The organism is Providencia sp. PROV033, from assembly GCF_028484855.1.
Lineage (GTDB): Bacteria > Pseudomonadota > Gammaproteobacteria > Enterobacterales > Enterobacteriaceae > Providencia > Providencia alcalifaciens.
In genome coordinates this window covers 1-57,671 of record NZ_JAMPSW010000004.1, presented here as the reverse complement: position 1 = coordinate 57,671, position 57,671 = coordinate 1, and the positions used below count along the sequence as shown (strand labels likewise).

The window sequence follows — 57,671 nt, the reverse complement described above, 5'->3', positions numbered from 1 at the left end:
ATCCAAAAGGTATTTTATTTGGGAAAACCCATTGATTTTTGACATTATCAGGGATCAACGTCATCGTAATCTGTGATAATTTTTTAGATGGATTATCAAAAGATAAAAATACATACTCTTTTGTCATTCTCAGGCTTAAATCATCATCTCCAGAGTTGCCTTGAGGTTTTGTTTTATAAGGGATTAACCCGTCACGATAAAGTTCATCATAGGTATCCCCTAACCGTTGTACTAACGCTTCAATATTTACACTCATTTGTATAATCCTTTTGCTTCGTTTAGCTCGTGTATTTTGTCTAATTTTTCATCCAGTAATTTGTTATCGTAACCTTCATTTTCCAAACATTCTCGGTTAGCTGCCCAATTTCGCTCAACGGCTTCTCGTAAATTTTGTGCATCGAATACCTTTCGACGTAGTGATGAGCCATCGTCAAGATCAACCCAACTGTTATTTCGTCCACCGTAAGTTTCACTGCATTTCCGATGAACTTCTTTAGGGATAGCAATTGATGCTACTTGCCCTAACATTATATCGAGCTTTTCCTTTGAAATATCAGGATATTTTTTAATTAAATAGAGCTTAATAGCAGCTTGAGATGGTAGATGGTCAACTTCATACAAATCTTTTCTAGGGCGCCCTTTAAAATTATCGTAATAATCCACTTCCAAATCATCGACTGGTTCTTTTTGAAAAAACACATAGATTGCAGGTACTTCCCCTCGAGGATCGACAATCACATAATCATTAAAATCCGTTTCGTGAATAGGCACCCATTCAATCCATCCCGTTGATTGCTCGGGTATCGGACTTACGGTTATTTCTGGTTTTTCAATATCGGGAATGGGATTTGGCAAACTCCAAATTTTTTGCGGTTCAGGTAAAGGGGTTGGTGGGGATGTATGTCCAATTTCACCACCATCATGAACGATGCTTTCCCGACGTCCGTTATCTAAACTAAATTTAACGGACTGAAAACCTAATATTGGTTTTTCTGCGACTTATTGAGCGGTGTAATCATTGTATTCCACCGTCTTCTCTTTGAGATCCCAAAAAAATTGCCCTTTAAACTCAGGGTCTGAAAATGTCGCCGTGCCATCCTCATGAATTTCAGCAAAGCGGACTCTTACCCTATCTAATCCACTTTTTTCATCCACTTCATACCCAGCAATTTTCGGGTTTCCCGTCTCTTCGTCTACTATGACTCGAAAACGAACACGGGTTGTTACCGTACTTTTTGCCGCAGCTATTTCTCTTAAAAAAGCTTCCGACGTATAGTCATAGGTAGATACCGTTGATGCAGAACGAGAAAAACCACCAAAAATGAGTCGCTTCTCAAGAGGACGACCAATAAAAATACGGTCCATTGTCGCATCACCCACACTCGGTGAGTAAAAGAGACCCATCAATAATATCGTCATCGGATTTGGCGCTTTAACTACCTGAGTTAAAACATCTAAGGCATCTTTCGGGGATATTGATGGTTTTGATATTGAGGTTGCTGGTGGAGAAAGCGGGATAGATTGAGCAGGAGCAAAAGATAGCGTTCTAGGCTCCATGAAAAATCGTAGTTTCGGGACGGTGACATAAACCGTTGTCGTTGATGTTCCTATATTTGTTCGGCTACTTGCACTTCCAATGTAATTATTTTCTGGCATTCGAGCATCCCTTTTTAGCAGCAGTCTCAAATCTTAAAATGTCATGACCTCATTAAGACCATATAGTGAGATTAACTCAAATTTACCATTTAATTGATTTAGACTTAGTCTGAATTTTAGATAGGGTAGAGTTATAGATTGAGGAAATAAGGATGTTTCAGAAAATGAAAAAAACGCTTTATATCAGTATGGAGCTCGTGAAAAAATGGCAAAACTAACGCTATACAGCCTGCTTTCCTGCCTCAAACGCTTCCAGCGTCATCAGCCGTGCTTGCTTATGGTCAACTATGGGGGTTGGATAATTCAGAGAGACTTGGTGAGATTCTGCCCATGTATGGGGTTCATGAATAAATTTCTCGGGGACATCGCGAAGTTCGGGCAGCCACTCGCGGATAAACGTCCCTTGTGGGTCGAATTTTTTCCCTTGGGTGGTTGGATTAAAAATACGGAACCACGGCGAGGCATCAACACCCGTTGAAGCTGACCACTGCCAGCCGCCATTGTTCGCCGCCAAAGTGCCATCGATTAACTGGCTCATAAAGTAGTGTTCGCCTTTGTGCCAGTCGACCAGCAAATCTTTGACTAAAAAACTCGCTACAATCATCCGTAGTCGATTATGCATCCAGCCCGTTTGGTTGAGTTGGCGCATGGCGGCATCCACAATGGGGTAGCCCGTTTGCCCGTTTTTCCATGCGGTTAAGGCTGTTTCATCGGGATTCCATTGAATATGCTGCGTCCATTCAATAAACGGTTGATGGCGACAAAGACGCGGAAATGCGACCAATAGATGGCTGTAAAATTCTCGCCAAATTAATTCATTCAGCCAGCTAAAACCACCACTTTCTTGTGAGTCAAAAACCTGCGGGTTCTCTGCTAATAAGCGATTCACACATTGGCGAGGCGAAAGCACCCCAAGCGCTAAATAGGGGGATAATTGGCTAGTACCATCAATGGCGGGAATATCTCGGTCGCGTTGGTAATCTTGTACGCGCTCGCTGCAAAATTGTCGTAATTTCGCTAATGCAGCGTGTTCTCCAGCGGTAAATTGCGGTGAAATTTCAACAGATTGGTGAACAAAAAGTGGATGTGTATTTTCAACGGCTAATGCCGCTCCCCGTGGTTTAGGGGCGGGAAATGAGCAGAAATCACTCATCATCAATTGGCTCAAAAAGGCGCGGCGAAATGGGGTATAGACTTGATACATATCCCCTTTTTGCGTCGTCACTGAACCCGGCGGAAGTAATAGGGCATCATCATAGGTGAAAATATTCAGATGCTGCGCTTGCTGGCGTAACTGTTCATCCCGCAAACGCTCATTTAACTCGTATTGGTGATTGAAATATAATCCTGTGGCATTTTGCTGTTGGGCAAAATTCAGCAACCATTTCACGGAATCCGCAAAGGTCGCTGTGGTATGGCAAATCAGGGGAATACCTCGTTTTGCTAAAGTGTGTTGTAGCTCGACAAGGTTTTGATGCAAAAAGGCAATTTGCCTTGGTGATACATTATGAGCTGCCCACTGTTCTGGCGTCGCAATATAGACGCCGATCACAGTGGCAGTAGGATCCTCACAAGCGAAGGTAAGCGCTTTATTGTCGGTGACTCGTAGATCGTTGCGAAACCAAACTAAGTGACAAACCGACATCGCTTTCCTCGCTGTTTTTTAAGGATTAATCTAATTTTGGGTGCTGGTTGATTAACGATTGACGCTGTTTTTCCAGCTCGGCAATTTGTTGTTCGATATCTTCAACTTTCTGTTCGATATTGTCAAAATGCTCGCTTAAAATTTCTTTGGCTTCCGCTCTGTCTGAAGCGGCAGGTGTGGCACCACGTAATGGTTTATTCGCGGTTTCTGGCATTCTAATACCGGTATATAGACCAATTAATGCGATCACTATCAGATAATAGGCTGGCATATACAAGTCATTAGTCGCTTCAACTAGCCATGCGGCGGCAGTCGGTGTTGCACCTGCGATTAAGACCGAAATATTAAAGGCGATGGCCAATGCACTATAACGAATATGAGTAGGGAAAATTGCCGGTAAAATCGAAGCCATCACCCCAGTAAAACAGTTGAGTAATACAGCAAGCACTAATAAACCCACAAAGATTAAGCCAACGGAGCCGCTGTTAATCAGCATAAATGCGGGATAAGCGAATACAATCAGCCCTACGCTACCGATGATAACAAAAGGTCGACGACCGATTTTATCGCTGGTTAATCCAATGATTGGCTGAACAAATAACATACCAATCATAATCGCAATAATAATCAACACGCCGTGATCGGTTGAGTAATTCAGGTTATGGGACAAGTAGCTTGGCATATAGGTGAGCAGCATATAGTACGTCACGTTGGTGGCGATCACTAAACCGACACAAATCATCAAACTTTTCCAATACTTAGACGCTACCTCACGGAAAGAAACTTTCGGTGGATTTTGGATATTGGCCTTGTCTTGCTGTTCTAAACTTTCAATGTGCTGTTGGAACGCAGGGGTTTCTTCCAATGAATGACGTAAATAGAGACCGATAATACCCAGTGGTAACGCTAAGAAGAATGGGATTCTCCAACCCCAATCGTGGAAGTTAGCTTCACCAACAAGGCTTGAAATTAACACCACGACACCCGCACCCATCACAAAACCAGCAATGGAACCGAAGTCTAACCAGCTGCCCATAAAGCCACGTTTGCGGTCAGGGGAGTATTCAGCAACAAAGATGGCTGCACCCGAATATTCACCCCCAACGGAGAAACCTTGAGCCAGTTTAGCGAGCAGTAATAAGATAGGCGCCCAGATACCAATTTTCTCATATGAGGGGATCAGACCGATACAGAAGGTACTGATTGCCATAATAATAATGGTCATGGACAATACTTTTTGTCGACCGTATTTATCCCCGAGAATACCGAAAACAACGCCACCAAGGGGTCTAACTAAGAAAGGTACGGAAAAGGTGGCTAATGCCGCAATCATCTGAACGCTCGGTGATGCGTCCGGAAAGAAGACTTGACCCAGTACATAGGCTAAGAAGCCGTACACACCGAAGTCGAACCATTCCATCGCATTACCCAGCGAAGCCGCTGTGATTGCTTTTTTCAATTTCCCGTCATCAATGATCGTAATATCGTTGATATTTAATGGTTTTTCTTTTTTCTTTCTGATCTTCATGGAACCATCCTCTTATTTGAATTGTAAGATGTGGGTTTCCCGATCCGATTTGCTCGGACAGTCTGCAAATAATAAAAATTAGCATGGATAATTAAATGCAGTATCTAAACTAATTGAATGGAAATTTATTGATTAATAAGCTTGTTGAGTAAGCTAGATCAAATTTTTATAACGAAGTGTATTGATAGGGAAATATTGAGTTATTGTGTTTTTAAAATAAAGCAAAAATATCACCTTTAGACAGTCAAATATCGTTCAATAATACAATAATATCGACAAAATGTAAAATGCGGTGGTTTGTGTTGATTGTTTTTTATTAATCGGTGGGTTATACCATGGGGTAAACTAATACAGATAAGGGAAATGCAATGAATGAGGCAATAAAAATTTCATCTATTCATATCTACCATCCTGAAAATATTAGGAATAACCAATATTATTTTGATAAGTATCCAAATGTAAAAAATTTACCGGAATTATTGAATGATTTTGGGCAGAGGCAGCGATATATCACGAGCCAGCCTGATGAAAATGTGCTGACCATGTCAATTAATGCATTAGCCCCTATGAGTGATAAAGATATCGATATTTTGATATTTGCCTCAACGACGATGGAATATTTGTCACCACTTAATGCCCTCTATTTACATCATCATTTAGCCTTAAAAAATGAGTGTGTATGTATTGATATTAACGGTAATTGCCTCGGAATGCTAATGGCGTTAGAGCAGGCGGCAATCATGCTAAAGATGAAAAAAACAGCTAAAAAAGCCCTTATTGTTGCCTCGGACCATCTTTCAAATCTGTGTAATCAAAATGAGCTATTTCCATCGATTCTCTTTGGAGATGCAGCAGTTGCGATGACATTAGAAAAAGTACAAAACGGGACAAACTCTGGTTTGATGGATAGCTTTTATTATACGGATTCGAATTTTTGCCGGGAGACCCGCTTTCCTAAGAATGGTTTTTCACAAAGCCAAAATATGCAAGATGAGAAAATTTACTGGGGTAAATTTACAACAAAAGAGTGTTTACCTCATGTTATTCATCATATTGACAAATTATTAAAAAATAATGGATTAACTATTGATGATATAAGTTGTTTTTTCTTTTCTCAGGTAATGAAAAGCAATATTGAAAAATTGGCAGAAACATTAAATATTCCTAATGAAAAAATAGAGTATATTGCGGATGAATATGGTTATACGGGGGCAACCAGTCCATTCATTGCTTATTATTGCCACCAAAAAAAGAATTTACTCCGTGATGAAGATATTGTCTTATTTTGGACGCTAGGTGCAGGTTATCAATTCGGAATCGTTCTTTGGAAAATATAAAGGGATTTATGATTTTCGATGCGCGCAAAATAAATGGGATTTTGGTGGGGTGTTCATAACTGAAACTAACCCTCTTTTTACGACCTTAAATTTGTCCTGTTATCTCATTCTTCTTTCGATATTCGCGGAGGAATATCTTGTTCTGTTTTTGAATGCATCGCATCGGTAGGAATGGTGAATTGATTTAGTTAGAATCGAAAGAATATTACGGGAAGTATTTTAAGAGCAGCATCGCTTGTTAAATATGTCGTGGTTAACAAGAATAAACTGAATTTAATCCGACTTAAAAAGAGTGCCATTATGAAAAAACAGAGTATTGCATCATATATTGCGAAAGTACTGGATAACGCAGGTGTTAAGCGCATCTGGGGAGTGACGGGGGACTCATTAAACGGTTTAACGGATAGCTTGCGTAAACAAGGGGCAATTGAGTGGTTAGGGACCCGTCATGAAGAAGTGGCGGCATTCGCAGCGGGTGCAGAAGCGCAGCTAACGGGTAACTTAGCGGTATGCGCAGGTTCTTGTGGACCAGGAAATATGCATTTAATCAATGGATTGTATGATTGTCATCGTAACCGTGTACCAGTTTTAGCGATTGCGGCTCATATTCCTTCTAGTGAAATTGGCAGTAATTATTTCCAAGAAACTCACCCAACTGAGCTGTTCCGTGAATGCAGCCATTATTGTGAAATGGTGACTAACCCTGAACAAATTCAACAAGTTCTGGGTATTGCAATGCGTAAAGCGATCCTGAATAAAGGCGTTTCCGTTGTTGTTATTCCGGGGGATATCGCCCTGAAAGATGCACCAGAATCGGCAAAAGAAGAGTGGTATCAGCCACAAGCTCCTTTGATCATGCCTCAGCGCTCTGAAATTGAAAAACTCGCAGAAGCACTGAATCAATCTGAAAATATTACCTTATTCTGCGGTAATGGCTGTGCGGGCGCTCATGATGAAGTCGTGAAACTGGCTGAAACATTAAATGCACCTGTGGTGCACGCCTTACGTGGAAAAGAGCACATTGAGTGGGACAACCCAAACAGCGTGGGAATGACTGGTTTAATTGGATTCTCATCGGGTTATCACGCGATGATGAATGCAGATACGGTTGTGCTGCTGGGTACCCAATTTCCATACCGCCCATTTTACCCAACTGATGCAAAAATCATTCAAATTGACCTAAATGCAGGAAGTTTGGGCTCCCATTGCCATATTGATATGGGGTTAATCGGAGACATTAAAGCAACATTAACCGCATTACTGCCACATTTGACGGCAAAACAGAATCGTAAGCATTTAGATGGCGCGTTGAAACATTATGCGGAAGCACGTAAAGGGTTAGATGATTTAGCAAAACCTGGTCATGAAGGGCTAATCCACCCGCAATACTTAGCAACGAAGCTAAGTGAGCTGGCAAACGATGATGCTATCTTTACGTGTGATGTAGGAACGCCAACCGTGTGGGCTGCTCGTTACCTGAAGATGAACGGTAAACGTCGCTTGATTGGTTCGTTTAACCACGGTTCGATGGCAAACGCGATGCCACAAGCAATAGGTGCGCAAGCGGTTGATAAAAATCGCCAAGTTGTTGCGATGTGTGGTGATGGTGGTTTCAGTATGCTGATGGGGGATTTTATTTCACTATCACAAATGAAATTGCCAGTGAAAATTATTATTCATAACAACGGAGTCTTGGGCTTTGTTGCGATGGAGATGAAAGTGGCTGGCTTTATGACGGCAGGCACCGATTTACAGAATCCAAACTTTGCTGCGATTGCTAATGCAGCAGGTATTAAAGGTATTCGTGTTGAGAAAAGTGAAGATTTGGATAGCGCATTAAAAGAGGCTTTCGCCCATGACGGTCCGGTAGTCGTGGATGTATTGACCGCGAAGCAAGAACTGTCTATGCCGCCAGAAATTGAAGCGCAAGAAGCTAAAGGCTTTAGTCTGTATATGCTGAAGGCGATCATGAGTGGGCGTGGTGATGAAGTTGTGCAATTAGTGAAAACTAACTGGTTACGTTAATCATTGTTGTGAGCTAATTGAATCGCTTTATCTCAGAACCCCAATCCGGAGTGCCGGATTGGGGTTTTTGTTTAATAACCCGCAGCAGATTGGCTACGCCAAAGATGTGCGGCGACGAGTGCTCGCCATGGGGTAAATTGAGTTAACCATTCTTGGGTCTCTTTTGCTGAAGGTTGTGTATCTTGAGTTAACAATGTTTGTAAATTGCGGCGCACGGCAACATCACCATGCAGTGAGCCATCAAGATAATTAAATCCGCGAAGTAGCCCATAGCACACAGTCCAAGGTCCAATACCTTTAATTGCCAGTAACTGTGCCGTCACGTCATTGACGTTATCTGGTGTGACGGCACTCTCTAAATCTAGTTTTCCTGCTTGAATGGCGTCACACAGACCACGTAATGCGATGATTTTGCCAAGAGAAAATCCAGATTGTCGTAACATTTCATCGTCAACATTCATGACGGATTCAGCGGTAGGAAAGCACCAAATACCCGATGAATGTTGTTGACCCACAGCTTGAATAAAACGTCGGCGAATCGCAATCGCAGCAAGGACGCTGATTTGTTGACCGATAATCGCCCAGACTAAGGCTTCAAACGTAGTCGCTGATTGATACACGCGTACGCCCCGTTGTGGCGCTATCAGCTTGCCAAGTATTGGATGGGTAAGGTATTGCTCTTCAAACTGTTCAATGGGTTGATTCAATCCCAGTAGGTGAATGGCTAAATGATGCAGTTCGTTTGGGGTGGGAGGCGTTTCTGCGCTATCGACATCAAGCTGTAATGTGGCTTGCTTATCGTCAATAGACAGGCGAATTTGCGCCGCGTGTCCCTGCCAAATAATTCCTTTGCGTAAGGTGTTTTTTTCAACAATCTCGGCAATATTTTGCGGATCCCGTAAATGAAAGGCAAAAAAATCATCAATACGGTAATAAGGTGGCAGTGAAATAGTCACGGGTTGCGCTGGAACCATAGTCGTCTTCTTCTGATTTATGCCCATTTTTGGTTAAATTTTGACAAAAAACGTCAGTCGCTACATTTTTAACCGTTATAGTATGTTAGCTTAGCAAAATAGCGATTCAGATAATCATGAGCTAATTTAGCCTGCCCATAAAAATTCAGCAAATTATTGCTCAGGCAGATTAACTGCAAAAATTAAATCAAGGATGTGAAGATGCAAGCAGATGATCATAATGAGGTATCGACGCCAAAGCCTAAATCTGAACCTGAACCTGAACTAAAAGGGATAGGTGGGTGGCTGATCCTCCCGTTTATTGGGGTGATTTTTTCGGCACTGTTTATGCCCTTTATCCTCTGGAATCATAATCTAGATGTGATTGAATACTGGAGTGAATTAACGTTACCTGAGTCTGCTAACTTTGTGCCGTTATTTAAAGAATTGATGTACTTTGAAGTCGTTGGTAATGCCATTATTTATGGCACTGTGCTGTATCTTTGTTATCTCTTTTTTACGAAGAAAAAATTGATTATTAAGGTGTATGCCTTTTTCCAAATTTTTTCATTGGCAGTGATTATTGCTGATTTAGTACTCGCCAATCAATTTTTAGATCTCGAAATGGACAGTTCTGATATACGGGAAGTCCTAAGAGGCGTATTTGGTTGTTTAGTCTGGGTACCTTACTTCTTTGTTTCTGTGCGCGTTCGCAATACGTTTGTTAATTAGTGAGTGAACTGCAAATAAATGGAGCATGCTGATGATTTACTGTAAACGAGTTTATGATCCTTGTAGCCCCCAAGACGGTTATCGCATCTTAGTGGATAGGCTGTGGCCCCGCGGCATTAAAAAAGTTGATTTACAGTGTGATGAATGGGATAAAACCGTCGCGCCTTCCAATGAATTGCGCAAATGGTTTCATCAACATACTGATCAGTTTGCGCAGTTTGTAACGCAATATCAGCAAGAGCTTCGGCAAAATGATGAATGGCATAATCTGCTAGAGAAAGCGCAACAAGGCAATATCACACTGTTATATAGCGCCAAAGATACGCAACATAATCAGGCCATGGTACTGAAAGAATTTCTTGAAGAAAAACTCAAAGAACTTAAAGAATAAAAAGGTTGTCACTATGGATGTGAATGCATCATCGACCCAGCCAGTATTGGTGCCTCAAGTGCCAGCACAGGCGCAAAATGAACATAAAAAAGATCGCCAAGGGATAGGGGGTTGGCTGATTTTACCTCTGCTTGGTCAGTTGTATATGCTGGGTAATCTGATCAAGATAATGGTGAATGATGTTATTCAAGTTCAGGGCGCTTGGTCATTGGCAACCACTCCAACATCCGATTTTTATATGGCTGGGTTTGCTTCAACATTTTATACCGTACAGCTCAGTTTTGTGGTGATTATCGCGCTTATGATGGGTTCATTGTTCGCCGCCTTTAAACGGAAATTGATGGCGAAGTGGTTATTTATCATTACGATGATATTGTATGTGGTCGTTCTAGGCATCACGCGGATTGTTTTTCCGGTTGCGTTCGGTCTTGAAATTGACTTTAGCTACATTACGAGCCTCTTTAATGGTAGTTTCTATTGCTTGATTTGGATCCCCTATTTCTTGGTGTCAGTCCGCGTTAAAAATACCTTCATACGCTAAGCGTTGGGCTGTGGAAAACAGCCCGTACCGTTAATGATCGAGTTGTAGGCAATGGGTAATATTGCACTGCTCCACGAAAGCGTCATCATGGGAAACCAGTAATAATGTCCCTTGATAATCCCGCAATAACGCTTCTAATAGTTGTTTTGAATCTAAATCTAAGTGATTGTCTGGCTCATCCAGTAGTAAAACCGCGGGCGGATGAGGGCTATGAGTGAGGGCAAGAATCGTTGCTTTGAGTTGCTCTCCGCCACTTAATTGATTCAATGGCTGCAAAGATTTATCCCCACGAATACGTAACATACCTAACTGTGTGCGCCACTGTTCGATGGAAATTGCGGGTTGATACTGATAAAGCGCTTCGGCAACGGGTAAGAATTTATTCAAAAGATTCAAATGCTGGTCTAAATAGCAGGTGGCACCACTAATACGATACTCCCCCGATAGAGCCTGCTGTTTAGCGGCTAACACTTTCAATAACGTTGATTTTCCTGAGCCGTTACGCCCTTGGATATGCCAATGCTCGCCGCTGTATGCGGTAAAAGAGAGAGGCGAAGTATGCCCATAAGGGAGCTTTAGTTGAGAAATAAAAATACGTATTTTTCTACTTTCACTTTGGTAATTGAGCACCATTTTCTGAGGTTGAATATGAGTCACTTTGTCTTGATTTTGCTGCCGCTGATGTTGCAATTCTCCTAATACCCGCTGATGGCGCTCTGCGACGTTGGATTGTCTTTTCTCTGCGCGATTTTTTTGCATATCGAGTAATAATAGTGATTGTGAGCCACCATAGCGGATATTTTCGCCCTGTTTTCGCCGCTGTGCCGCTTTTTGTAACGTCGCTTGTTGTTGCTTTTTCTCTTGGCGGATTTGTTTATCCAGTTGTTCACCTTCTGCCTCGATGGCATTGATAGCAAAAGTTTTTTGTGCGTCATAGAGTGTGTAATTTCCACCGTATCCCACTAAACCTTTATCGGTCAGTTCAAACATAGCGTCCATCTCTTCGAGCAACTGACGGTTATGACTGATGACTAAGCAGCCCGCTTTATGTTGGTCAAGTTTATCGCTTAGCCATCGACGTCCTTCTTGGTCTAGATGGTTATCAGGTTCATCCAATAGAAGGAAGTGGTCAGGATGTAAAAAGGCACGGCACAGAGCCAACCGTGTCCTTTCTCCGCCGCTTAGTTGCTCGATAGGGGTATCCATGGATGTCATTAACTGCGCAGATTCTAATAACATTTTCCATGTGGTAGGAAGGTGCCAGTTATCTTCCGTCAGATCAAAATCCATGGCTGTGCCATTTCCCTGTTCAATGCGCGAAAAGGCTTGCCAAAGTGCATCAATTCCGAGCGATTGAGCAATGGTATCGCCTGTTAAGCGGTTGAGTTGATCCACATGGATAATTGGCATATGCCAATCAATTTTTCCATGAGTTGGTGTTAACTGTGAGGCAAGTAACCGCATCAACACAGATTTTCCCCGACCATTGGGACCGATTAGCGCATTTTTTTGACGAAACAAGCTACTGGTTAGCGGTGGAAAGAGAGCCGACTGGTGAAATTCAATGGTTAATTGCGAAAAGTGACAAGCGAGTGTTGCGTTGGGCATTGTCATAGAGACCTCCAAATAGAGAGGGCAGACAACGGAATGTTATCTTTCGCAAAGGAAAAAATGAGAACTTGTGTCTGCCAAGAACAGAAAAATAATGACCTTCAATAAGGCATCGTAGATATTTTCTGGCAGGACTTAGTTCATTGTGGGAAAGACTCACTTTAGAAAGGGGCAAAATTGCGAATGAATTATAAACAGAATTATGAGACGGAAGCAAGGCGAATAAGTTGCAGGAGAGCAGAAGGTAAAAGCGCCAGTCTGTGGGCACAGATAGGCGCTTTTGGTACAACAACGAGTTTTTTACGATTCTATCTTACTGCGTATCTCTTGCGAGATTATGCGGTCACAGCCACTTTAGTGTGCTCTGCCAGCCATTGTGCAATGCGCTGTTTTTCAGCGTCGTTCAGCCACATGCCCAATTTGGTACGACGCCAAATCGCATCGTCTAATTCTACAACCCACTCATTTTCGACTAAGTAACGTAATTCAGCTTCATAGACGTTTGCACCGAAAGCTTCGCCTAAATCTGACAGTGAGTTTGCGCCTGCTAAAATCAGCTTACTGTTGCTGCCGTATGTTCTTGCGTAACGCAGTGCTAGACCTTCCGGAAGCCAAGGGTAATGTTGAGTTAATACGCGTGCATAACCATCACGGTCACAACCTTCGATGTCACCACCGGGTAATTGACCATTTTTGGTCCAAGGACCTGTCGCATGTGGATAATATGTCGCTAATTTACCCACAGCGGCTTCAGCCAGTTTACGATAAGTGGTTAATTTACCACCAAATACTGACAGTAATGGGGCTTTACCATCTTCATCGTGAATATCTAAAGTGTAGTCACGAGTGATTGCTTGTGGAGAATCTGATTCGTCATCACACAGAGGGCGAACACCGGAGTAATCCCACACAATATCTTGTTTGGTCAGCTGTTTTTTGAAGTGGTCGTTATACACTTTCAGCAGATAATTGACTTCGTTTTCGTCAATTTTTACATCTTTTGGATCCCCTTTGTACTCAACATCGGTGGTACCGATAATGGAGAACTCATCCATCCAAGGGATCACGAAGACAATTCGGTTATCTTCGTTTTGTAAAATGTACGCTTGCGGTTCATCGTGGGCGCGTGGAACCACAATATGGCTGCCTTTGATCAGACGAATACCATAAGGGGATTTCAGTTTTAAGCCGTCATCGAAGAACTCTTTTACCCAAGGACCCGTTGCGTTGACCAGTCCTTTGGCTTTCCAAGTATGCGTTTCGCCAGTACGTAAGTCTTGCGCTTCAACAATCCATAGACCATTTTCGCGATATGCGCGGGTCACTTTGGTGCGAGTGCGAACTTCACCGTTTTTACGTACCACTTCTTGAGCGTTCAATACCACCAAACGCGCATCATCAACCCAGCAATCTGAGTATTCGAAACCTTTGGTTAATTCTGGTTTAAGCACAGAATTTTGGTTGAACTTTAAACTTTTGCTACTTGGTAAGCTAACGCGTTTGCCTAAATGATCATATAGGAACAGACCAATACGGATCATCCAAGCTGGGCGTAAATGTGGTTGGTGAGGTAGACGGAAGCGCATTGGGAATGCGATGTGTGGCGCCAGTCGTAACAAGACTTCACGCTCAGCAAGCGCTTCACTAACGAGTCTAAACTCATAATGTTCGAGGTAACGTAATCCACCGTGGATCAGTTTCGAACTTGCAGATGAAGTTGCACTCGCTAAGTCTTGAGATTCAAGCAGCAGTACAGATAATCCACGCCCCGCGGCATCTGCCGCAATACCAGCGCCGTTGATTCCGCCGCCAATTACAATCAAGTCTTTCGTTTCCATGCATCCCCCTGAGATGTTCGAACCATTTTCTATAATGTTCGTTTTCGCTCATTTGATTGTAATCAAATTTTGTACGTATGCCAACCTGTAATCCATAAAAATAACAACCGCGTGATGCTAATAACATTTTGTGTATAAATTTAATCTGTTTAATAAGTTGGTAATATGACAAGGTGATGACAAGAGGATGAAAAGAAAGGAAAAAAGAAGAGATGATGGCAGGCTGGCTACCATCATTGGAAGTCACAAATCGTGCTTTAGCAGAGTTCTAATTGAACGTTATGTTGTTCGATAACTTTCAGAATGCTAGCTGGAGGAGATTGAGTGGTAAATAACGTATTGATTAAGTTCATGTTACCTAAATTTACCATCGCATTACGACCAAACTTAGAATGATCGGTGACCAACATAACATGACGGGAGTTTTCAATAATTGCGCGTTTGGTGCGCACTTCATGATAATCAAACTCCAGCAGTGAGCCGTCCATATCAATCCCGCTGATCCCTAGAATACCGTAGTCCAGTCTGAACTGAGAGATAAAATCGAGGGTTGCTTCGCCGACAATACCGCCATCACGGGAGCGCACTTCTCCCCCTGCTAAGATCAAACGAAAGTCCTCTTTTGCCATCAGTAAGGTTGCCACGTTTAGGTTATTCGTGACGACGCGTAGGTTTTTATGGTTAACCAATGCGTGGGCGACGGCTTCAGGGGTGGTACCGATATCAATAAACAAGGTGGCGCCGTCAGGAATTTGGCTTGCCACGCGCTGGGCAATACGCGCTTTTTCTTCAGACCACATCGTTTTGCGGTCATTATAGGCGGTATTGACGGAACTTGAAGGCAAGGCTGCACCACCATGGTGTCGTAGGATCTTATTCTGTTCAGCAAGCTCATTGAGGTCTCGGCGGATAGTTTGAGGGCTAACCTCAAACTGCTCGACAAGTTCTTCAGTACTGACATATCCCTGAAGACGCACAAGCTCAACAATTGCATCATGTCTCTGGGTTTGTTTCACAGCATTAGCCTCTAATTATAAAATGTTCTATTTGGAACCTTGGTGTTTAAAACTAAGCCTATTATCCCATATTCCCATCAATAATCCGATAATTAACCCTGAAGTATGTGCGGCATTAGCAATGTCCATACCTAAGAGGTCAAAGTAACCGAAGAATAGCCAGATAATCGAGAATATCATGAGCCCACGAGGGATGCCGATACCGATTTCTGGGCGGCGTTCGCCAGTCACCCAAACATAGCTAACCAGCGCATAAACGACACCCGATAAACCACCAAAGTTATTCTCACTGAAGAGGGATTGACCCCAGTTACTGAATAATGCGGAGACTAATAAAATAGTGAACAGTTTTCCTGTTCCCATTTTTTTCTCAACTTGCCCAGCAAGAAACCACCAGAGCGCAAGGTTGAAACCAATATGCGAAATAGAAAAATGAACAAAAGCGGGGCTGATCCAGCGCCATAGTTCACTTTGCTGATCGCCAATAGGCCAACCTAAATAGTATAGAACTTCACGGGGATCTGTCAGGGCGACCCACAAATAAACGGCTATAGAGAGCAAAATAACGGCAATGGTTAAAGGACCCGATTGCTGTTTTAAATAGCCAAATGTCAGGTAGTTTCGATACTGAAATTGAGCATCAGTACGCCCCGTTTGCCAGCTTGCTTCAAGATAACGAGGATCATTTGGATTGCGTAAAAAGGCTTCGAGTTCTTGGCGTACCTGTTCAGTATGCTGCTCGTCGTTGAGCCATAATTCATAATGTTGTTGGTCGTTGGAAGGATGGACTTGTAGTTGGATATTTTGTCCTGCCATATAGTCAACAAACGCTTGAGCCATCCGTGGATTTTCAAAAGAGATAATGTGGATCATAAATACGTTGTCTCGTTTAGAGCGCCGTAATGGCTTGGGGGTATTCCCGTGACCATGCTTCAAATCCGCCATTAATACTGTATACAGATTCAAAACCGAGATTAATTAAATATTGTGCAGCGCCTTGGCTGCTGTGACCGTGGTAGCACATTACCATAATGGTCTGTTCGTAATCTGTTTTTTCTAAGAATGGGTGAAGCGATTCGTTGGTTAAGTGGTAAGCACCTGTTGCATGACCAGCACGAAAACTTTGGGGATCGCGAACATCGACAAGAATGGCGGTGCCATCTAACCAGTGTTGGTAAGCTTGTTCAGGTGTTAGTGTCTCAAAATGGTCCATAAAATACCGGAAAATTAGGGGGAATATCATGAAAAAGCACCCACGGATATACCGTGGATGCCCTGAAAATAAGTCGAAAGTCTTAGTAGAAAGAGTGCTCGCCGCGTTGGTGCTCAGTCAGGTCTTTAACACCTTTTAATTCACCTTCGAACATTTTCAGCAGCTCTTTTTCAATACCTTCTTTCAGTGTTACGTCAACCATAGAACAACCGTTACAGCCGCCACCGAATTGTAGGATAGCAAAACCTTCTTCGGTGATTTCCATTAATGATACACGACCACCATGGCTGGCTAACTGTGGGTTAATCTGTGACTGTAAAACGTATTCAACACGTTCAATGAGTGGTGCATCATCAGACACTTTACGCATTTTTGCGTTAGGTGCTTTTAAGGTTAATTGCGAACCTAGTTGATCAGTAACGAAATCAATCTCTGCATCTTCTAGGAACGGTGCACTAATTTCATCAACATAAGCAGAGAGCTTTTCAAACTTCAGCTCTTTATCAGTTGCTTCTACGGCACCTGGAGGGCAATAAGAAACACCACACTCTGCGGTTGGTGTACCTGGGTTAATGACAAATACTCGAATTTGGGTTCCTGACTCTTGGCTTTCCAATAACTTGGCGAAGTGAGTCTGTGCTGCTTCAGTAATATTAATCATAATCTCTTGCTCAATAATAGTTGACTGCTTTAGTTGGTTATAATACGCCCATTTACACCCTTCCTACAAGGTGCGACAGAGTGACCACGCGTCAACAGTATGCGCTCCCGCACAAATCAACAATTGAGCAGCAGCATGCATGGTGGCGCCAGTTGTAATCACATCATCAATAATAGCTATGTGTAGACCTGAAACCGAAGTTTCAAGGGCAAACGCTTTTTTAAGATTATTGCGGCGCTGTTTACGTGTTAATGAAACTTGCGCCAGTGTATCACGAGAGCGGCGCAATGAATTTTGCGAATAGGCAATATTTAACCATGTGGCTAAATTACTACCCATTAGTGCCATGTGGTCAAACCCTCTACGCCAGCAGCGCCGTGGATGGGGGGGAATGGTTATCAACCTATCTGGTTTTTTCCATTTTTGTTGGCGATACCCATTTAACCAGTGGATGAGGAATAGGCGGGTCAGTGCTACAGCGAGTTGAGGCTGACGGTGGAATTTGTATTGATGGATAAGCTGGCGTAATGGGGCGCGATACGGTGAGACGGTGATCAGCTTTTGCCAAGGTGGCGGTTGAAGCAAACAGCGTCCACAAGAAGCGTCAATATATTCACTGGTGAGAGCACATTGTGGGCAAACTCGTGGCATTGGCGGTAAGTTTTTCGTACAAAAACTGCATATTCCTTGCCGAGGAACTTTTAATTCCTGCTGGCATAGCCAACAGACCCCTTCCATTGCTAGCATAGGCAGATCCTAGATGAAAAATGATAATGAAATTGACAGGAAAGAGAGTGTAATCATGGCGACGCTATATTGGCAGACGGTTGGTGAAGGAAAACAAGATATTGTGTTACTGCACGGATGGGGATTGAACGCAGAGGTTTGGCAAACCATTATTCCGCGAGTCGCTTCGCAATTTCGCATCCATTTAGTTGATTTGCCTGGTTATGGTCGTAGTCGAGATTTTTCGCCAATGTCAGTTCAGTCAATGGCAGATATTTTATGGGAGCAAGCGCCTAAAAATGCAATTTGGCTAGGGTGGTCTTTGGGCGGATTAGTGGCAAGTCGTATTGCGCTTGATCACTCTGATGAAGTAAAAGCGCTAATTACCGTGGCGTCATCACCTTGTTTTGGGGCTCATGAGGAATGGCAGGGTATTAAGCCTGAGGTATTACTTAATTTTGAGAAGATGCTTTCTGAGAATTTTCAACGTACTGTTGAGCGTTTTTTAGCACTACAGACATTAGGGACAGAAAGCGCCCGCGAAGATGCTCGTACGCTTAAATCGGTTGTGCTAGCGTTACCGATGCCAACGGTTGAAGTATTAAATATGGGATTAGAATCTTTGCGTACCGAGGATTTACGTGAAGAGCTGACTCATTTAACCGTTCCTTTCCTGCGTATTTACGGTTATTTAGACGGTTTAGTTCCGCGTAAAATTGTCTCTAAATTAGATGCGCTTTATCCCCATTCATCATCCATTGTGATGCGCCATTGTGCTCATGCACCATTTGTTTCTCATCCTGATGAATTTTCAGAATACTTAATCGAGTTTTTCACACAATTAGATAAGTAATAAATCACTTATGTAATTGTTTTCTGGATGAAAAAGACAGTGTAATTTACACAGATAGATAAGACCCCACTAAGGTGTCATCATTGACTTGCGGGTGAAATTTTTTCACATAGACCAAGCCACTGGGCTGGTTATTTTTATGGTTATATTGTGCAATTTTAGTGGCTAATTCTTGCATGAATCCAGCGAAGTCATCGAATTGCTGAAGGTTTTTATTGGGATCGAAAATCTTATAACTCATGCGTGAACCTGAAGAATTCGGCTGAATGCTGACGGCTAATGTGTCATCTGAAAATAGCAACTGTAAATAAGTAGAGGATGCTTCTGCGGGAGTACTATATTGCTGCAAATCAGCTTTCAGCTGAGGGAGTGTTTTTTGCTGAGGTAAATGGGTGCTATTTTCAGTAGGATTCGGAATTAAACCTTGCATCCCTAATAAATGATCAAAATTACCCAATTCTTGGTTACACTTTTCAGCGTGCGCAGCGGTAAGAAAGCGGTTTACTAGCTCGTTAGTTGGCTGCTCGACGAGTGCTTTAAGTTTGGTATGATCAGTAAAATCATTTTCTAAGGCTTTAAATTCATTATCGTTGCGGAATTTATCACTTTCATTTGTGTATTTATATATGCCATCACTAATCCCTTGGTAGTAATGTTTTGCTAGTTCATGAACTTGTTGATTGTAATGCTTAAAATGATAAGTGTTATGTGTTCTGATACGAGGATTTTTCTCTTCTTGTTGCTGGTGTTCAGAGATTTTTTTGAGCACATTTTTACTTCCTTGTAAGTCAATGTCACTACTCAATTCAGCATACTGTTTATAAAACTTTAGCGGAGTATAAAAATCTTGGAATTGAAGCACTTCAGTAAGGCATTCACGGAAAACCTTCTTAATAAAATTTTATTATCAGTATATTCATCTTGTGATAACTGAGCATTTGCTTGCTGGGTTACATGAGAGAGAGTCTGGGCTTTCATTAGTAAATTCATAAAGGTAGCCCCTGCATTCTTGACTTCATTGATTAAAAAAACGCTGGTTAATCCTCTCGAGAGTGAATGGGTTGCAGACTCAATAAGCTTCTGATTATTAGAATAATAATTTTTTATAACTTTTTGACTATTCGTATCATGTATTAATGTATTTTGTTGGAATGGTATTGAGGAAATTAACATAGAGATGCTCCTTACGATTAGCGCGAATATTCAGGTGAAGTAAGGGGGCATTATGATGAATTGTTGAGCAAAGTGAGTCTTAAAAATATTGTGGGAATGATAAATAGGAGAAACTTCTTTCGAGGAGGAATATAAGCCACTCAATTGAGTAGCTTATATTTAGAAATAAAATTAAGAGTCGAGTAAACTTATGGAGTTATTTTCTTTGTAATATTTTTGAAAAATGACTTGGTCAATGGGTAAGCTATTTTTGAGGTTGTTGCTCTTAATGGTCTCCTCGAGTATTCCAATAAATGAGTTGAAATCATTAAACTCCGAAATACTGTTATCGAGATTGATGATCTTAAATATTGTTTTTTGGGTGTTGATATCAAGCTGAACACTAGCTGCATAAGCTCTTTGTCCTACCATAAAGTGTAGAAATATCGGTGATGAATAATTGTCAATTTGTTGTTTAAGGGTGGTTTTGAAGTTATCGATTGAATTGATATGCGGTAAATAAATATCCTGTTGCGGCATGTCAGTCACTAATCCATTATTTTTCATGATTATGGCTAAGTTTTTATAGTCTCTATTGATAATTGTCTCATGGGCTGCTTTTAACAGATGATTAGTCATCGTTTTACTGATTTTTTTTGCTGAATGTAATTTACCTGCAAATTCTGTTGATAAATAGTGTAATGCAGGATGTGAATTAATCTTTTTACCATCCATGGTATTTTTATAATTAGGATCACTCAAGTATTTAAAATATTGAATGGCGAGATCATGTATCTGTTTATTATATTTTTGAAATTTAGGATCCTTTTTCTCTGTTATGGATTTATTTTTCTCCTCGCCAATACGATGTTTATTAATTGCTTGTATTGCATTTTCTTTTCCATAAAATTTAGCCGGTAGGCTTACTTTGAAAAAATTTTGGTTGTATTTAATTGATAGGTAGTTTTGATTTATTTCTGCAATTTTTTTTAAAAAAGAGGGCTCGCTATTTGAGAGCTCATTAAATGAGTCAAGTGATTCATTATATAGGAAGGCATTAGTGGCTTCATTATAGGTTGGTAAATGGGCTGGATCATTGTAAGTTGTTGATGTATAAGATAGGTTTGGGTATAATTCTTCATATGATGGTAAAGCGCGGGACTTCCGACTTAATAAGTTAGCTTCTCTAATTAAACAAATATTCGTTAAGCTATTAGCTAAACTATTTGCTTCAATACATTGATTATTAATAGTCGAAGAGGTGGGTATATCAGAGGTTTGTTTAGGTTTAAATGGATTACTAAAAGTGAATAAAGATTGAGTTCTCATATATATTCTCTCTATATATATCAAATGGTTATTGCCTAGTGACCTCCATTTTAAATATCGAGTACTAAAAGTACTTTAAAAAAAAGATGAGAATTAATAAGAGATAGGAATTTTATGATAAATATTAAATTTGGTCTGAATTCTTTATATAATAGGTATTAAAAAATAACGCTATTTAATTTTATACACAAAATGAGAGCAATCATTACTCTCAGGGCATCCTTTACAGCTGGTCCCGGTTAAACAGGCACTGATATCGACTTTTTCAATTTTTCCCATACTGACCAGTTTTTCCGCCATGGCATTGACCAGTGCGGTAGGTGCATTCAATTGAGAACTGAGCAGTGCGATGTCAGCTTGCCCATAGAGAGCGATTAAATCTCGGACTTGCAACAAGCTGACCATCGTATTTTCCTTAGTGACAACTATTGTTAGAGCAACCAGAACACTGCTGTGCTGTTTTTGATTTAATATTGAAGGTAACGCGACTTCGCACACGACGTAGAACCGTAATCAACCCAATATTAAATATGATAACGGCACTTATCGTTATCAAACTACTTTGCGGATGCTCGTTAAATGTCGCGGTTTGGTAGAACAAGGCAGCTAAGCTATAAGCAACGTTCAGTCCCCAAAGAATCGAGAAAGTCATCCAGCTTTTGTTGGTTTCTCGAGCGATAGCTCCCATCACTGACACGCAAGGTACGTATAGCAGCACGAAAATCAGATAACTGTATGCCGCGATATCAGAACCGAATTTCGCTGCCATGGTGCCCATTGAGCCCGTCGCCATTTCTGCATCCCCCATACTTGCTTCGATAGGGTTGGAGAGCGCACTAATGGAGAAAGTCTCTTTCAAGCTATCCCAAGTATCTGCAACAGCAGATTCTAACTCATCGAGTAGATCAAAAGATGCTGCATCAAAAGGCTCACTGGTGATCGCTTCCGCGGTGTACAGCGTATTTAATGTACCGACGACCACTTCTTTTGCCATTGCACCTGTAATCAATCCAACGGTAGCCTGCCAGTTGTCACTGTGTACACCGATTGGCTGTAATACTGGCGTGATGACTTTACTGACAGAAGCAAGCGCAGAGTCATTAATATTATCAACAGGCTTACCAGATAAGGAGAAACTGTTAAGTGCCCCGATAAAAATACTTGCTACGACAATCACCTTACCTGCACGAACCACAAAGCCCTTTAAACGCTGCCAAGTTTGGATGAGTAACGTTTTGGTATGAGGGACGTGGTAGACCGGTAGTTCCATCACAAAGGGTGAGGCTTCTCCACGCATTAGGGTGTGTTTGAGCAATAAGCCTGTCAGGATTGCGACGACAATACCAAGAAGGTACAGAGAGAACACGACACTCGCGCCATTTTTGCCAAAGAAAGCCGCTGCGAATACAGCAAAGATGGCTAAGCGAGCACCACAGGACATAAATGGCGCCATCAGGACGGTAATAAGGCGTTCACGAGGTGCATCTAACGTTCTAGCACCCATGATAGAAGGAACGTTACAACCGAATCCGACAATCAGCGGAACGAAAGACTTGCCAGGTAAACCAAGGGCTTGCATTAATCTATCCATGACAAAAGCCGCACGAGCCATATAGCCGGAGTCTTCTAAGATAGATAAAAACAGGTACATCATACCGATTTGTGGTACGAGAGGCAGGACGGTGTTGATACCGCCACCGACGCCTTGAGCTAAGAAAACAGTCAACCATTCTGGGAAGTTTGCTGTTGCACCAATCCATTGGATACCATGAATAAAAATAGCTTCTGACGCCCCTTCAAAGAACGGCTGCAAAGCACCACCAATATTGATAGCAAGGACGAACATCAGATACATCACAAATAAAAAGATAGGTACGCCCAGCCAGCGGTTCAAGATAAATTTATCTAGGGTCTGCGTGAGTTTATTCGGTTCAGCTTCACTGTTATTAATCGCAGCATGACAGATCGTGGCGATAGATTGATAACGCGCATCAGCAATTAATAACTCTGGTTCTTCTTGTAACGTCTCTTTGAGTTTGGTGCGCGTTTCAGCGAGCACTTGCTCAGAGATGTTAGCGCGTTGACGACTATAAATATCGCCTTCCAAGATCTGTAATGCTAACCAACGGCGCTGTTGTTGGCTAAATTGCTGAGCAGAGATTTGCTCAGAAAGTGTATCGACGGTTTGTAAAAGTTGTGGCGGGTATTGAACGAGAGCTTGTTGGCTATTTTGTGGATGGCTATCAATAGCTTGTTTGAGTTTTTCGAGACCCGTAGCCCGTGTGGAAACCATTGGGATAACAGGGCAGCCCAGCTGTTTTTCCAGTTGTTTAACATCAATATCAATATGTTGGCTTTCGGCGATATCCAGCATATTCAGTGCAACGATGCAGGGAACGCCGAGCTCGACCAGCTGTAATGTTAGGTATAAGTTACGCTCGAGGTTTGAGGCATCGACAACGTTGATCAACATGTCGGCTTCACCACTTAAAATAAAGTAGCAGGCGATTTGTTCATCAAGTGAAGTTTGCTCTGAAATGGTTGTGAGTGAGTAAGTACCCGGTAAATCAACAAGTTCAATCTTGTGTTCAGGCGTTTGGAAACGTCCAACTTTACGCTCAACGGTAACGCCAGCCCAGTTACCGACACGCTGGCGTGATCCTGTTAACTGGTTAAACAAGGTTGTTTTACCTGCGTTAGGGTTACCAATAAGGCCGATAGTTAATGGTTTCATAGTGTTGTATGCCAGTCGTGAAAAATGAAAATCTTTATTGGAATAAATGCAAAGAATAATTAATTTGTATGCACTTCATCTAAGTTAATCAATGCCAAATCTTTTTTGCGTAATACCAAGCTGACGCGGTGAGTTTCTATTTGTACGGGGTCACCAAACGGCGCTAAACGTACCACTTTAAATACTGAGCCTGGAAGTAGACCAAGGGAGAGTAATTTTTGGCGATAGGCTGGACTTATCTCTGGTGAAAAGCCAAGTATTTTATAACTGCATTGGGGAAGTATGGACATGGTACCTTCCAATTACTGTTTATTCTATGATTTAACTGTTAAATCATAGATGGTGTTATTAAGAATAATATTGATAATTATTATTATAAATTTGTGCGTCTTTAAAAGAAATAGTATGGAAGATAAAATTAAATCTAATTAACAATGAGAATCATAATCATCTACCATTTGTTATATTTAGCCTCTTTTTCCCGCAAGATTAAATGATATGGATCAAAAAGGGATTTAGTTGGCAGTTTTTTTAAAATAAAAAAAGGTGTTAATGTTGTTAATTAACATCATTAAATAAGACGGAATACAGATAATAAATTGAATTAATTAATTTATTTTTAGTTAATAAATAGAATAGATTTGGAAGAAGTATTCCGTTATTGACTGAATAGGTTGTGATAAATGCCCTTACCTAAATAGTAAGGGCATGAAGGGGTTAACGCTTTTTACCAAAAGCCGCAGCCAGTGCATCACCCATCGCACTGTTACCCGCGTTTGAGCTGTTGCCGCGAGCATTGCCTCTTGGTGCTGGCGCTTTACGGGTATTTCTATCTTGTGCAGGTGCAGCGCTACGAGGCGCGCTATTACCGTCACCAGCTTGCTCATCTAAGCGCATAGTGAGCGCAATGCGCTTACGTGCAATATCCACATCCAGCACTTTCACTTTCACTATATCCCCTGTTTTAACCACCTTGTGAGGATCTTCAACATAGCTGTTGGATAGGGATGAAATATGGACTAGCCCATCCTGATGAACACCAATATCGACGAATGCACCGAAGTTAGTGACATTAGTCACTGCGCCTTCTAGGATCATACCCGGTGTTAGGTCATTCATGGTTTCAACGCCTTCAGCAAAGGTCGCTGTTTTAAACTCAGGGCGCGGATCGCGACCTGGTTTTTCGAGTTCTTTAATAATGTCAGTAACGGTAGGAACCCCAAATTGCTCAGTCGTAAATTCTCGAGGGCTTAGGCTATTTAATACTTGGGAATTGCCCATGATCTCTTTCAATGGTTGGCGAACGACTTCAAGGATTTTTTCGACAATTGGGTAGGCTTCAGGGTGAACAGTTGATGCATCCAGAGGGTTATCACCATTGGTGATACGCAAGAACCCTGCACACTGTTCAAAGGCTTTAGGACCTAAACGAGCGACTTTGAGTAACTGTTTTCTGTCATTGAATTGACCATTCGCATCACGCCAATCGACGACATTTTGGGCAATCATTTTACTCAAGCCAGCCACGCGAGTGAGGAGCGCGACGGATGCCGTATTAAGGTCTACGCCGACAGAGTTTACACAATCTTCAACCACGGCATCTAATTTACGTGCTAACTGTGTTTGGCTCACGTCATGTTGATACTGACCCACACCGATAGATTTCGGATCGATTTTCACGAGTTCAGCCAATGGGTCTTGCAAGCGACGAGCGATAGAAACCGCGCCTCGTAAGGATACGTCTAAGTCAGGAAACTCTAATGCTGCTAGCTCAGAAGCAGAATAAACGGATGCGCCAGCTTCACTGACAATAACTTTTTGCGCAGTGACTTCTGGGTATTGTTTTTGCACCTCAGCGAAGAAACGCTCAGTTTCTCGTGAGGCGGTGCCATTACCAATTGCCACGAGTTCGACTTGGTATTTCTGGCACAATGCTGCAACGATAGTGGCGGCTTTGGCGGCTTGACCTGTATGCGGGTAAATGGTGTCAGTTGCCATGACTTTACCTGTTGCATCAACCACGGCAACTTTGACGCCAGTACGTAAACCTGGATCGAGACCCATAGTGGCGCGCATACCTGCGGGAGCTGCCATCAGTAAGTCACTGAGGTTACGAGCAAATACGTTAATTGCTTCTTCTTCTGCTTTCTCACGCAGAGTACTCATGATTTCGGTTTCTAAGTGCAGAAGCACTTTGACTCGCCAAGTCCAGCTGATGACGGCTTTACGCCATTGGTCAGCGGGTGCATTGTTTAAACGCACATCAAGATGACGAGTAATAATTTCTTCGCAGTAGCTCTCTTTTGGCGGCTCTTCAAACTGGGGATCACAGTTAAGAGACAGCTGTAAGACACCTTCATTGCGTCCTCGGAACATCGCTAATGCGCGGTGTGAAGGGACGTGAGCAACAGGCTCATGGTGATCAAAATAGTCACTAAACTTCACACCTTCGGTTTGTTTCCCATCAGCCACAACAGAAACGATGTGGGCATTCTTCCAAATATAATCCCTAACTTTCGCTAATAGGATGGCATCTTCGGCGAAACGCTCCATTAAAATATAACGAGCACCATCGAGAGCAGCTTTGGTGTCAGCCACGCCTTTCTCAGCATCCACATAGTTCTGGGCAAGTTCGTCAGGTGACTGGCTTGGATCGTGCCATAGCGTATCAGCTAGTGGTTCTAAGCCAGCTTCGATTGCGATTTGTCCACGAGTACGGCGTTTTGGCTTGTAAGGAAGGTAGAGATCTTCGAGTTCGGTTTTATTCAGCGTGGTATTGATGGCAGAAGCGAGTTCTGGGGTAAGTTTACCTTGTTCATCAATAGATTTTAGAATGGTTTGCTTACGGTCGTTTAACTCTCTCAAATACCCTAAACGGCTCTCTAGCTGACGTAGCTGAGTATCATCCAATCCCCCCGTGACCTCTTTACGGTAGCGGGCGATAAATGGGACAGTATTACCTTCATCCAATAATGTAATGGCTGAAAACACCTGTTTTGGTTGGGCTTGCAGTTCGGCCGCAATAATTTGGCTTAGAGTTTCATTCATGTCGTGTTTAAATACCTACTCAAAGAACAGTGAAAAATAGACTGCACAGTTATACTTGCTGGTAGAGAGAATTGCCAGACAGAATTTTTGTCTAGTGGTAGGCAAGTCGCAGATTATATTTTATAAAATATTATAATTATCCGATTTATATACCTTTAATGTGATGAATAAGAGCCTGTTAATTACCCGTGAAGGGTGGGATGCCTTAGACAAAGAATTGAAATATCTTTGGAAAGAAGAGCGCCCTCTTGTAACTCAATCCGTCTCTGAAGCTGCGGCGCAAGGCGATCGCTCCGAAAATGCAGAATATATTTATGGTAAAAAACGTCTACGGGAAATAGACCGGCGTATTCGTTTTTTATCCAAAAGATTGGATCAGCTTAGAATTGTTGAACCTGACCCTCGCCAAGAGGGGCGTGTTTTTTTTGGCGCTTGGGTTAAGCTTGAAGATGATAACGAAAATATCAGAATTTTCCGTATTGTGGGTGCTGATGAATTTGACCCTGCTAAGCAGTGGATTTCCATCGATTCTCCCGTTGCCCGTGCGTTAATTGGCAAGCAGGTTGAGGATGAAGTGGTGGTCACGACTCCAGGCGGAAAAGTTACCTATTTTATTCTAGAAATTAGCTATAAACCAATAATCAGTTAAAGAGTAAAATGATTCATTAAACTGAATGTTAATGGTAAATTAGTAGTATGAATATTATTTTTGTTACGTTCATCAGCAGAATAATTCTAAAATTCCACACTTTGGGGGCTATAAATGCAGGAAAGTTATAAAGTTCTCGTCGTCGATGATGATATGCGTTTACGTGCTCTGCTTGAACGTTACCTCACCGAGCAGGGTTTTCAGGTAAGAAGTGCAGCAAATGCTGAACAAATGGACAGGCTCCTCACTCGGGAATCGATTCATTTAATCGTATTGGACTTAATGCTTCCTGGGGAAGATGGCTTATCAATTTGTCGTCGTTTACGTAGTCAAAACAACCCAATCCCAATCATTATGGTGACGGCGAAAGGTGAAGAAGTTGACCGTATTGTGGGCTTAGAAATTGGTGCGGATGACTATATCCCTAAACCATTTAATCCTCGTGAACTACTAGCGCGTATTCGCGCGGTATTGCGTCGCCAAGCGAACGAATTACCGGGTGCGCCATCTCAAGATGATGCCGTCATTACTTTTGGTAAATTCAAACTGAACCTCGGAACGCGTGAAATGTTCCAAGGCGAAGAAAACATGCCATTAACCAGTGGTGAATTCGCGGTACTGAAAGTATTAGTGTCTTACCCTCGCGAACCGTTATCTCGTGACAAACTGATGAGTTTAGCTCGGGGTCGTGAGTACAGTGCGATGGAGCGTTCTATCGACGTTCAAATTTCACGTTTACGTCGTATGATTGAAGAAGATCCTGCGCACCCACGTTACATTCAAACTGTTTGGGGCTTGGGGTACGTATTCGTTCCAGATGGAAGTAAAGCATGAAGCGACTGAGGTTCTCTCGACGTAGTACATTTTCTCGCTCGTTATTTTTATTTGTTGCGCTCTTGTTCGCAAGCCTTGTGACCAGCTATATGGTGGTATTGAATTTTGTTGTGATGCCAAGTCTACAGCAATTCAATAAAGTGCTTGCTTATGAAGTGCGGACATTAATGACAGAGAAAATGGTTCTACAAGATGGAACCTCAGTGCGAGTTTCACCCGCATTACGTAAGAAAATCTACAATGAGCTTGGAATTACCTTTTACGCCCATTCAGCGGCGATGGAAGAAGGACTAAATTGGGCGAAAGAGTATGATTTTCTAAGTGAAAATATGTCGGAATACTTAGGTGGCAAGGCGAGTGTACATTTAGAGCTAGGCCGTGAGTATCCGATATTATGGCTAACATCCTATCTAGCCCCAGATATCTGGGTGCGTGTTCCACTGACCGAAATTGGTCAAAATCAGTTTTCTCAAGTTTTCCGTTATACACTGACTGTTTTCCTTACCATCTTTGCAGGGGTTTGGCTCTATATTCGCTACCAAAATAAGCCATTATTGGAGCTGGAATATCATGCCGGTGAGGTAGGAAAGGGGCATGTGATGCCGCCAATGCAAGAAAAAGGTGCGACAGAGGTTCGTGCGGCGATCCGCTCATTCAACCATATGGCGGCGGGAATAAAATCACTCGAAAATGACCGAACGGTATTAATGGCGGGGGTTAGCCACGATCTTCGCACACCGCTTACACGAATTCGTCTCGCCACTGAAATGATGGGACCGGAAGACAGTTACCTCGCTGAATCTATTAATAAAGATATTGAAGAGTGTGACGCCATTATCGGGCAGTTCATGTCTTACCTGAAAACAGGGCAAGAGATGGATATGGAATTCTGCGATCTTAACGCCATTCTGAATGAGGCGGTAGTCGCTGAAACTAACGTGATCGGTGAAATTGAAACCAATTTCGTACCAGGTCCTGTGATGTTTAATGGTAACCACCTAGCAATCAAGCGCGCGATTACCAACATGATAGTGAACGCTTACCGTTACGGAAATGGCTGGATAAAAGTCAGCAGTGGTAAGAATGAAGATTACGTTTGGTTCCAAGTGGAAGATGATGGCGCAGGCATCAAAGAAGAAGATATTCAACGCCTATTCCAACCATTTGTTCAAGGCGAAAAAGCCCGCAGCAACAAAGGCACGGGGCTGGGTCTCGCAATAATTCGTCGAATTATTGATGCTCACGAAGGAAATATTGAGATTCATAAAAGTGAGCGTGGTGGGTTTGCTATTAGGGCCCTTCTCCCCCTAAAAGAACGCGAAGACTGATATCTCGTCGTATTTCGCGTTGTAGCGTTGTTGGCTGCTCTCGTTAACCCTAGCCACATACTCATGTATGCTCCTAGGGATATCTTCACTTGCCGTATCTCGTCGTATTTCAACTTGTAGGGGTGTTGACTACGCTCAGCTACTCAGGTCACATACTCATGTATGCTCCCTGAGATATCTTTGCTTGTCGCCTACCTACAAGCTGAAATACTTAGAGATATACTGTGTAGATAGAAAGATAGAAAGATAGAAAGATAGAAAGATAGAAAGATAGAAAGATAGAAAGATAGAAAGATAGAAAGATAGAAAGAGAAAGAAATTTTTTCATTTATGACAAAATGTCATATTCCAAACGTTAGGCTGTCATATTCGCTAATCCTATTTAATTAATTGAAAAATAATAAATTAATTGTTTTTACTCCCTCATTATTATTCTTTTCCTGTCGATAAAATCCGCAAATGTCATAAAACTGTCATAAACTTGACATATTGCCGTAACTCAATTGTCCTATTTTCCCTACCGTGACATACACCCAATAATTTAATACTTGATTATTTCTTACATCCCCGGAGGGATTATGAAAATGATGCGTACCACACTAGCAAGCGTAATGGCAGCAACTTTATCTCTGACTGCAATGTCTTCTTTTGCTGCTACCAGCCTGACCGGAGCTGGCGCGACATTCCCTGCTCCTGTTTATGCGAAGTGGGCAGACACTTATCAGAAAGAAACAGGTAATAAAATTAACTATCAGGGGATTGGTTCTTCTGGTGGTGTGAAACAAATTAATGCAAAAACAGTTGATTTCGGTGCATCAGATGCGCCATTGACTGATGACAAACTCAAAGAAGACGGTTTATTCCAATTCCCAACCGTGATTGGTGGCGTTGTTTTAGCGGTAAACGTTAAAGGCATCGAATCTAATCAGCTGGTTCTTGATGGTAAAACTCTGGGCGATATCTACTTAGGTAAAATTACAAAATGGAATGACCCAGCCATCGTAAAACTGAATCCAAACGTAAAATTACCAGACCAAAACATCGCGGTAGTTCGTCGCTCTGATGGTTCTGGTACGACTTTCGTCTTCACTAGCTACTTAGCAAAAGTTAGCGCAAATTGGAAAGATGAAGTGGGAGCGGGATCAACGGTTAACTGGCCGAAAAACAGCGTAGGTGGTAAAGGTAACGATGGCGTGGCAGCCTTTGTTCAACGTCTGCCAGGCTCTATCGGTTATGTAGAATATGCTTACGCAAAACAAAATAATCTTGCGTATACTAAGCTCGTTTCTGCGGATGGTCAGCCAGTTTCACCAACAGGTGACAGCTTCAGCGCAGCAGCGAAAAAAGTGGATTGGTCTAAAACATTTGCACAAGACCTGACTAACCGTGAAGGTGCTAATGCATGGCCTATTACCTCAACCACATTCATCTTAGTTCACAAGCAACAAGCGAATGCTGAAAAAGGTAAAGCGGTTCTTGATTTCTTCAACTGGGCTTACGAGAAAGGCGGTCAGCAAGCGGAAGCATTGGACTATGCTGTGTTACCTCAAGAAGTTGTGACCGCAGTACGTGCAGCATGGAAAACTGAAGTGAAAGATAGCCAAGGTAAAGCACTGTTCTAAGTGTTTCCTCGGGTTGGAAAATGGTAAGCGGGTGCTGAGGAATAGCACCTGCTTATTCACCGTAGTAACGTAAGTCCTACTGTAAAGTAGGCATGGAATGAGAACAAAGCGCATGGCCGAAAAAATAACGGCATTTAAAGCCCCTAGTAAGTCGGGCGACGTGATTTTTAGTGCATTAGTCAAAATAGCTGCGCTAATCACTCTCCTCATGCTGGGTGGTATTATTATTTCCCTGATTTTCGCATCTTGGCCAAGTATGCAGAAATTCGGGTTTTCGTTTTTGTGGAACAAAGAGTGGGATGCGCCAGCGGAACAATTTGGTGCATTAGTGCCAATTTACGGCACCATTGTGACATCATTAATCGCTCTGATTATCGCAGTACCTGTTAGCTTCGGTATTGCCTTATTTTTAACAGAGCTAGCACCTAATTGGTTAAAACGCCCGTTAGGTATTGCGATTGAGCTTCTCGCTGCAATCCCAAGTATTGTTTATGGTATGTGGGGGCTATTTGTCTTCGCACCATTATTTGCAGAATACTTCCAAGAGCCTGTGGGCAACGTGATGTCGAGCATTCCAATTGTCGGCGAACTGTTTTCAGGTCCAGCCTTTGGTATTGGTATTCTTGCGGCAGGGATTATCCTCGCCATTATGATTATTCCTTACATCGCTTCCGTGATGCGTGATGTGTTCGAACAAACTCCCGTGATGATGAAAGAGTCAGCCTACGGAATCGGCTGTACGACATGGGAGGTGATTTGGAACATCGTTTTGCCTTATACCCGAAATGGGGTGATTGGTGGGGTGATGCTAGGGCTCGGTCGTGCACTGGGTGAGACCATGGCGGTGACGTTTGTCATCGGTAACACGTACCAACTTGATAGCTTGTCACTGTTTATGCCGGGTAACAGTATTACCTCTGCGCTGGCGAACGAATTTGCAGAAGCAGAAAGCGGTTTACATACGGCAGCATTGATGGAACTTGGTTTAATTCTGTTTGTGATTACCTTCATCGTTCTGGCAATTTCCAAACTGATGGTTATGCGTCTTGCTAAGAATGAGGGACGTTAATATGTCGATATCTCAACCTGTTGTAGTTAATCAAAAAGAACGAGCACGCCGCCAAGCATGGCGCCGTCAAGTCAACAGAATGGCATTATTTGTCTCCATGCTAACCATGGCATTTGGTTTGTTCTGGTTAGTGTGGATCTTATTCTCCACAGTCACCAAAGGGATTGATGGCATGTCCCTCAATCTGTTTACTGAAATGACACCGCCACCCAATACGGAAGGTGGTGGTTTGGCTAACGCCATTGTGGGAAGTGGATTATTAATCCTATGGGCGACAGTCATCGGTACACCATTAGGGATTTTAGCGGGTATCTACTTAGCGGAATATGGTCGTAAATCATGGTTAGCCTCGGTGACCCGTTTTATTAACGACATTCTGTTATCAGCTCCTTCTATTGTGGTCGGGCTGTTCGTTTACACCATCGTGGTTGCTCAAATGCAGCATTTCTCGGGTTGGGCAGGGGTCATTGCATTAGCATTACTGCAAATTCCAATTGTTATCCGCACGACCGAGAATATGTTGAAATTAGTGCCAGATAGCCTGCGCGAAGCAGCATACGCACTGGGCACGCCAAAATGGAAAATGATTTTATCCATTACATTAAAAGCATCTGTATCTGGGATTATTACCGGTATTTTGCTGGCTATCGCACGTATTGCGGGGGAAACCGCACCGCTGCTGTTCACTTCATTGTCCAACCAATTCTGGAGCACTGACATGAATGAGCCAATAGCTAACTTACCAGTGACTATCTTCAAATTTGCAATGAGTCCGTTCTCTGAATGGCAGGAATTAGCATGGGCAGGGGTTCTTCTGATCACCTTATGTGTCCTGTTACTTAATATCATTGCCCGTGTTGTGTTTGCACAGAAAAAACACTAATCCCAGACGAATAAAAGAATTGATAGAGAGAAGTAACCATGATTAATGCAAACGACATTACAAACAGTAAAATTAAAGTTCGTGACCTTAACTTCTACTATGGAAAGTTTCATGCGCTGAAAAATATCTCTTTAGATATTGAAAAGAACAAAGTCACTGCGTTTATCGGTCCATCTGGTTGCGGTAAATCCACACTGCTACGTACTTTCAACAAAATGTACGAGTTATATGGTGAGCAACGCGCAGAAGGCGAAATTTTACTGGATGGTCAAAATATTCTAACTGATAAACAAGATATCGCGTTATTACGTGCCAAAGTCGGAATGGTGTTCCAAAAGCCAACACCATTCCCAATGTCTATCTATGACAATATCGCGTTTGGTGTGCGTCTGTTCGAAAAACTGTCTCGCGTAGAAATGGATGAGCGTGTGCAGTGGGCATTGACGAAAGCGGCGTTATGGAATGAAACTAAAGATAAACTCCATCAAAGCGGCTATAGCCTCTCTGGTGGTCAGCAACAGCGTCTGTGTATTGCACGTGGTATTGCTATTCGCCCAGAGGTTCTGTTACTTGATGAGCCATGTTCTGCGTTGGACCCAATTTCAACGGGGCGCATTGAAGAACTGATTAGCGAATTGAAATCAGAATATACCGTGGTGATCGTCACCCATAACATGCAACAAGCTGCACGTTGTTCTGATTACACTGCATTTATGTACTTAGGTGAGTTGGTGGAATTTAATAACACTGACAAGATGTTCACCACCCCTGAAATGAAACAAACTGAAGATTATATTACTGGCCGCTACGGTTGATATGGAGCCGACGATGGATACGCTGAACCACAACAAACATATATCCGGGCAGTTCAATGCTGAACTGGAACATATCCATACTGAATTGATGACAATGGGAGGGCTGGTGGAAGAACAGCTCACCAAGGCCATCACTGCAATGCATAATCAGGATGAAGCCCTAGCGCGAGAAGTGATTGCCAACGACCATAAGGTTAACATGATGGAAGTGGCAATCGATGAAGAGTGCGTCAAGATCATTGCCAAGCGCCAGCCGACGGCAAGTGACTTGCGTTTGATTATGGCAATCTCAAAAACGATTGCTGAACTGGAAAGAATCGGTGACGTTGCGGATAAAATCTGCCAAACCGCACTGGAAAAATTCTCTCAACAGCATCAACCACTGTTAGTGAGCCTAGAATCATTAGGTCGCCATACAGTACAAATGCTGCATGATGTGTTGGACGCTTTTGCTCGCATGGACTTGGAAGAAGCTATCCGTATCTATCGTGAAGATGAAAAAGTAGACCAAGAGTATGAAGGAATTGTCCGTCAGTTAATGACGTATATGATGGAAGACCCGCGTACCATTCCAAGTGTCTTAACGGCTCTATTCTGTGCTCGTTCGATTGAACGTATCGGTGACCGTTGCCAGAACATCTGTGAGTTCATTTTCTATTATGTGAAAGGGCAAGATTTCCGCCATGTGGGTGGGGATAGCCTTGAAAAAATGCTGACTAGCTCGAAAGACAGCAACAAAGAGTAATTGTTAAACCACTGAGGTGTTCGCACCTCAGTGTTCATCTTCTTCATTTTCTTCTTGCTCGATAAGAGTCTTAATCTGCAACATTTTAGGGGTCGCTCCGATGGATTTTTACCCCTTTTTTTATGTCTCAATATATTCCAAATTGATATAAATATATTATTTAATATTATTTCAAGTGCTAAGAAATAGTTGATAGCTTGTGATGGTCGATTTACACAAATTTACCGTTAGGGGTATTCAATGAAAGCTCGTTTTCTTACTTCCGCACTTTTAGTTGCAGGTCTGGCGCTGACAGCGAATGTCGCTAGCGCTGATAAATTAGATGATATTAAACAAGCGGGAGTGATCCGCATTTCAGTTTTTGACAGCAACCCCCCATTCGGTTTTATTGACCCTCAAACCAAAAAACTCGCGGGCTATGATATCGATATTGCTCAAGCGATTGCGGATGATCTTGGGGTGAAATTGGAACTGCGTCCAACCAACCCGGCTAACCGCATTCCACTGTTAACATCCGGCAAAGTTGACCTGATTGGTGCCAACTTCACAATTACAGACGAACGCGCAAAACAGGTGGATTTCTCCATTCCTGACTTTGCAACAGGGCAAAAATTTATCGCTCGTAAAGGCGTGCTGAAAACGCCTGAAGATATTGCCCCACTGCGCATTGGAGCAGACAAAGGTACTGTGCAGGAAGTGACTCTGCGTGAACGCTTCCCGAATACTAAAGTGATTTCTTACGATGATACCCCGCAAGCCTTTGCTGCATTGCGTAATGGTAACGTACAAGCAATCACGCAAGATGATGCAAAACTGGTTGGTTTATTAGGTAATCTGCCAGAAAAAGTAAAAGCTGATTTCGAAATTTCACCGTTTAGCTTAACGAAAGAGTATCAAGCGTTAGGGGCGAGTAAAGGGGAAACGCGTTTAATCGAAAATGTGAATGCCACATTACTGAAACTGGAAAAAGAAGGCAAAGCTAACGAGATCTATAACCGTTGGTTTGGTCCAGACACCAAAGCGGCACAACCACGTGGTGAATTCAAATTTGCCCCACTGAGCGAGCAGCCTAAATCTTAAGTTAGTTATGTCGTTTAGTGAGAGTAAACGCCCCTGCCATGTTGCAGGGGTTGTCAGTTATAGCGAGGCAGAACATGTTCGACAAATTTTTCAGCGGTGACTTCTGGTCTACGCATCTCTTAGCCCCACAATATCTTGAGTGGTTTGGCTATGGCTTTTTGCTGACGGTCTGGATATCAATTTGTACGATCATCGCAGCTACGCTATTAGGTTTCATTGTCGCTTCAGCAAGAGATAGCCAAATAGCGCCTTTACGCTGGTTCGTGAGTGTCTATATCTCGATTTTTCGTAATACGCCGCTACTGGTGCAGCTATTTTTTTGGTATTTCGCATCAGGAGAAATTTTACCTGCAGCTGCAATGGAATGGCTTAATACCCCCCATGAAGTCGACATTTTTGGACTGACATTGGGCTGGCCATCTTTTGAGTTTTTAGCGGGCTTTGTGGGCTTAACCTTATACACGGTACCGTTTATTGCGGAAGAAGTACGTTCTGGGATCCGAGGCGTGCGCCAAGGGCAAAAACAGGCGGCGCTTGCATTGGGTTTAACGTCATGGCAGTCCATGCGCTTAGTCATTTTACCGCAAGCGGTGAAAATTGCGTTACCGCCATTACTTGGGCAATACATGAACGTTGTAAAAAACTCTTCGCTGACAATGGCGATTGGGGTCGCGGAGCTTTCTTACGTATCACGCCAAGTGGATAGTCAGTCACTTCAAACATTTGCAGCATTTGGTTTAGCGACTGTGCTCTATATTGTGATTATTGCGTTTATGGAAGGCTGGGGTCAGTGGCGACAACAGCGTCAGTTGGCTCAGGGGGTATAAGATGGATTTTTCAGTCATTACAGATAACTGGCAATATTTGCTATTTGGGGCTTACCCTGATGGTCCCCTAGAAGGGGCCGCCCTAACGCTAATTATGAGCGTATTAGCTGGTGCCGCGTCTATTGTCCTCGGCACATTGGGCGGTATTGCGCTGGCGATGCTACGTGGTTTCTGGATGAATTTATTTGCCGCCGTTTTAGGCTTTTTCCGTGCCATTCCCGTCATTATGTTGATTTTTTGGACCTACTTCTTATTGCCGATCGTTTTCGGAACCGAAATTCCGGGCGTGACGGCGGTGGTGTGCGCATTAGCGCTGATCACCTCCGCCTATTTAGCGCACGGCGTGAAAGCGGGAATTTTAGCTATCGGTCAAGGGCAATGGAACGCAGGGCTTTCTCTCGGGTTTAACCGATGGCAAGTACTGTGGAATGTGGTGTTACCTCAAGCCTTACGTATGATGGTGCCTTCTTTTATTAACCAATGGGTTGCGTTAATTAAAGATACCTCTCTGGCGTATATTGTAGGGGTGGCAGAGCTGTCATTCTTAGCCACACAGGTGAATAACCGTGAAATGATATACCCGCTGGAAGTCTTCCTGTTTGTGGCATTTATCTACTTTGTGATGTGCCTGTCAGTGGAAATTCTTGCCAACCAAGTGGCGAAAAAACTCAGTGATAAACGTGCGCCGCGCAGTAGAGCCGCAAAACGCGGTTGGTTGTTTTGGCGACGCCAAAAATTGATCGCGCTTTCCTAATTCACCCTCGTAGCGCTATGTTGTAATGGCGGCGTGATAGCCGCCATCGTTTTCTCGATATTCATTTATAGTATCAGTCAGTTAAGAAACCCTATTTATTTTAAATAACGCAATCGTTTTCTTTTGTGATGTTTAGTTGTACCATGAGTCGAAAAAAACTTTTTTTCGTGTCCACCATGCCGCCATTGGCACTCTAGGGCATGACATTTCGACAAGGCGCATTTTAATGACTAATCAATCATCTGGCTCTTCGCAACAGCAGGGTCTGTTCCAGCGTGTGTTTAAATTACAAGAACACGGCACCACCGCAAGAACAGAGGTCGTTGCAGGATTCACTACCTTCCTGACGATGGTGTATATCGTTTTCGTTAACCCACAAATTTTGTCCGTTGCTGGCATGGATATCAAAGCGGTATTCGTGACAACTTGTTTAATCGCAGCGATTGGCAGTATTTTGATGGGATTACTGGCTAACTTACCAATTGCAGTTGCACCTGCGATGGGGCTGAACGCCTTTTTTGCCTTTGTGGTTGTTGGCGCGATGGGCTATTCATGGCAAGTGGCTATGGGGGCAGTATTCTGGGGGGCGGTTGGCTTATTCATTCTGACGTTATTCCGTATTCGTTACTGGATCATCGCCAATATTCCCCTGAGTTTACGTGTGGGGATCACCAGCGGTATCGGTCTATTTATCGCCATGATGGGGCTGAAAAACTCCGGTATTATCGTTGCAAACCCAGATACCTTAGTTTCAATTGGTAATTTAACCCATCACAATGTGTGGCTGGGGGCTCTTGGTTTCTTTATTATCGCTATCTTAGCGGCGCGTAATATTCATGCTGCGGTGTTAGTTTCTATTGCCGTCACGACGCTGATTGGTTTGGCGCTGGGCGATGTGAAATATACGGGCATTTTCTCAATGCCGCCAAGTATTACCAGTGTTGTTGGCCAAGTGGACTTTGCTGGCTCACTGGATCTGGCACTTTCTGGGGTTATCTTTGCCTTTATGTTGGTAAACCTGTTTGACTCCTCGGGCACCATGATTGGGGTAACAGACAAAGCCGGTATTACCAACGAGCGTGGGACTTTCCCTCGCATGAAACAAGCACTGTATGTGGATAGCTTAAGTTCGGTGGCAGGTTCTGCAATGGGGACTTCGTCCGTAACAGCCTACATCGAAAGCTCTTCAGGGGTATCGGTGGGCGGTCGTACAGGTTTAACCGCGATTGTCGTCGGTGTGTTATTCCTGTTGACCATGTTTATCTCTCCGCTGGCGGGTATGGTTCCAGCCTATGCAACGGCAGGCGCGCTGATTTATGTTGGCGTTCTGATGACTTCAAGCTTAACGCGCGTGAAATGGGATGACTTAACGGAATCCGTTCCGGCGTTTATTACTGCGGTCATGATGCCATTTAGCTTCTCGATTACAGAAGGTATTGCGCTAGGTTTTATTGCGTACTGTGCGATGAAAATCGGTACAGGGCGCTGGCGTGACCTAGGTCTGTGTGTGATTTTAGTTGCTGCGATGTTCTTACTCAAAATGATCTGGATCGACGCCTAATATTAATGCTCGTCATATTTTGCGCTGTAGCGGCGTTGGCTTCAATTGCTAACCCTAGTCACATACTTGTGTATGCTCCTAGGGATTAGCAACTCTTGCCGCCTTGCTACAGCACAAACTATTTAGAGCATTGCTCAAGGTGACTCTCTATTTTTGCCCCCTGGTGATACAGCTATTGAGAGCATTGGAATGCTTAGGCAACTTGAATTACCTAGAATATCGCTCAAAACATAAATCTCTATTCTGAGTGCAAGACCCTTAACGGGCTTCCCTTTTTGTTGCTTGCATGCAACTCAAATTATTTAAGGTATAATCATTAAAGTACTGTTGCGAATGCAAAGTGAGATAAAATTCACCTAAATTGCAAAGTAGTGCTTTCACCGCTTAAGGGATCCTGCTAGATTCCGCAGCAGAAACTGATTTTATCAAGGTAGCAAACCATGAATTCACCGAAAAAACCAACCAGCAAACCAAAGAAAAAATACCGTAAGACGAAAGAAGAGCTCAACGCGGAAGGGCGTGAGCGTAAACGTGAGAAAAAACATCGCGGACATAAGTCTGGTAGCCGTAACCAAGACGGATCATCAACAGGTCAAAAAAATGGGCAAAATGCTCAGGTTGATCCACGTATTGGCAGCAAAAAGCCGATCCCATTAATCGTGGAAGATAACAAACCAACCGCACGTCCAGTAGTGAAAGAGAAGCCAGTGGTGAAAGAAAAACTGACGCCAGAAAAAGAGCTGGAAATGCTGGAAAGCAACGATCGCTTAGATGCGATTCTGGCACGCCTGGAAGATGGCGAAACTATCACTGCGCAAGAGCAACAGTATGTTGACACCTGCTTAGATCGCATCGACGAATTGATGAATATGCTTGGTATCGAATATGCTGATGAAGAAGGTGATGAAGAGGAAGAAGAGAAATTTGATGACATTATGCGCATCTTAAAAAGTAAATAATCGCCTCTCTGTTTATTCCTCCTGTCTTTACGGGAGGAATATTGTCCCATTTCTCACCTATCTTCCTTTTCTTTGATGTTGCATCAGATCTGTTTTTTCTAACATCGCTATAATCTTTGCGGTATACACTCTTTACATAAATAGCTAAAAAATAATCTAAAGAGATATAATTAATAGTGATGCTTTCGAGCGTGTGGTCAATTAAGGAATATCAATGTCAGAGCAAAATATTGTTTGGGATCTCTCTCTCATCCAAAAATATAACTATTCAGGTCCGCGTTATACCTCTTATCCAACAGCCTTAGAGTTTAACCAAGACTACAATGAACAGGCTTTTATTGAGGCAACCCAACGTTATCCTGACCGTCCTTTGTCTCTGTATGTGCATATCCCGTTTTGCCACAAACTGTGTTATTTCTGCGGCTGTAATAAGCTAGTCACTCGCCAAAAACACAAAGCGGATGAGTATTTAGAAGTCATTGAAAAAGAAATTATCCAGCGTGCTGCGTTACTTAAAAATCGTACAGTGACTCAAATGCACTGGGGCGGCGGTACACCAACTTACTTAGATAAAGCTCAAGTCAGTCATTTAGTGGGCTTGCTGAAAAAACATTTTCATTTTGCGCCGGATGCGGAGATGTCCATTGAAGTCGATCCCCGTGAAATCGAACTCGACATGATTGACCATCTGCGCAGTGAAGGCTTTAACCGTCTAAGCATGGGTGTCCAAGACTTTAATAAAGAAGTGCAAGTTCTGGTTAACCGCGAGCAAGATGAAGAGTTTATTTTTGCGCTAATTAAACGTGCGAAAGAGACTGGCTTCACGTCAACCAGTATCGACCTGATTTACGGTTTACCAAAACAGACCCCTGAAAGCTTCGCGTTTACATTGAAAAAAGTGGCGGAGCTTGCGCCTGATCGTTTAAGCGTTTTCAACTACGCGCATTTGCCGAATTTATTTGCGGCGCAGCGTAAAATCAAAGATGAAGACCTGCCAACGGCGGAGCAAAAACTGGATATTCTGCAAGATACTATCGCAACGCTGACATCCGGCGGTTATCAATTTATCGGGATGGATCACTTTGCTCGCCCAGAAGATGAACTTGCCGTGGCACAGCGAGAAGGAATTTTACATCGTAATTTCCAAGGTTATACCACCCAAGGGGATTGCGATTTATTAGGATTAGGGGTATCTGCGATCAGTATGCTCGGCGATAACTACGCCCAAAATCAGAAAGATTTAAAAACCTACTACGCGCAAGTGGAAGAAAAAGGGCATGCCTTATGGCGTGGATTAGTGCTAACAGATGACGACTGTCTGCGCCGCGATGTGATCAAAACATTGATCTGCAACTTCCAATTGAACTTTGCGCAAATTGAAGCGCTCTACCCAATTGACTTCAAAACCTATTTCAAAGAAGACCTAGAACTACTCAAACCAATGGCAGAAGATGGGCTGGTGGAGGTCAGTGAAACGGGGATAAAAGTCACGCCGCGCGGGCGATTGCTGATTCGTAATGTGTGTATGTGTTTTGATGTTTATCTTAGAAGTCAAATGAGATTACACCAATTTTCTCGCGTCATCTAAATGTTCGTCATACTTCACGCCGTGGCTTTGTTGTCTGCTCTCGGTCACTCGGGTCACATACTTTTGTATGCTCCCCGAGATAACCTCGTTTGACGCTTAGCCACAACGTGAATTATTTAGAACATTGGATGTTTATTAGATAGTTATTTAAAACATTCCAGATTCCAGATTCCAGATTCCAGATTCCAGATTCCAGATTCCAGATTCCAGATTCCAGATTCTGCATATTCCGCTGGGCTAGTGTTTCATTTTTTCGATTAGCTGGTAGGCTGCGTTGATGCGCTCAGGGATTGGGTACCATTGGTTAGAGAGCAGCACGATGCCAATTTTTTCGTCGGGAATAAAGGCTGCATAAGCTGCAAACCCGTTGGTGGAGCCTGTTTTGTTATAGAACGCAGCAGACTCTGGTGGCTGTGGTGGTTGAATAGCTTCAACTTTTTGTGGTTTAAGCGCCATATCATCACGGTTGCCTTGTTGTAATTGAGCCAATGAGACTGGCCATGGATAACTTTCCCACATTAAATCTTGCACAAAAGAATCCGTCATATACACACCCGTATGGGTATCTTCGACCGCTTCCTGCCAAGATTTCTTCACGTCGACAACTTGCATATTGATATCGAGAAAACGAATCAAATCCTTAGCTGTCGATTTCAAACCGTAGGCTTCATTATCTAAGATCTCTGGGGTTACGCGGACAGGTTGATGTTGCTTATTATAACCTTGAGCATAATTCTGTTGCTGATGTTGAGGAACCTGTAAATAGGTATGTTTCATCCCCAAAGCAGGTAACATCATGTTATCTGTCGCTTGCGAAAATGTCGTTCCCAGCTGTTTTGCTGTGACTATACCCAATAAACCCACTCCGAGATTGGAATAAGAACGATATTCACCAATTGGTTTTTCTGGAGACCATTGTTGGTAATACTGGATTAACTCGGCACTATTCGTCACGGTGTTGGGAACAAAGAGAGATAAGCCAGAAGTATGTGTGGCTAAATTCATCACTGTCACTTTATCAAATACCGTATTTTTTAATTCTGGCAAATAGTGGCTCACAGGCTGAGAAAAATCGAGCTTACCTTGCCCTTGGGCATAGGAAGCTAGTGTTGCCGTGAATGTTTTTGATAAAGAGCCAATTTCATACAGCGTATTATCGGTGACAGGGACTTTGGTCTGCTTGGATTGGATTCCATAATGGTAAATAAAGTGTTTTCCATCAACGGAAATTGCCACTGACATGCCTGGAATTTGCTGCTGTTTCATTAACGGCTTAATAATACTGTCCACGTCAGACTGTGTTAATGCCGCGCTAGATAATGACGTTAATGCCAAACTGACGGCGACAAGCAGCCGTCCGTGACGAAAAAGATTTTTCATACAGATATCCATTAAAATAAAAGTTTTAGTTATGATGAGTGGCAAGCAAAATATTACCACTCCAAACGTGAAGTGATTCTGGGGTCGGAGTATGCGGCTTTTCGCGCATGAATTAAAACGATATAAAATTCGATGAGGCAAAAGAAAATCTTATGGCTGAGAACGCTCGTTACCGTTTACCGCTGAATGCTCTCAGAGCTTTTGAGGCATCAGCGCGTCACTTAAGCTTTACGCGGGCGGGCATGGAGCTAAATGTGACTCAAGCCGCAGTAAGCCAGCAAGTTCGTGCGCTGGAAGAGCAATTGGGTTTGGAGCTATTTATTCGTTTACCAAGAGGGCTGGCGCTAACTGATGAAGGGTTGGCATTATTGCCTGTGGTTAGCCGATCTTTCGACCAAATCGAATCATTATTGCAGCAATTCGAAGATGGCCATTATCATGAAGTTCTGAATGTTTCTGTGGTGGGTACCTTTGCGGTCGGTTGGCTGCTACCACGATTATCGTGTTTTTCTGAACGCTATCCCTATATCGATTTGCGTATTATGACGCACAATAATGTGGTGAATCTCGCAGGGGAAGGAGCCGATTTTGCTATTCGCTTTGGTGAAGGGTTATGGCCATTAGTCGAAAATACCCCATTATTTTCAGCACCACATACGGTACTTTGCGCTGAAAAAATTGCCCGTAAACTTAAGAACCCCATTGATTTGCAAAACTTTCCATTAATGCGCTCCTACCGAAAAGATGAATGGGATAAATGGTTTTTAGCTGCCAATGTAGAGCCGTGGCGAGTGAAAGGTCCTGTTTTCGATTCTTCCCGTTTAATGGTGGAAGCGGCATTACTTATGGAGGGTATCGTGATTGCGCCAAGTTGTATGTTTGAACAGGAGCTAAGTGCAGGGAGTTTGGTGCAACCGTTTGATATTTCCGTGACCCTAGGCGGTTATTGGCTGAGTCGATTAAAATCCAAACCAATGACACCAGCAATGGCGATTTTTCAGCAATGGTTACTGGAAGAATCTAATAACGGGAATGGGTTATAGATGATAAATCGGTGCTTAAATTCTGAAGCACCGATTGCAAAATAAAATGAGCTGTGAAAAGTAGTCATTAAACAACCACTGACTCAGCGGCGTAATAACTTTTTTTACTGTCTTGCTCCTCGCGGTTGCCCGTTCTTTCATTAAACTCCGCAAAGAAATAGGCAGGATCGACTGAGAAAATAAGTGAAAAATGGTAGAGCGTATCCACATGAATATTCACATCGCCATTTTCGTAGCGTGATAAGTGTTGTTGGCTGATTCCCATTAACTCACTGAGTTTTTTTCCACTAATGCCGCGGTTCTCTCTAAGGGCTCTTATTTTTAAACCGACAGCTTTTGATACTATTTTCTCCATATCTTTAACTCCTAGGTATATTTATTATGAGAGCTATTTAGTGATGACTATTAAATAAATAGAAGATATCAAAATACTTATTTATCATTGATGTCTAAAAGACAGTTAAGATCAATATCAAAATAGTTTGCATATTGAGCTAATCTATCTAAACTAATTCTATTAACTCCTCTTTCATAACGTGACTGCTGTTGTTTGCTCACACCGATTGTATCAGCAAGCTTCTGTAATGTGACTCCATTCATTTTGCGATAGTAAATGATTTTACTACCGATCATTTGAGATATGAGATAATTTTTAGACATATTGAGTATCCCTGTGAGTAAATCAATAATTCAAAAAAATCAATCTTAGTTCGATGATCTAATAAAGTATAATGAGCTCAATATGATTATCAACTTAGCATTAATTACTCTAAGAAACTATAGTGTTAGATCAATAAATGGCTATTATGCTTAAATTACTATTTAGTATTATCTTTATTGGATTGTTTTTCAATATTCTGCTTTATATTATCGGTATCATGTTCATTGAGATCAAAAAAATCGATTAAGTCAATACTAAATATCCTAGCATACTGGTGAAGCCTATCTAAATTAATACGATTAACACCGCGTTCATAGCGGGATTGCTGTTGTTCACTGACATTAATCATTTTAGAAATGTCACAAAGAGACATTCCATTCATTTTCCTATAATACGTAATCTTCTTACCAATAATTCGGGAAATAGGATAGTATTCTGGCATCATTTACTCCTTTTTTCACTGTCTAATAGAATTTCTATTTCATAAAATATGTAATAAATAATCTATTTCCTATCTGTTTATAACGAATATTTACAGTGATATTCATATTTTCCATTCCCGATGTTACCATTGCTAGCGTTTTAATATATTTTGATTTTCAACAAGAAATATAATTAGCCATTCCTTACTTAAAACCGATATAAAATATAAATACTACTAGGCTATTAGAATGATATATTTACAATCACCTTTTATGGATAACTTAGTGAAAACTCTAAATGACTTTTAAAGTCTCCTGGCATGAACATCGGTTGAAGGCTAATCATTCTTGCAGATAATGGAATTTCAGCAGATTTTGTGGTGCTGTTGATAACGATATTTAGCACACTGCCATTCTTGATAGTGGCTTTATTACTCTTTTGCGCTAAATGGAGTAAACCGCCAGTCGAGCTACCGGTATTCACAAAATAGTTATTGTCCGTAGCATCGGCTGTGCCATTAATACTGAATTTGGCATTTTTGGTTGATACTGGGCAATCAATTAATTTGATAGAAAAATCTACCCACGGGCTTTGCGCAGGGCTACGATAATTCCAACGATTTATCTTACCAAGCTCCACGTTATAACTGGTATTTTCTACTTTGCAGGGCATGGTAACTACGTTACCGTGTACATAAATATTGACGCTTTCCGCCATTGCTGGCAGGGTGAACAAGCCAAGTAAACTGAATAAAATTCTTTTCATGGTCAGCCCCTTATAAATAGGTAATGGTGGCAGTAATATTGGCGGATAAGGTGCCAGAGGTACCATTACCGAGCGAGGAAAATGCCCGTGTACGTAGGGGAATGCTCACCAAAGGCTGCCCGTTGGTCGGAATGGTTAATACTTTGCTATTCCCCAATGGTGTCGCACCGTCACCACTCTGTAATTGGATGGCAATATTGGTCGCTGTCCCATTATTTTTGTATAGGCTTGTAATATCGGTGCTGTCCGCAGTCCCTGTAAATGTTAATCTCACGCTATTAATAAACGAGGAGCAATCTTTTAACTCGAGCGTAAATGGTTTCCAATCTGTACCACTTTGAGCAGAGTAAAAACTGTCTGCAGGCCATGTATTTAGATCAATATCTACACTATTTCCAGCAGTTAAATTACACGTAGCTGCTTTTATATTTCCCGTAAACTTTAAATAGACAGTATCACCGGCATTCGCTATTAATGGGATACAGAGGTTAATTATAAATATAATTAAATTTCTCATAAACTATTCCTATTCATAAAGAATATTAACAGTGGCATTGGCATTTGCAGTCCCTGGTGTGACCGTTGCGGCCGTTTTAATATAGCGAGCTTTCCACCCGAAAATATAATCTGTTTGGGTTACGCCATCTTGTTGGGTAAACTGCTGATTTAATGTAATGGGGCTTCCTGCATTATTTAATAATTGTACTGCAATACCCTTGGCACTATTAGCACCAACTAAGCCTAATCGTCCATTTGCTGCATTATCGATATTATCAGATGTGACGGTGACCTTAATATTGGTGCCTGATAAGCAACTTAATGAAATAGGAATGTCAACCGTTCCTTGTGTATCATTAATATTTTTAAATTGGGTATCATACCAATCACCCATATTAATATTATAAGTGTTTTGATTATTTTTTAGTGAACAACTTAGCACAATAATTTTCATTGTATTTGCGGGAAGTTTCGCTGTAGTTAAATTCCAAATCCAGTGTGTATTGACACCATTTTCATTGCCAAGCCCCTGTAGTGTTCCTATAGTCCGAGCATCCAAGGTTCCGCCTGTTCGGACATAACCGGTCTTTTGTACTTTAATTATCCATAAAGGGCCATGAATATTGGCTAATGAAGCACTACTGTACCAATAACTAAACGGTTGGCGTACTGTTAATCCCGCGGTTTCAGCAGTAAAAGTAATACCGGAAATAGATGTAGATATCGTCGTATCTGTTATTGGTGCGCTGTTGAGTAGTCGTAGTCCAATATTGTAGCAGCCACTCGGATTCGCAGTTACAGGCAAAGGTGCAGTTCCATAAGTTAATTTGATGGTATCTAAAACTTTGGTGCTACTATCATCATATTGAATAGTATATGTTCTAGCAGGAATATATTCAGTTCGGTTATTCAATTTGGCGTTTTTAGCACAGGCTGCAGAATAACCGTAGCCAGAATATAAAAATAAGCATCCTATAGTACATGTGAATTGAATAATGAATTTTTTCATTTTATTTTTCCTTATTGGCAAACCGCAGTGGTTTTATATAAGCCAATATAATTCGGTAAACCTGCTAAGTTATACGTCACTTGGCACTGCTGTTTATCGTTATATTGAATGGTATATGAACCGCTTTCCGGCATTCCCGACAGGTAAATTTCTCCGTCATTACCGACCATAGCATTGAGCTGATTATTGTTCGGAAAAACCGCCTGTGCGCCGAAAGGCACGGGTTTACCATCTTTAAAATGTAAGGTCATGATAGCGCGATACCCTACATTGGCATTAAAGCTGGCTTTGGCAATGGCTCCACGGCTTGGCGCGACATTCTGGGTCGTTAACTCCACTTCAGTATCACTTGGTAATTTACTGGTATCAATCTGGATCCCATTACTGCGATAAGCCGTGACATAGGGGACTAATGCGTAGCCTTGCCCGTTAGTCTGTACGCCGGTTTGGTTCAATATCGGAACGTTAGCAGCATCGGGAATCTCCACTAAGGCAGCGGTTTCACCCAATTGCTGACCTAATACGACTCCTCCGGAATGCGCCACCACACTGCCACTCGCACCGTAATACAGTGTGTAATTATTGGTGCTGTAGCCCGTTCCTCCTGAAATTTCCCCGTATTGCCCACGATAGCTACCATTCAAGTTACCTGACGCGCCAGAATCTCGGGTTGGGAAATTTTGCTGCGCGCTCCAATTCAAACGGTTATTTAGCTGAGTTGCTGAAATCCCCATACTGCCCGATGAGCCATTGGCACTGCTGCTGGTACTGTTAAAGTTGTAATAGAAGGTGTCTTCGAACACGCTAAACGGCACACTGACCGTAAAGGCAAATTGATGATCATCCTCTTTATTATTACGTCCACCACTGTTCTGGTTCGGGTTGGTATTTTTGTTGTAACTGTAGTTCAGCCCGTAACTGATATTGTTCCAACTATTGTTATAGCCAATAGTCGTAGACTGAGTTTTGCGATCGCTGTTCCAGTAATCTTCACTCACGAACCCGACAGATAACGACCCCCAACGATCTCCTAAGCTCTGGCTTAGTGTGATTTCCCCGCGGTTGCGGCGGCGTTCGTACAGTGGGCTAAAACCATTTTTTCGATAACCGTCAAACACTTCTGCCAGGCTGTAAAAGCCTTGAGTTGAATAACGGTAGCCTGCAAGCGCGATGTTGGTGCCGATGTCATTCAGGTTTTTGTTATAACGAAAGCGGTAAGATTGCCCGCTTTCGCTGGTGCCATTATTTAAGGTGGAATTCGCGTGAGTGACATCCACTGACAATGCCCCAAAGCGCCCTAAATTTTGCCCTGCACCCACAGAATAGGCTTGGTATTTATCACTGACTTGGCTACCTCCAAAGGCGGTGAGTCCCCACGGCAAGCCGTAGATCAACGTGAACTGGGCGAACGGTTTTTTATCTACGCTCCTGTCATAGCTGCGGTATTGCCCGCCCGTCACACTGTAAGAGACATAGCCTTCACGCTGTAAAACCGGCAAAGAAGCATACGGAATAATTTGATACTGCTCGCTGCCGTTGGCTTCTTTGATCGTAACGTGTAAGTCTCCACTTCCCCCTGTTGGGTAGAGATCGTTAATTTCAAAAGGGCCTGCCGCAACGTCTGTTTGGTAAATGGTGTAGCCGTTTTGACGAATGGTGATCTGGGCATTACTGCGCGCAATACCACGAACCACGGGTGCATAGCCTCGCAAGCTTTCTGGATTCATATCATCGTCGGTGGCAAGCTGGGCTCCACGAAAGGGCACACTATCAAAAATAGCCGAAGGCGATGTACTATCCCCGAGAATTAACTGGCTTTTTATCGCATTGATATTACGGCTCAAATAGGTGTATACCGTGTCCCATTTATTCCGTTGCCCGTCACTACTTTGCCATGTGGTGTAATTACGCAGACGCCACGGACCGATATTGAGTCCCGGACGTAGGTTTACATAGTTAGAGTTAGAGCTATTTTTATCATTTTTACGATCCGTATTACGTGAGCCGTTATAGCTATAATTGAGTAATAACGCATTGACCCCATCATCAATCGCAGCAAGATCGACGTAGCCCCGTGGGTTCATATTCAACGCAATTTGCGGAATACTTAAATACAGCCGCTGAGAGCCAAATTCAAACTCACTTTTAGCATCAGGGATTGCTGATAGATTCACGCACGCATTCCCTGAGGTTTGCAGATTAGGATAATCTGCAACTTTAACGCCGACATCTTTTAAGTCACTGAGCGTCAGGCACGGTTCTAGCTCTTTTTTAGCATTAGTCGAAAACGTGACACTTTTTGAACCAATGAGGCTCTTATTAATGTAAATGTCGACATAATATTGACCAGGCAACTGCTCATTACGCTCAAATTGACTTAAATCTACCGATTCTTTATTGGGCAGCTCAAGAAACTCAGGGTCAAAATAAGTTTCTGGTTCTGCTGAAGATGTCGCAATATAGCCTAAGGCGATAAATAGGCTAAGGCATATTTTATTTATTTTCATAGATAAACCTAATTGCTATTAAGGCTATATTTTTATTTCCGCCGGATTATTTGCTGAGCCATAATCATTAATCACTTCCCATTTAATTGTGCCGTGCAGTTCAGGACTATGAATAGTGAAGGACTTGGTTGAAAATGGGGCGACGTACGAAATGTTTTCCGCTTTTTTGCCATTAAAGCTGATACTTTGAAAATTCATGTAATAAGGCGTCGGATTTTTAACGGTGATGGATGTACCCACTTTCGACCACGTTAATTTTTTTTGTTCTTCCGCAAAATCCACGTTGCTTATTGCACTCGGTCGATAAATGAGCTTCATTTGAGTTTTAAACGCAATTTTTAATGAATTTTCCGTTTTCTTTTCAGTCGCAGGAATAGTTTTAATATTCAGCCAAAATAAAGATTCCCTATCATTAGGCAGGGTGTTTTGGGTTAAAAATATGCGCAGGGCGTTGGTTTTTTCTTGGTTTAAACGAAAAAGTGGCGGCGTAATAGTAAAATCCGTTTGCTTGCCTTCATTGGCATTTTCAATCCATGATTGAATTAAATAAGGCACTTTATCCGGATTTTCGACGCTAATACTGACGTCCTTATTTCCTTCTGGATAAATGACGCGAGTTCCCCCGATAATCACACCTGCATAGGCCGACTGGCTGAGCGCAATTAGCATGATACAGACAGAAATTATTGTTTTCATATTGCCACCACTGAGTAAGAATAATTAAGGCTTATATCCGTATAAACCTTAATTAATAATTAATAATTAGTTATAGTTAATCGTGAAGGTTGCAGTTGAGTTCGCTTGACCCGCAGTGACTGTGTCAGACATCGCGATATAACGCGCAGTAAAATCTAAGTTATTCACAACGGTTTCTTGCAATGTGTATGGATTAGAAATGCTATACAGTGGAACAGTAACGCCTTTTACGTCTTGAATTTGGATCCCAACACCCGTTGCAACGCCTGATGTATTTGGATTGGTGACTTGTAGAACGTTGTTGTTACCGTCATAAGCAACACCATCGAATTTTACGGTTGCGCTAGTGACTGCAGCAGGGCACTTTTCTAATTGGATAGTAAATTTGGTTGCAGCTGCTGTACTGCCTGTGCTTGGTAATGCTGTTTTAGATACTTTACCTAAATTCACTTGGATAGCATCAGAACCCGTTGCGAGTTGGCAGGCATTATCGATAATTTCACCAGTGAAATTAATATCGCCATCTTTTGCAAAACCATGGGCAGAAATTAATAAGGTGCTCGTTGCAATTAAAGATGCAATAACGTGTTTTTTCATTTTAACTCTCCGAAACTTAATTCGATATTCAATCTTATTGAGGAAATATATTTATTTGCTTACTTACACAAAGCACGAGTATTTTGCGACTATTTTTATAAATAAACAAGATGGTGGGTTTTTAGGTAAATATAATCAGTTTATAAATATTAAGTAATTAATTAATAAATAAACTCAACATGCGTTATTTTTAAGATTAAACGTTTTTAATTATTGTTTTTTACTGGTTTATCAGATTAGGGGATAAAGTGAAATAACGATATAAAACTAAAAATAATTATTTTGTGATTTTAAACTATAACGCATCTCTCATATGGTGATTATTTAAATTTAAAGTTTGGAAGAGGATGGTTTGATTTTTCTAATATACAAATATGTATTATCTAAAAAAGAATGAAGGGAGTCTAATGCTCTTAAATGAATAGTCTAAATAAGTATGAGAACGTTTTTTATTAGGTTTTTTATATTTTTATAAGTGGTCGCGTATTGATGTGTTAATTCTATCTACGGTTAAAGTAAAATTAATAGCAGATAGAATTAATTTGATTATTCATAGCGAATATTCACGGTGGCAGTGGAGTTTGCTGTACCGGGTGTCACTTTTTCGGCTGTTTTTACATAGCGGGCTTTCCAGTTGAAAATATAATCTCCGTTAGCAACATTATTTTGTAAGCTATTTTTAGTATTAAGCTGTATCGGTGAGTTATTTCTATCAAGTAATTGTATGCCAATACCAGTGGCAGAGCCTGTTCCAGAGAGTTTAATCTTTCCAGTTGCCGCATCCACGTAGCCTGCGCTGCTCGTGACGGTTGTTTTAATATTCGTGCCTGCCGCACAGCTAAGGGTGATAGGGATATTGACGTTTGTGCTGACATCCCCAATATTTTTAAATTGAGTATCGTATCGATCGCCAAGGTTAATGGTGTAGTTGCTCGACTTCGTAGAACATTTAGCAACATTAATTTTAATGGTATTGGCGGGAATATTTAGAGTAGATAAATTCCAGTTAACGTGATTAGGATTATCTTGGATTAACCGAGCCACACTGCCCGCCTTTAAGCTACCAGATTGAGGTACCGCGCCGGTTTTACGAATGATCATGGTCCATTGAGGTGCAACAATGGTCCAAGGTAGTCGTCCTTGAACAGGATAGCGACTGTAGACATTAATGCTGCCTATTGCAGTGGCTACAATTTCGACACTAATACCGGCAACATTGGTCGCCGCAACCTTATTCGCGTTAGGCACCCAGCCATTAACATAGCTGGCATAGAGCCGAGCTTGTCCGCATTGTCCATTTTTACCTGAATAGGTATTAATATCGCCATTGGCAAACGTGACAATAAATCGACCCAGTTCTTTAGATGAAGCATCATCATATTGAATGGTATATGTCCTGGTCGGGACATTAACAGTAATGTTGTTTAATCTAGGATTTTGAATACATGCAGCAAAGGAAAACCCAGAATAGACAAAGAGACAAAAAGAAAAAGATATTTTTTTAAAATTAAAGTGCATGTTCGCTCCTGATTAAGAGTATCAAATACAGCAAATAGAATATGTAGACAGTGGTATTGGCAGGTCATTTCCTGCCAATATTGATTTGGTTATTTATATAAAGAGAAATTTTATTCTGGCGATAAGAGCAATTCGGCGACTAATAAATTGTCTTTTTCCTTTTTATCAGAGGTGCATGTACAGCTATATGAATCGATAAAATCACTCATTAACTCTTGGATATCCAGCTCCAGTATTTCTGAAATAGAATAAAGTGTATCAACATGGATCCGTATTTCGCCTAATTCATGGCGAGATTGATGTTGTTGACTAATACCCAACAACTTACTCAGTTGTTGGATACTCATATTGCGATCTTTCCTCAGTGTCCTAATTCGGGCACCGACAATTTTGGATGTATTTTTTTTCATCATAATGACCAGTAGGATTAAGTATAATTACTGTATTTCTAGCTTTCTTCTCAGTTCCCTTTTTATTTTTTCCTTTTCGTGCTCATTAAATAAAAAGAAGTCATTAATATTAATATTAAAGTAAATAGCATATTGTTTGAGCCGATCTATCGATATCCGATTATGTCCACGTTCATAACGTAATTGCTGTTGCTCACTAATTCCAATAGTTTTAGCTACAGCAAGTAGGGATAACCCTTTTTCCTTACGTAGTTCTCTTATTTTATATCCAATAACAGCAGAGACCGGGTAGCTATTTTTCATTATTTAACCTCTTTTTATTATTTGCGATATGTTAAATGAATTAACAGAAGGCAAATGAATACCATTACCTTAAATATATATCTATCAGGTATTTATATTGATATCTTGACTTACATCACCTCAATTAAAGTTATTTATTTTATATGGAGATTCATAATTAGAATTTCAATTAGTGAACATTGTTTTTATCTAGTGAATACTCATCATCTTAATTGGCTTATTAAAATAAGAGTATCGTTTAAAGATTTATTAATTATAAATTAGTGTGAAGTCAAGATGACTTTTAAAAGAGCCCCCGTCATTCCTGTACCATATCCTGCCATTCTTGCGGATAGTGGTATTTCAACGGTACGAGTTTGGGTATTGACTGGTGCCGTAATTTTTTCGCCATTTTTTACCGTTATTTTATTTTCGCCATAAGCTAAATTTAATGCGACATTTTTGGCACTGCCACTATTAATAAAGTAATTGGTTACGACATTATCGGGTGTTCCGTTAATTACCATCATCGCTTCTTGGGTATCTACAGGGCAATTTTTTAATTTAATCGTAAAATCTACCCAAGGAGATGTTTGAGTATCACGAATATTCCAAACATTGACCTTTTTTAGGTCAATAAGATAGTTAGCTTTTTTTAACTCACATGGTAATGCGGTGACATAGCCATGGACATGAATATTGGCAGCCTGCGCCATGACCGTTAAGGGAGATGTTAGGAGTAATAATGAAAGTATGATTTTTTTCATTGTTCTCTTCCTCATAGATAAGTGATAGTGGCTGTAATATTGGCAGAAACAGAACCTGCGCTCGCATTACCAAGCGCACTAAATGCGCGGGTTCTTAACGGGATGCTGAGGCTATTTTTTCCACCTAGCGGTACCCGTAACACTTTTTGATTGCCTAGCGGGGTTGTGCCATCCCCACTTTCAAGTTGCACTGCAATATTTTTTGCTGTGCCCGTATTTTTATATAGATCATTGATATTATTTGTATCTGCGGTTCCACTAAATGTGAGGACTATTTGATTCACATAAGAAGAGCAGTTATTCATATCGATGTTAAACATTTTCCAATCAGACCCACTTTGTGGCTGATTAAATAAATCGACGGGCATTCGTTTCAAGTCAATATCGATGTTATTTCCACCAGAAATATTGCAAGTTGCCGCTTTAATATTGCCTTTAAAATTAAGCGTCACTGTACTTGCAGAAAAAGCACCTACGCTGATGAATAGGCTATTCGCTAAGAATAAAGGGAGTATTAACTTTTTCATTATTTTTTCCTATTCATAACGGATATTCACAGTGGCTGTTGAATTCGCACTTCCGGGTGTTATTTTATCTGCTGTTTTAATATAACGAGCTTTCCAATTAAACATATAATCACCGGCAGGTACGCTATTTTGTAAACTATTTTTAGTATTGAGCTTTATGGGGACACTATTTTTATCGAGTAATTGAATCGCTACTCCAGTGGCTTTATCAGCACCAGATAAGGCTAATTTCCCAGATGCGCCTTGCCCTTGGGAGGTATAACCTTGTTGAATACTCCAGTTGAGGCGGTTATCCAATTGGCTAGCCGAAAGTCCCATATTTCCAGAGTTTGGACCGCCGCTATTGCTGTTTGTATTGAGGTTGTAGTAAAAAGTACTATCAAATAGATTAATGGGAATACTGACGTTTAAGGCGAGTTGGTGATCGTTTTCACTTTGACCTTGGCTCTTCCCTTGATAAGCATATGTGCTGGTATCCCGGTTATAGGTGTAATTAATGCCGTAACTGATGCCTTGCCAGCTATTGCTGTATCCTAGTGTGGCTGACTGGGTTTTTTTGTCACTATTCCAATAATCTTCATTTACGTAACCAATCGATAATGATCCGTAATTTTCCCCAAGGTTTTGGCTGAGAGTAATTTCGCCGCGGTTACGGCGTCGTTCAATTTCTGGCGTATAGTGAGTGTCTCTAAAAGTATCAAATACTTCCGATAAGCTATAGTAACCTTTTATGGAATATCGGTAGCCTGCTAAGGCTATGTTTGTTCCTATATCATTGATATTTTTATTGTAACGGAAGCGGTAAGATTGCCCTTGTTCTTTGCTATCGTCACTAAACTTGGCATTTGCATGGGTGACATCGATAGACACTGCACCTAATTGCCCTAGGTTTTGCCCCGCACCAATGGAATAAGATTGATATTTTTCACTGAATTGACTCCCACCATAGGCGGTGATCCCATAAGGGAGACCATAAATGGCAGTAAATTGACCAAAATGTGTTTTATCCACTGGCTATCATAGGCGCGATATTGTCCACCAGTTGCACTATAAGAGAAATAGCCCTCACGCTGTAATACAGGTAAGGATGCAAATGGCACAATTTGATATTGCTCGCTACCATTCGATTCTTTGATAGTGACGTGGAGGTCGCCACTGCCACCAGTAGGGTACAGATCATTGATTTCAAAGGGGCCGGCAGCCACTTCAGTTTGGTAAATGGTGTAGCCATTCTGGCGGATAGTAATTTGGGCGTTACTACGCGCGATTCCTCGAACAACGGGTGCATAGCCGCGTAAACTCTCAGGGTACATATCATCATCGGTGGCTAGCTGCGCACCACGAAATGGTACGCTATCAAACACCATTGATGGCGATACGCTGTCTCCAAGTGTTAGCTGGCTTTTAATGCGATTAATACCGCGAGAAGCATAAGTGTAAACGGTGTCCCATTTATTGGATTGACCATCACTACTTGACCATGTGGTATAGTTACGCAGACGCCAAGCCCCGATATTTAAGCCAGGTCTTAAATTCACATAGTTTGAAGTCGTATTAGAGCCACCTTTTTTACGGTCATAATTTTTGGAGCCGCTATAACTGTAATTCAGTATTAACGCATTAATCCCATTATCAATATTCTCTAAATTGACATAGCCACGAGGATTTTTGTCTAAGCCAATCTGCGGAATACTCAAATATAGCCGTTGTGAGTCAAACTCAAAGTGGCTTTTCGCGTCAGGTATTGCGGCTAAATTCACACAGTCAGTGCCTGTACTTTGTAATTCAGGGTATTCAGCCGTTTTGACACCGAAATCTGTTAAATCAGCGAGAGATAAACAGGGGATTAATTGGTTATCCCTGTTTTTATCAAAATTAAGTTTTTTTGCACCGATTAAGTTAGTGTTAACGTAAATATCGACATAGTAACTTCCGGCTAATTGTTCATTATTTTCAAACTGACTTAAATCAACGGCATCTTTATTGGGTAGCTCTAAAAAATCAGGATCGAAATACACATTATTATCTGTATTATTTTCCGCATACAGTGAAACCGTATAGCCTAGATATAAAAATAGGCCAAAGCATATTTTATTTATTTTCATTGGGTTGTGACCTACTATTATATTTTCTATATTTTTATTTCAGCGGGTTTTTCGGCAGCACCATAGTCATTAATAACTTCCCACTTAATTGTTCCACTAGTTGCCATATCATTAATTTCAAAGGTTGTTGTTGTCAGCGGTGCGGCATAGGAAACATCATTAACTTTTTCCCATTAAAAGTAATGCTCTGGAAATTCATGTAATAAGGCGTTGGATTATTAACAGAAAGCATTTTTCCTGATTTAGACCATGTTAATTTTTTTTGCTCTTCTTCAAAGTTAACGTTTTTAAAAATTGAAGGTCGATAAATTAGCTTCATCTGAGTTTTAAACGCAATTTGTAATGAGTTTTCTGTACGTTCAGTTGCCGGAATAGTTTTTATATTTAGCCAGAATAAAGATTCTTTATCCTGAGGAAGTTTGTTTTCAGTTAAAAAAATGCGTAATGCATTAGTCTTTTCTGGATTTAATCTAAATAATGGTGGTGTGATAGTGAAATCAGACTGTTTTTTTTCATCAATACCATCTATCCAAGATTGGATTAAATAGGGGATTTTATCTGGGTTTTCAACCGAAATACTCACATCTTTATTCCCTTCGGAATAGATAACGCGAGTCCCACCAATAATTACACCAGCATAAGCGGTATTAATAAGCGTGAATAAAGAAATAAGAGCGTAAACAATAAATTTCATATTACCACCATTGAATAGAATATTAAGGCTTAATTCCATTTAAACCTTAATCACTAATTAATTATAGTTAATTGTAAATGTTGCAC

Annotated in this window: 55 protein-coding genes and 4 pseudogenes (1 of these 59 running past the window's edge); 21 read left to right on the top strand and 38 right to left on the bottom strand. The window is 41.7% G+C overall.

Translation table 11 applies throughout. The annotated features are described in order from the left end of the window. The 5 genes from PSF16_RS01970 to proP form a co-directional block, all read right to left on the bottom strand. A protein-coding gene (locus PSF16_RS01970) for a DUF6392 family protein (RefSeq protein ID WP_154626345.1) crosses the window boundary here: on the bottom strand, positions 1-256 show its 5' portion. Its footprint begins 251 nt before the window's first position; the window shows 256 of its 507 coding nt (coding positions 1-256); its start codon is at positions 254-256; the stop codon falls past the left edge of the window. Continuing rightward, the gene (locus tag PSF16_RS01965) at positions 253-909 is read right to left on the bottom strand and encodes an S-type pyocin domain-containing protein (protein ID WP_336313809.1); all 657 of its coding nucleotides are present in this window, start codon (positions 907-909) and stop codon (positions 253-255) included. Before PSF16_RS01965 ends, PSF16_RS01970 begins: the two co-directional genes overlap by 4 nt. Before the next feature lie 90 nt (positions 910-999). Beyond that, positions 1,000-1,656 carry an S-type pyocin domain-containing protein gene (locus PSF16_RS01960; protein WP_272688683.1) on the bottom strand — a complete coding sequence of 219 codons (657 nt, stop codon included), beginning with the start codon at positions 1,654-1,656 and terminating at the stop codon, positions 1,000-1,002. Between the two features lie 220 nt (positions 1,657-1,876). Beyond that, positions 1,877-3,301 (bottom strand): deoxyribodipyrimidine photo-lyase, encoded by a 1,425-nt coding sequence (phrB, locus tag PSF16_RS01955; RefSeq protein ID WP_272688682.1) that lies wholly within the window; start codon positions 3,299-3,301, stop codon positions 1,877-1,879. Between the two features lie 25 nt (positions 3,302-3,326). Beyond that, a complete protein-coding gene (gene proP / locus PSF16_RS01950; protein ID WP_006659676.1) occupies positions 3,327-4,829 on the bottom strand; it encodes a glycine betaine/L-proline transporter ProP in 1,503 nt (500 codons plus the stop codon). 368 nt (positions 4,830-5,197) lie between these two features. On the opposite strand from proP, the gene PSF16_RS01945 reads away from it, so the two are divergent. Beyond that, entirely contained in the window at positions 5,198-6,166 is a 969-nt protein-coding gene (locus PSF16_RS01945; protein WP_154635979.1) for a 3-oxoacyl-ACP synthase III family protein, read from the top strand. A gap of 300 nt (positions 6,167-6,466) precedes the next feature. Next, complete coding sequence (gene poxB / locus PSF16_RS01940) at positions 6,467-8,191, top strand: ubiquinone-dependent pyruvate dehydrogenase (RefSeq protein WP_272688681.1); 1,725 nt, start codon at positions 6,467-6,469, stop codon at positions 8,189-8,191. Between the two features lie 71 nt (positions 8,192-8,262). Here poxB and PSF16_RS01935 read toward each other — a convergent pair whose 3' ends face one another. Beyond that, positions 8,263-9,165: a DNA-3-methyladenine glycosylase family protein gene (locus PSF16_RS01935; protein ID WP_272688680.1), complete on the bottom strand. Its 903-nt coding sequence runs from the start codon at positions 9,163-9,165 to the stop codon at positions 8,263-8,265. Positions 9,166-9,366: 201 nt separating this feature from the next. On the opposite strand from PSF16_RS01935, the gene PSF16_RS01930 reads away from it, so the two are divergent. Genes PSF16_RS01930 through PSF16_RS01920 form a run of 3 tightly spaced genes read left to right on the top strand, consistent with a single transcriptional unit; the run spans position 9,367 to position 10,808 of the window. Continuing rightward, the gene (locus PSF16_RS01930; RefSeq protein ID WP_036974164.1) at positions 9,367-9,876 is read left to right on the top strand and encodes a DUF2569 domain-containing protein; all 510 of its coding nucleotides are present in this window, start codon (positions 9,367-9,369) and stop codon (positions 9,874-9,876) included. 31 nt (positions 9,877-9,907) lie between these two features. Further along, positions 9,908-10,267, top strand: coding sequence for a DUF488 domain-containing protein (locus PSF16_RS01925; RefSeq protein ID WP_006663110.1), 360 nt, complete (start codon positions 9,908-9,910; stop codon positions 10,265-10,267). A gap of 13 nt (positions 10,268-10,280) precedes the next feature. Next, the gene (locus PSF16_RS01920; protein WP_036974162.1) at positions 10,281-10,808 is read left to right on the top strand and encodes a DUF2569 family protein; all 528 of its coding nucleotides are present in this window, start codon (positions 10,281-10,283) and stop codon (positions 10,806-10,808) included. A 30-nt stretch (positions 10,809-10,838) separates the two neighbouring features. Here PSF16_RS01920 and PSF16_RS01915 read toward each other — a convergent pair whose 3' ends face one another. The 7 genes from PSF16_RS01915 to PSF16_RS01885 all read right to left on the bottom strand — a co-directional run bounded on the left by PSF16_RS01915 (position 10,839) and on the right by PSF16_RS01885 (position 17,894). Further along, a complete protein-coding gene (locus tag PSF16_RS01915; RefSeq protein WP_272688679.1) occupies positions 10,839-12,422 on the bottom strand; it encodes an ATP-binding cassette domain-containing protein in 1,584 nt (527 codons plus the stop codon). A 332-nt stretch (positions 12,423-12,754) separates the two neighbouring features. Next, a complete protein-coding gene (glpD, locus tag PSF16_RS01910; RefSeq protein ID WP_036959615.1) occupies positions 12,755-14,257 on the bottom strand; it encodes a glycerol-3-phosphate dehydrogenase in 1,503 nt (500 codons plus the stop codon). Positions 14,258-14,514: 257 nt separating this feature from the next. After that, entirely contained in the window at positions 14,515-15,273 is a 759-nt protein-coding gene (locus tag PSF16_RS01905) for a DeoR/GlpR family transcriptional regulator (RefSeq protein ID WP_006659667.1), read from the bottom strand. 27 nt (positions 15,274-15,300) lie between these two features. Further along, a complete protein-coding gene (glpG, locus tag PSF16_RS01900) occupies positions 15,301-16,146 on the bottom strand; it encodes a rhomboid family intramembrane serine protease GlpG (protein WP_154630960.1) in 846 nt (281 codons plus the stop codon). Between the two features lie 16 nt (positions 16,147-16,162). Further along, on the bottom strand, positions 16,163-16,486 hold the full coding sequence (gene glpE, locus PSF16_RS01895) for a thiosulfate sulfurtransferase GlpE (RefSeq protein ID WP_006663106.1): 324 nt from the start codon (positions 16,484-16,486) through the stop codon (positions 16,163-16,165). A gap of 82 nt (positions 16,487-16,568) precedes the next feature. Next, positions 16,569-17,147, bottom strand: a complete 579-nt coding sequence (nfuA, locus tag PSF16_RS01890) for a Fe-S biogenesis protein NfuA (RefSeq protein WP_006659664.1) — start codon at positions 17,145-17,147, stop codon at positions 16,569-16,571. Positions 17,148-17,210: 63 nt separating this feature from the next. Beyond that, positions 17,211-17,894: a phosphoribosyltransferase family protein gene (locus PSF16_RS01885; RefSeq protein WP_006659663.1), complete on the bottom strand. Its 684-nt coding sequence runs from the start codon at positions 17,892-17,894 to the stop codon at positions 17,211-17,213. A 55-nt stretch (positions 17,895-17,949) separates the two neighbouring features. Here PSF16_RS01885 and bioH point away from each other — a divergent pair, with 55 nt between their 5' ends. Then, a complete protein-coding gene (gene bioH, locus PSF16_RS01880) occupies positions 17,950-18,726 on the top strand; it encodes a pimeloyl-ACP methyl ester esterase BioH (protein ID WP_006663104.1) in 777 nt (258 codons plus the stop codon). Positions 18,727-18,772: 46 nt separating this feature from the next. On the opposite strand, the gene PSF16_RS01875 is transcribed toward bioH, so the two are convergent. From PSF16_RS01875 to PSF16_RS01845, 7 genes are all read right to left on the bottom strand, one after another. Continuing rightward, positions 18,773-19,495, bottom strand: a complete 723-nt coding sequence (locus tag PSF16_RS01875; RefSeq protein WP_272688678.1) for a hypothetical protein — start codon at positions 19,493-19,495, stop codon at positions 18,773-18,775. 59 nt (positions 19,496-19,554) lie between these two features. Further along, positions 19,555-19,899 carry a hypothetical protein gene (locus tag PSF16_RS01870; RefSeq protein ID WP_272688677.1) on the bottom strand — a complete coding sequence of 115 codons (345 nt, stop codon included), beginning with the start codon at positions 19,897-19,899 and terminating at the stop codon, positions 19,555-19,557. A gap of 171 nt (positions 19,900-20,070) precedes the next feature. After that, complete coding sequence (locus PSF16_RS01865) at positions 20,071-21,207, bottom strand: hypothetical protein (RefSeq protein ID WP_272688676.1); 1,137 nt, start codon at positions 21,205-21,207, stop codon at positions 20,071-20,073. Positions 21,208-21,378: 171 nt separating this feature from the next. Continuing rightward, a complete protein-coding gene (locus PSF16_RS01860) occupies positions 21,379-21,612 on the bottom strand; it encodes a FeoC-like transcriptional regulator (RefSeq protein WP_006659659.1) in 234 nt (77 codons plus the stop codon). A 10-nt stretch (positions 21,613-21,622) separates the two neighbouring features. Next, the gene (feoB, locus tag PSF16_RS01855) at positions 21,623-23,941 is read right to left on the bottom strand and encodes a Fe(2+) transporter permease subunit FeoB (protein ID WP_036959623.1); all 2,319 of its coding nucleotides are present in this window, start codon (positions 23,939-23,941) and stop codon (positions 21,623-21,625) included. A 59-nt stretch (positions 23,942-24,000) separates the two neighbouring features. Continuing rightward, a complete protein-coding gene (feoA, locus tag PSF16_RS01850; RefSeq protein ID WP_006663100.1) occupies positions 24,001-24,231 on the bottom strand; it encodes a ferrous iron transporter A in 231 nt (76 codons plus the stop codon). Between the two features lie 427 nt (positions 24,232-24,658). After that, positions 24,659-26,989, bottom strand: coding sequence for a Tex family protein (locus tag PSF16_RS01845; RefSeq protein ID WP_006663099.1), 2,331 nt, complete (start codon positions 26,987-26,989; stop codon positions 24,659-24,661). 163 nt (positions 26,990-27,152) lie between these two features. Between PSF16_RS01845 and greB the strand changes: the two genes are divergently transcribed. From greB to hemN, 14 genes are all read left to right on the top strand, one after another. Further along, positions 27,153-27,638 (top strand): transcription elongation factor GreB, encoded by a 486-nt coding sequence (gene greB / locus PSF16_RS01840; RefSeq protein ID WP_006663098.1) that lies wholly within the window; start codon positions 27,153-27,155, stop codon positions 27,636-27,638. Positions 27,639-27,752: 114 nt separating this feature from the next. Next, the gene (gene ompR, locus PSF16_RS01835) at positions 27,753-28,472 is read left to right on the top strand and encodes an osmolarity response regulator transcription factor OmpR (protein ID WP_006659655.1); all 720 of its coding nucleotides are present in this window, start codon (positions 27,753-27,755) and stop codon (positions 28,470-28,472) included. Continuing rightward, positions 28,469-29,800, top strand: coding sequence for a two-component system sensor histidine kinase EnvZ (gene envZ / locus PSF16_RS01830; protein ID WP_006663097.1), 1,332 nt, complete (start codon positions 28,469-28,471; stop codon positions 29,798-29,800). The genes ompR and envZ overlap by 4 nt, the downstream gene beginning before the upstream one ends. Positions 29,801-30,378: 578 nt before the next feature. After that, on the top strand, positions 30,379-31,422 hold the full coding sequence (pstS, locus tag PSF16_RS01825; protein WP_006663096.1) for a phosphate ABC transporter substrate-binding protein PstS: 1,044 nt from the start codon (positions 30,379-30,381) through the stop codon (positions 31,420-31,422). 112 nt (positions 31,423-31,534) lie between these two features. Beyond that, positions 31,535-32,491: a phosphate ABC transporter permease PstC gene (pstC, locus tag PSF16_RS01820; protein WP_006663095.1), complete on the top strand. Its 957-nt coding sequence runs from the start codon at positions 31,535-31,537 to the stop codon at positions 32,489-32,491. Position 32,492: 1 nt separating this feature from the next. Then, the gene (gene pstA / locus PSF16_RS01815) at positions 32,493-33,374 is read left to right on the top strand and encodes a phosphate ABC transporter permease PstA (RefSeq protein WP_006663094.1); all 882 of its coding nucleotides are present in this window, start codon (positions 32,493-32,495) and stop codon (positions 33,372-33,374) included. 38 nt (positions 33,375-33,412) lie between these two features. After that, positions 33,413-34,189, top strand: coding sequence for a phosphate ABC transporter ATP-binding protein PstB (gene pstB / locus PSF16_RS01810; RefSeq protein ID WP_006659650.1), 777 nt, complete (start codon positions 33,413-33,415; stop codon positions 34,187-34,189). A gap of 13 nt (positions 34,190-34,202) precedes the next feature. Continuing rightward, a complete protein-coding gene (phoU, locus tag PSF16_RS01805; RefSeq protein ID WP_006663093.1) occupies positions 34,203-34,934 on the top strand; it encodes a phosphate signaling complex protein PhoU in 732 nt (243 codons plus the stop codon). A gap of 240 nt (positions 34,935-35,174) precedes the next feature. Then, entirely contained in the window at positions 35,175-36,014 is an 840-nt protein-coding gene (locus PSF16_RS01800) for an ABC transporter substrate-binding protein (protein ID WP_006663092.1), read from the top strand. A 74-nt stretch (positions 36,015-36,088) separates the two neighbouring features. Continuing rightward, the gene (locus PSF16_RS01795) at positions 36,089-36,841 is read left to right on the top strand and encodes an amino acid ABC transporter permease (protein WP_006663091.1); all 753 of its coding nucleotides are present in this window, start codon (positions 36,089-36,091) and stop codon (positions 36,839-36,841) included. A gap of 1 nt (position 36,842) precedes the next feature. Further along, a complete protein-coding gene (locus tag PSF16_RS01790; protein ID WP_006659646.1) occupies positions 36,843-37,595 on the top strand; it encodes an amino acid ABC transporter permease in 753 nt (250 codons plus the stop codon). 226 nt (positions 37,596-37,821) lie between these two features. Next, entirely contained in the window at positions 37,822-39,156 is a 1,335-nt protein-coding gene (locus PSF16_RS01785) for an NCS2 family permease (RefSeq protein WP_006659645.1), read from the top strand. A 440-nt stretch (positions 39,157-39,596) separates the two neighbouring features. Then, positions 39,597-40,115 (top strand): Der GTPase-activating protein YihI, encoded by a 519-nt coding sequence (gene yihI / locus PSF16_RS01780; protein ID WP_272688675.1) that lies wholly within the window; start codon positions 39,597-39,599, stop codon positions 40,113-40,115. 214 nt (positions 40,116-40,329) lie between these two features. Beyond that, on the top strand, positions 40,330-41,703 hold the full coding sequence (gene hemN, locus PSF16_RS01775; RefSeq protein WP_272688674.1) for an oxygen-independent coproporphyrinogen III oxidase: 1,374 nt from the start codon (positions 40,330-40,332) through the stop codon (positions 41,701-41,703). 237 nt (positions 41,704-41,940) lie between these two features. Here the strand turns inward: hemN and ampC are convergent, their stop codons facing one another. Continuing rightward, positions 41,941-43,083, bottom strand: coding sequence for a class C beta-lactamase (gene ampC / locus PSF16_RS01770; RefSeq protein WP_272688673.1), 1,143 nt, complete (start codon positions 43,081-43,083; stop codon positions 41,941-41,943). A 152-nt stretch (positions 43,084-43,235) separates the two neighbouring features. Here ampC and PSF16_RS01765 point away from each other — a divergent pair, with 152 nt between their 5' ends. Continuing rightward, positions 43,236-44,126 carry a LysR family transcriptional regulator gene (locus PSF16_RS01765; protein WP_272688672.1) on the top strand — a complete coding sequence of 297 codons (891 nt, stop codon included), beginning with the start codon at positions 43,236-43,238 and terminating at the stop codon, positions 44,124-44,126. A 67-nt stretch (positions 44,127-44,193) separates the two neighbouring features. Here the strand turns inward: PSF16_RS01765 and PSF16_RS01760 are convergent, their stop codons facing one another. From PSF16_RS01760 to PSF16_RS01680, 17 genes and pseudogenes are all read right to left on the bottom strand, one after another. After that, positions 44,194-44,481 carry a helix-turn-helix domain-containing protein gene (locus PSF16_RS01760; RefSeq protein WP_272688671.1) on the bottom strand — a complete coding sequence of 96 codons (288 nt, stop codon included), beginning with the start codon at positions 44,479-44,481 and terminating at the stop codon, positions 44,194-44,196. A 77-nt stretch (positions 44,482-44,558) separates the two neighbouring features. Next, positions 44,559-44,786, bottom strand: coding sequence for a helix-turn-helix domain-containing protein (locus tag PSF16_RS01755; protein WP_272688670.1), 228 nt, complete (start codon positions 44,784-44,786; stop codon positions 44,559-44,561). 158 nt (positions 44,787-44,944) lie between these two features. Further along, positions 44,945-45,229, bottom strand: coding sequence for a helix-turn-helix domain-containing protein (locus PSF16_RS01750; RefSeq protein ID WP_154626405.1), 285 nt, complete (start codon positions 45,227-45,229; stop codon positions 44,945-44,947). A 251-nt stretch (positions 45,230-45,480) separates the two neighbouring features. After that, on the bottom strand, positions 45,481-45,975 hold the full coding sequence (locus PSF16_RS01745; RefSeq protein WP_272688669.1) for a fimbrial protein: 495 nt from the start codon (positions 45,973-45,975) through the stop codon (positions 45,481-45,483). A 10-nt stretch (positions 45,976-45,985) separates the two neighbouring features. Beyond that, complete coding sequence (locus PSF16_RS01740) at positions 45,986-46,492, bottom strand: fimbrial protein (protein ID WP_006663083.1); 507 nt, start codon at positions 46,490-46,492, stop codon at positions 45,986-45,988. 9 nt (positions 46,493-46,501) lie between these two features. Next, positions 46,502-47,482, bottom strand: coding sequence for a fimbrial protein (locus PSF16_RS01735; protein WP_272688668.1), 981 nt, complete (start codon positions 47,480-47,482; stop codon positions 46,502-46,504). 11 nt (positions 47,483-47,493) lie between these two features. Beyond that, positions 47,494-49,989: a fimbria/pilus outer membrane usher protein gene (locus PSF16_RS01730; protein WP_272688667.1), complete on the bottom strand. Its 2,496-nt coding sequence runs from the start codon at positions 49,987-49,989 to the stop codon at positions 47,494-47,496. 24 nt (positions 49,990-50,013) lie between these two features. Then, complete coding sequence (locus PSF16_RS01725; protein WP_154626413.1) at positions 50,014-50,685, bottom strand: fimbrial biogenesis chaperone; 672 nt, start codon at positions 50,683-50,685, stop codon at positions 50,014-50,016. 66 nt (positions 50,686-50,751) lie between these two features. After that, complete coding sequence (locus tag PSF16_RS01720; protein ID WP_272688666.1) at positions 50,752-51,282, bottom strand: fimbrial protein; 531 nt, start codon at positions 51,280-51,282, stop codon at positions 50,752-50,754. Positions 51,283-51,828: 546 nt separating this feature from the next. Continuing rightward, the gene (locus tag PSF16_RS01715; protein ID WP_272688665.1) at positions 51,829-52,800 is read right to left on the bottom strand and encodes a fimbrial protein; all 972 of its coding nucleotides are present in this window, start codon (positions 52,798-52,800) and stop codon (positions 51,829-51,831) included. A 110-nt stretch (positions 52,801-52,910) separates the two neighbouring features. After that, on the bottom strand, positions 52,911-53,210 hold the full coding sequence (locus tag PSF16_RS01710) for a helix-turn-helix domain-containing protein (RefSeq protein WP_272688664.1): 300 nt from the start codon (positions 53,208-53,210) through the stop codon (positions 52,911-52,913). A 27-nt stretch (positions 53,211-53,237) separates the two neighbouring features. After that, entirely contained in the window at positions 53,238-53,513 is a 276-nt protein-coding gene (locus tag PSF16_RS01705) for a helix-turn-helix domain-containing protein (RefSeq protein ID WP_006659629.1), read from the bottom strand. A gap of 249 nt (positions 53,514-53,762) precedes the next feature. Beyond that, positions 53,763-54,259: pseudogene (locus PSF16_RS01700) on the bottom strand (fimbrial protein). An 11-nt stretch (positions 54,260-54,270) separates the two neighbouring features. Further along, positions 54,271-54,786 (bottom strand): fimbrial protein, encoded by a 516-nt coding sequence (locus tag PSF16_RS01695; RefSeq protein ID WP_006659627.1) that lies wholly within the window; start codon positions 54,784-54,786, stop codon positions 54,271-54,273. 9 nt (positions 54,787-54,795) lie between these two features. Then, positions 54,796-54,981: pseudogene (locus PSF16_RS01690) on the bottom strand (fimbrial protein); the annotation flags it as partial. A gap of 21 nt (positions 54,982-55,002) precedes the next feature. Continuing rightward, a pseudogene (locus tag PSF16_RS01685) lies at positions 55,003-56,891 on the bottom strand (fimbria/pilus outer membrane usher protein); the annotation flags it as partial. Positions 56,892-56,917: 26 nt separating this feature from the next. Beyond that, positions 56,918-57,585: pseudogene (locus tag PSF16_RS01680) on the bottom strand (fimbrial biogenesis chaperone). Between the last annotated feature and the right edge of the window lie 86 nt (positions 57,586-57,671).

What these genes read in the sequence shown, in the direction of transcription:
- ampC (WP_272688673.1), bottom strand. Translation starts at nt 43,083, where the DNA reads ATGAAAAATCTTTTTCGTCACGGACGGCTGCTTGTCGCCGTCAGTTTG.
- PSF16_RS01730 (WP_272688667.1), bottom strand. Translation starts at nt 49,989, where the DNA reads ATGAAAATAAATAAAATATGCCTTAGCCTATTTATCGCCTTAGGCTAT.
- PSF16_RS01915 (WP_272688679.1), bottom strand. Translation starts at nt 12,422, where the DNA reads ATGACAATGCCCAACGCAACACTCGCTTGTCACTTTTCGCAATTAACC.
- ompR (WP_006659655.1), top strand. Translation starts at nt 27,753, where the DNA reads ATGCAGGAAAGTTATAAAGTTCTCGTCGTCGATGATGATATGCGTTTA.
- PSF16_RS01870 (WP_272688677.1), bottom strand. Translation starts at nt 19,899, where the DNA reads ATGTTAATTTCCTCAATACCATTCCAACAAAATACATTAATACATGAT.
- pstS (WP_006663096.1), top strand. Translation starts at nt 30,379, where the DNA reads ATGAAAATGATGCGTACCACACTAGCAAGCGTAATGGCAGCAACTTTA.
- PSF16_RS01945 (WP_154635979.1), top strand. Translation starts at nt 5,198, where the DNA reads ATGAATGAGGCAATAAAAATTTCATCTATTCATATCTACCATCCTGAA.
- PSF16_RS01920 (WP_036974162.1), top strand. Translation starts at nt 10,281, where the DNA reads ATGGATGTGAATGCATCATCGACCCAGCCAGTATTGGTGCCTCAAGTG.
- PSF16_RS01800 (WP_006663092.1), top strand. Translation starts at nt 35,175, where the DNA reads ATGAAAGCTCGTTTTCTTACTTCCGCACTTTTAGTTGCAGGTCTGGCG.
- nfuA (WP_006659664.1), bottom strand. Translation starts at nt 17,147, where the DNA reads ATGATTAATATTACTGAAGCAGCACAGACTCACTTCGCCAAGTTATTG.
- PSF16_RS01705 (WP_006659629.1), bottom strand. Translation starts at nt 53,513, where the DNA reads ATGAAAAATAGCTACCCGGTCTCTGCTGTTATTGGATATAAAATAAGA.
- PSF16_RS01930 (WP_036974164.1), top strand. Translation starts at nt 9,367, where the DNA reads ATGCAAGCAGATGATCATAATGAGGTATCGACGCCAAAGCCTAAATCT.
- PSF16_RS01735 (WP_272688668.1), bottom strand. Translation starts at nt 47,482, where the DNA reads ATGAAAAAATTCATTATTCAATTCACATGTACTATAGGATGCTTATTT.
- greB (WP_006663098.1), top strand. Translation starts at nt 27,153, where the DNA reads ATGAATAAGAGCCTGTTAATTACCCGTGAAGGGTGGGATGCCTTAGAC.
- poxB (WP_272688681.1), top strand. Translation starts at nt 6,467, where the DNA reads ATGAAAAAACAGAGTATTGCATCATATATTGCGAAAGTACTGGATAAC.
- yihI (WP_272688675.1), top strand. Translation starts at nt 39,597, where the DNA reads ATGAATTCACCGAAAAAACCAACCAGCAAACCAAAGAAAAAATACCGT.
- PSF16_RS01695 (WP_006659627.1), bottom strand. Translation starts at nt 54,786, where the DNA reads ATGAAAAAGTTAATACTCCCTTTATTCTTAGCGAATAGCCTATTCATC.
- feoA (WP_006663100.1), bottom strand. Translation starts at nt 24,231, where the DNA reads ATGTCCATACTTCCCCAATGCAGTTATAAAATACTTGGCTTTTCACCA.
- PSF16_RS01790 (WP_006659646.1), top strand. Translation starts at nt 36,843, where the DNA reads ATGGATTTTTCAGTCATTACAGATAACTGGCAATATTTGCTATTTGGG.
- glpD (WP_036959615.1), bottom strand. Translation starts at nt 14,257, where the DNA reads ATGGAAACGAAAGACTTGATTGTAATTGGCGGCGGAATCAACGGCGCT.
- PSF16_RS01745 (WP_272688669.1), bottom strand. Translation starts at nt 45,975, where the DNA reads ATGAAAAGAATTTTATTCAGTTTACTTGGCTTGTTCACCCTGCCAGCA.
- envZ (WP_006663097.1), top strand. Translation starts at nt 28,469, where the DNA reads ATGAAGCGACTGAGGTTCTCTCGACGTAGTACATTTTCTCGCTCGTTA.
- pstA (WP_006663094.1), top strand. Translation starts at nt 32,493, where the DNA reads ATGTCGATATCTCAACCTGTTGTAGTTAATCAAAAAGAACGAGCACGC.
- PSF16_RS01845 (WP_006663099.1), bottom strand. Translation starts at nt 26,989, where the DNA reads ATGAATGAAACTCTAAGCCAAATTATTGCGGCCGAACTGCAAGCCCAA.
- phrB (WP_272688682.1), bottom strand. Translation starts at nt 3,301, where the DNA reads ATGTCGGTTTGTCACTTAGTTTGGTTTCGCAACGATCTACGAGTCACC.
- hemN (WP_272688674.1), top strand. Translation starts at nt 40,330, where the DNA reads ATGTCAGAGCAAAATATTGTTTGGGATCTCTCTCTCATCCAAAAATAT.
- PSF16_RS01865 (WP_272688676.1), bottom strand. Translation starts at nt 21,207, where the DNA reads ATGAGAACTCAATCTTTATTCACTTTTAGTAATCCATTTAAACCTAAA.
- PSF16_RS01960 (WP_272688683.1), bottom strand. Translation starts at nt 1,656, where the DNA reads ATGCCAGAAAATAATTACATTGGAAGTGCAAGTAGCCGAACAAATATA.
- PSF16_RS01885 (WP_006659663.1), bottom strand. Translation starts at nt 17,894, where the DNA reads ATGCTAGCAATGGAAGGGGTCTGTTGGCTATGCCAGCAGGAATTAAAA.
- feoB (WP_036959623.1), bottom strand. Translation starts at nt 23,941, where the DNA reads ATGAAACCATTAACTATCGGCCTTATTGGTAACCCTAACGCAGGTAAA.
- phoU (WP_006663093.1), top strand. Translation starts at nt 34,203, where the DNA reads ATGGATACGCTGAACCACAACAAACATATATCCGGGCAGTTCAATGCT.
- PSF16_RS01785 (WP_006659645.1), top strand. Translation starts at nt 37,822, where the DNA reads ATGACTAATCAATCATCTGGCTCTTCGCAACAGCAGGGTCTGTTCCAG.
- PSF16_RS01725 (WP_154626413.1), bottom strand. Translation starts at nt 50,685, where the DNA reads ATGAAAACAATAATTTCTGTCTGTATCATGCTAATTGCGCTCAGCCAG.
- PSF16_RS01720 (WP_272688666.1), bottom strand. Translation starts at nt 51,282, where the DNA reads ATGAAAAAACACGTTATTGCATCTTTAATTGCAACGAGCACCTTATTA.
- PSF16_RS01795 (WP_006663091.1), top strand. Translation starts at nt 36,089, where the DNA reads ATGTTCGACAAATTTTTCAGCGGTGACTTCTGGTCTACGCATCTCTTA.
- PSF16_RS01925 (WP_006663110.1), top strand. Translation starts at nt 9,908, where the DNA reads ATGATTTACTGTAAACGAGTTTATGATCCTTGTAGCCCCCAAGACGGT.
- PSF16_RS01760 (WP_272688671.1), bottom strand. Translation starts at nt 44,481, where the DNA reads ATGGAGAAAATAGTATCAAAAGCTGTCGGTTTAAAAATAAGAGCCCTT.
- glpG (WP_154630960.1), bottom strand. Translation starts at nt 16,146, where the DNA reads ATGATCCACATTATCTCTTTTGAAAATCCACGGATGGCTCAAGCGTTT.
- PSF16_RS01740 (WP_006663083.1), bottom strand. Translation starts at nt 46,492, where the DNA reads ATGAGAAATTTAATTATATTTATAATTAACCTCTGTATCCCATTAATA.
- pstC (WP_006663095.1), top strand. Translation starts at nt 31,535, where the DNA reads ATGGCCGAAAAAATAACGGCATTTAAAGCCCCTAGTAAGTCGGGCGAC.
- bioH (WP_006663104.1), top strand. Translation starts at nt 17,950, where the DNA reads ATGGCGACGCTATATTGGCAGACGGTTGGTGAAGGAAAACAAGATATT.
- pstB (WP_006659650.1), top strand. Translation starts at nt 33,413, where the DNA reads ATGATTAATGCAAACGACATTACAAACAGTAAAATTAAAGTTCGTGAC.
- PSF16_RS01765 (WP_272688672.1), top strand. Translation starts at nt 43,236, where the DNA reads ATGGCTGAGAACGCTCGTTACCGTTTACCGCTGAATGCTCTCAGAGCT.
- PSF16_RS01860 (WP_006659659.1), bottom strand. Translation starts at nt 21,612, where the DNA reads ATGGTCAGCTTGTTGCAAGTCCGAGATTTAATCGCTCTCTATGGGCAA.
- PSF16_RS01710 (WP_272688664.1), bottom strand. Translation starts at nt 53,210, where the DNA reads ATGAAAAAAAATACATCCAAAATTGTCGGTGCCCGAATTAGGACACTG.
- proP (WP_006659676.1), bottom strand. Translation starts at nt 4,829, where the DNA reads ATGAAGATCAGAAAGAAAAAAGAAAAACCATTAAATATCAACGATATT.
- PSF16_RS01755 (WP_272688670.1), bottom strand. Translation starts at nt 44,786, where the DNA reads ATGTCTAAAAATTATCTCATATCTCAAATGATCGGTAGTAAAATCATT.
- PSF16_RS01935 (WP_272688680.1), bottom strand. Translation starts at nt 9,165, where the DNA reads ATGGTTCCAGCGCAACCCGTGACTATTTCACTGCCACCTTATTACCGT.
- PSF16_RS01750 (WP_154626405.1), bottom strand. Translation starts at nt 45,229, where the DNA reads ATGCCAGAATACTATCCTATTTCCCGAATTATTGGTAAGAAGATTACG.
- PSF16_RS01715 (WP_272688665.1), bottom strand. Translation starts at nt 52,800, where the DNA reads ATGCACTTTAATTTTAAAAAAATATCTTTTTCTTTTTGTCTCTTTGTC.
- glpE (WP_006663106.1), bottom strand. Translation starts at nt 16,486, where the DNA reads ATGGACCATTTTGAGACACTAACACCTGAACAAGCTTACCAACACTGG.